This is a genomic window from Hymenobacter terrenus (assembly GCF_000972495.1).
Lineage (GTDB): Bacteria > Bacteroidota > Bacteroidia > Cytophagales > Hymenobacteraceae > Hymenobacter > Hymenobacter terrenus.
The window spans coordinates 345,265-400,643 of record NZ_LATM01000002.1 but is presented as its reverse complement, the minus strand read 5'-3'; the positions used below and the strand labels follow the sequence as shown (position 1 = coordinate 400,643).

The following is a 55,379-nucleotide window of genomic DNA, read 5'->3' as shown; positions in this document are numbered from 1 at the left end:
ATCAGTTCTACCCACTGTGCCTATTCTTCACGCCGAACTTCAGGTTCTAGGTCGCCAAGTGCCCTGCGCCAGCGCCTCGTTCTCCTTCCACCAGGCCACTGACTACAAAGGCCAGCCCAGCTCGACCGTGCATAATGGCTTGCTGGAAGTGGTGCTTACCGGCTAAGCCGCCTGCTTGTCTATCTGGCCTGAGTTAAAGCTCGACCCCTTCCGGCGGGTGAGCGGCCATCTCGTCTTCTTTCACGGCACGGGGCAGACGGCCAAGCGCTACACCTTCTACAACGCGGCGCTGGTGTACTACGACTGTCGTTTGGAGGCGCGCGGCCAGCATAAGCAAGCCGCCCTAATCACGACGCTGCACTTCTCGGCCGCCACGGTGGAGGTGCAGGGGCAGCGGGTGGCCGCCTACAGCGTCATCCCCTGGCGGACCGACCCAGCCACCAGCTTCCGCGCCCTGACCAAACCACCGGACCCACTACCTTGGGCTGGCCTTGGAGTCGTCGTGCGCGAAAGCCTGCTCAAGGCCGAGCAGCTGGCCGGCGGGCTCGTGAAGAAAGTCATCACCCCAACCGGGGAGTTGGGCACCGAGCTACTGGGGGTGAGCGCGGAGGCAGTGGCGCGGGCAGCTTCGCTTACGGCTGGTATTTTGCTCACGCCGGCTAATGACGTGGACGCGCCGGGCTATGCGCCGGAAAAGGATTTCAACAAGAACCACCCGATTCCACTGCCCGACCGCGACCAACTGCGCCTTTCTGAGCTGGAGCTGGAACACGAACGGCGCAGCCTTACGCCTGATGAGGAGGCGGAAATGATTGCACTATTGGCCAAGGTTAAGGGCATCCACGTGCAGAAGTTTAGTGATTTGGTAGCAAAGGTTCCTTTCGGATTTCCAAATTCCGAGGAGTTTGTTCAAGCCGGAGAAGACCTTAAAGCAGCCTTAAAAGAATCTAGCTTAGCCTATAAAAGTATTGGAGTACGCGGAAGCTCTGTAACTGGGTTGTCTAGCAAGGGGGGAAGCTTTAGAACAAAAGCACAAAATGGGCTCAACCCGAGCGACGTGGATGTGTTTATTGAATTATCAGATGACATTGATTTAACCGATAGCAAATCTATCCCTGGCTTTATTCATCCGGATAAGATAGCTAAACGTTATCCAGCTTTAAAACAATGGTCCAAGAAATGGACCCAAAAGTTAGGTAGAGAAATATCACCAGGCGTTTTTAAGCCCAGAACTTTCACTGACAAAGACGTAATCTTTTTCAAATAAAAACATGGCTAATTTATTCTTCTCTCTTCCAGGCGAGCTTCAAGAAGTTACTCAGATAGTGTTCCAGGTGCTTGGGGCTTCATCCACCATGCAACGGGATAGCGCCAACGTACTTGGTGGTACGTACTCCGTATTGTCCGTTTTGGGGTTTAAACTAAAACTAGAACAGAACTCCTATGATTACGAAGACCAGTATAACTACATGCTGTCAATCAACGAAGATTACTTATCCGGAGTGGAAACGGACGAAGACATGGCAGAAGATATTAGTGATATAATAGTAAAAGTTTTAAGGAAAAATGTCTCGTTTGAGATAGCACAAGAAAAGGCCGATAGATTAGTCATTCATTCAGCAAAAATGGATGAATGAAAGGAAAGCAGCTTACTTAGGCGAGAACTAGATACATAGGTGGCAATCACGGAATAAATAACCAGATAGGACCTCCAGCCTGGCCTCAAGCTCGATACCTTCCGCCAGGTGAGCGGGCACTTGGCCTTTGTATAAGAAATGAGTCTTTTCATCTCTCCTTCGCAAGAGCCTAACTGGAGAATAAACGAAGAAGCTTTTCAAGCAGCGTTGTTATCTCGTTGGGACGGGGCCGTAACCGAAAAAATAAACGACTCTAACATCTCCTTCTCATTAGAATGGACTATCAAGCAAAACCAAGACTTCCTAACTGGAAGCATGAATAGTGATGGTAATACTATCGTGATAGAATTTTCTACGCTAACGTTAGGCGCTGAATTTGCTCTATGGGCTTATTCACAGTTTCCAGTAAAAGATGGTATCGTTTTATACAATGACGATTACTCTAATTCGTTGGATGTAACGGAACAAACTGTTATGGAAGAGGTCATAAACGAATTTGCTTAACCTATACCATTAGTATTTCTTCTACTAGTATGAACACTTCCGTCGAGCTGGCCATCCAGCAACTGCGCGACAATCGCCGTATGGAAGCCGACGAACAACTCACTATTTTCGAAGAGGTTTTAGACCAAATTGCGGAAGACGAGGACATAACTAATATCCCCGCACTCTGCCAAGGATTTGATGACGACACTGACCACAGTGAAGTTATGTGGGGTCTAATCCACCTTATCGAGAGCTACGACCGTTTTAGCAGCCGTGCAGAACAACTTCGCTACTTTCTACAAGGCGCTCCGGCCATGCTACCCCACGCGGCCGAGTGGTTGACCACGATGCTGGCCCGAGTTCTAAACCAAGACCAAGCGCGGCAAGCTTTGGCCAACGAACTAGCTGCCAGTCCCCCCGCTGTTCGGGAGCCAGTAGTTGATGTGCTACGCAAACTCGCAGCGGAAGATTCTGAGCGATTTGCTACTAAAGTGAGCGAAGTACTAGCCTAATAGCATTTCAGCGGCGGCTAGCAAGCCCTCGAAGGCGCAAGCAAAAAGAGTCCCCAAAGCGCGGCCCCGATTTGTCGGGGCCGCGCTTTGGGGACTCTTTTTCTTAGGAGTTGGCGGCGCTAATCCTGAGCTTGCGACCTACGCCGTCAGGGTGCCGCGGTGGGCCGTTACTTGAGCAATAAAATCTTGCACGATGGGAATTTGCGGGTCGAGCAGGGCCTGCTCCAGCTCGCGGCTCACCAGCTTTTCGGGGCCGACTTTGCCCTGACGGGCCACCAGCTCGTCGCGCCGGTCGGTTTTCTGGCGCAGCTCATTGGCCAGGTTATCCTGCTCCTTCCCCGGGGCCAGGGTAGTCACCACGGGCGTAATGGCGTTGATGTAGATATTGAGGCCCTGAAGTTCGTCGCTCAGGTCCTTAGCGGTGTCGCTGGTATTGCCCACGCGGTAGGTGCTTTCGGTGTTGCGGAAGGTGAGTACCCCAAGCTTGTCGGCGGCAAAGGCGAGTACGGCATCGCACTGGGCGAAGGTGCGGAGGAGGGAGAGTGAATAAACCATAATGTGGGGCTTACTTGGGTTAGGGTTGGGGTTAAAGTTCGGCCTCAAAGCTACACGGGTTTGCCAGTTTAAGATACTAGCATTATAAAAAATAATTTTATTTCTTTATATATCATACTCAACACAACATAGCCCGCTGGGCGGGATGCCCCATGAGGCAAAAATTCAGTAGCCCGCCCCGACAGCAGCCTCCGTACTAACTACGAAATACGAATCCGTATTTACCCCCCCCAAAAAAATGGTACTTTCATTTGATTACCTAAGCACCCAAAAACAGAGAGCTTTGCGATATGGAAAATCAACAAACCCGAAGCAGAGCCGTAACCTGGGCCCTTGAAATAACCGAAAATACATCTTTAGCTCCTTCCCCTTACGAGCGGCACCTCCTGGACGAATACGTGAGAGGCACGCTAAGTATTGACGAGGTTATTGAACTATTAGAAGACCCTAGCCAGAGCCAGGGCACCCAGCATCCGCTGGAACTAGCAGAGCGACGATGAGGGGCCGCCATTCGGAGGAGGGCCGCCCGGCCCCGAATCACGGCGCAGACCTACTCCGCCAGCAGGGCTTCGAGGGCCGCACTTTCGGCTTCGAGGCCGCGCAGGCGGGCCTGCCGCAGGGCCCGGGTGGTGGCCGTGAGGGGCACGGGAGCCGCCGCCGTGGCCAGCGCGAGGGCATCGAGCCAGTGCCGGTCGGCCACGGGGTCGGGGGTGGCGCCGGGGTAGGTCAGCCGTTCGTCGGGGTTTGGGGGCTCCAGCAGGGCGGTGCGCAACGCCGCCACGGCCCACTCGCGGCGGGCGTGCCCCCGCGACCAGCCCCCGCGCTGGCTCAGCTCGAAACGGGTCCGGGCCAACAGATACTGACAGCGCCGCAGCCGGACCCGCAGCGGGTCCGGGTCGAGGGGGCCGTCGGGCCCCTCCGCAGCAAAGACCGGGACGGGTGGCCCCTGCCCATCGGGCGGGGGCAGAGCCCGGGCCAGCACCCACAAGCGATGGCGCGGCCCCTCAGAGAAGTTTTTGTGACCGGCCTCCACAGCGGCCACCAGCGCCCGGCTCACGCCCATGAAGCGGGCCAGCTCGGCTTGGGTGAGGCCAAAGTGGGCGCGCACGGTGCCCGCCAGGGTAACCGGGGCATGCGGAGAACTAGGTCGGGCCATAGCAGGGAGCCGCGAAGCGCTGGTGCGCTCGGGGGTGTCAAGTTATGAAAAATAAATAAACTCGTTACCACATGAGTAACGAGTTATAAAATAATAATTAACTCGCTACCTATACGGTAACGAGCCATAAAATAATAATTAACTCGCTACCGAGTCGGTAACGAGCTAATTATTATTTTATGGCTCGTTACCCGGCTAGGCATCGGTCAGGAAGAGCAAGGTAGAGCCGGTAAGGTCCGGGAGTGCCCCGGGTACCGGCTTGTCAGGTCATTACAATGAAGAAGCGCCTGGCGTGCGGGACACCAGGCGCTTCTTCATTGTAATGACGTTGTTACCGTTGGATGGGCGTTAGCTAAGACAGAAGCATCTACCCAATATTTTCATACCGCCCCCACTTGTACCCTGTATAATATATTTCTCCCCAGACGCGCAGTAAGAAAGTAAAGGTGGGAAGGGAGAAGTCTGTTTCCACCCCGTGGGCTCCCACTGTGGCTTTAGCATCGCCCGCACGAATTGTGACTGTTTCGCGGAAAGTAAAGCTCTCGTTGCCGGGCTTTATGTTTTTTATTACCCTATCTGCGGGAGCGTCGAACCCGTCGAACAACTTAAAACCATACGGGAAAACATCACACCGGATTTTGGTTTCATCGTCATAGAACAACCCGGTTTTGGGGGTCGAGCGGAAATTGGGCCGTGACACAAATATCGGGGTAATAGATAGGCGTTGGGATGAAAATCCGGACTTCGTTCATGATGATGCCACGAACTTTTGTAGAGGAGTCGAAGATGGAGAATGATTGTAGTTTGGTAGAAACTATTTATTACCTGGGCTTGGAATACTGGGGGCTCCCGTGCCCTTTAGCACAAGAAGCGTATCCCTAAAATCAGCGGGGCCGGTGGCGAGAAGGGAGTCGCGCAGCCGATTAAGTTCGGCACGCCATGCTTTTCGAGGGCGGAGTATCTTGTAATGACGGCCATAGCCATTGGTGTAACCGCCGGAACCCTTATCGAAATATTCGGGATGGACTCGCGCCTCCTCCTCATCAAACCGATACTCGCGTATTAGCATAGCGACGTCCTTAATGGTTGTTTCCCGACGGGAAAGAACGGGTTCCTCCTCTTTGGTAACGAAGTGATATACCTGATGTGGCTTTGCGGGCGTATCCCGGTCGTAGCAGCCAGTCAAGCCTAGCAGGCTCAGCCCAAGGGCAATGGTAAGGCGCCAGCTTAAGCCGGCGGAATTTCTTGTCATCATGCGGCAGGCCGTAAAATGTGGAAGAATCGGAGTTCGGGCTCATTGACAAACGTAAGCCTGAATAATAGCCGATTTAGAATAGGTTTTTAGGTTTGACGGGGGGTAAAAAACCCGATGGAGTGCTTTTGCCTACGGGCTTCCTCCTGATGCGAAGCGTATCGCTAAAGTCTGCGGGACCAGTCGCCAGCAAAGAGTCGCGCAGGCGGTTAAGCTCAGCGCGCATCACTGCCCGGGGAATGTAAGCTCGGCGGCCCTTGATGCCGCCTTTGCCACCCGAACTTCCTCGTGCGAGGCTTGCGGAGTCGGCGGCAGCGGCGGAGTCATTATCGTGATAGAGCACTATCAGGTCGCTCACATCCTTGATGAGCGCCTCCCGGTCAGACAGCAACGGCGGCTCATCATTCATGGCAAGGTGATGCCCTTGCTCTTTCGGTTTTTCGGATTTCCGGGCAGAGCACCCTAATAGCGCTTCCAATCCTAGCAGGCTTAGTCCAAGGGTAACAGTTAGACGCCGGCGTAGGCCGGTGGAATGCCTTGTAATCATGTGGTAGAAGGTAAAATTTAGAAGATCGGGGCAGGAGTTCGGCCTTATTACCAAACCAACTTTGGGACAATAGTAAGGTGTTTTTTTCTATTAGCGTATGAGCCAGTGAAAGCTTTACTATCTTAACTCGACTGTCTCTGTACCCCAACCTCGACACTCTGTGCTTAGCTTGCGGCACCAGTTGCCTATCCCGGTTGGCCCCGTTTTCTGATGGCATCTTTCTACGCCGAACTGCACGTGGAGGGCCAGCGCTACCCCCTGCAGCGCGGCACCTACACGTTTACCCAGGCCACCAACGAGCGGGGCCGGGTCGTGGCCAAGGTCCGCCCCGGCCTGGTCGAGCTGACCCTGGACGTGCCCGACGACGAGCGCCTGCTGGCCTGGGCCAATACGCCCTATAAGCCGCTGCCGGGGCAGGTTGTCTTCTTCGATGGCCAGGGCGGGGCCGCCCTGGAAACGCTGAGTTGGGAGGCGGGCCAGTGCGTGGGCTACCGCGAAGAGTTCGAGTCCGGCAGCCTCACCGAGGGTGCTTACCTGTGCCACCTGACCATCACGGCCCCGCAGCTGCGCATGCAGCCCGGCGGGCCCAGCGCCTACGTGCCCCCGGCGCCGGGCAGCCACGGCACCCCGCAAGAGGGCCTGCTGCTGCCCCCGCCCCTGGTGGTCACGCCCGTGGCTGTACCCGTGGCCGAAGACCTGGCCGCCATCGCCGCCCGCCTGGCCGCCGCCACGCTGGGCCCGCTGCTACTACCAACGGCGCTGACCTTGGGCCTGATTCTGGCCAGCAGCACTCCGGCCCACGCCCCGGGCCTGCCCCACCCGCCCCTCAACCCCGATGAGCTGCGTTTGCGGGAGCTAGTAGCCCAACACGCAGCCGGCACGCTCACCCCGGAGGAAGAGGCGGAGCTGATTGCGCTGCTGGCGAAGGTCAAGGGCATTCATGTGCAAAAGTTGAGTGATTTAGAGGTGGAAGGACTCCTGTATGGAAACACGGTAAAACTGCCAGGATTTTATAGTATTCCGCTTCAGTACACTAAACGGAGCGACACGGCACGGAAAGCTTTACGGGACAAGTTTGACACGTCAGCCAGGAAAGATTTCCTGAAAAAGCTTGGTAGTGACCCAAACGCCAGGGCAACATTGAAATCTTCTGGGCTTAGCGATGCCGAGATAGACGATATGGCTGATGGCATCAGGCCTACCAAATACCAAGTACATCACAAGCTTCCACTGGACGACGGCGGTGATAATAGCTTCGACAATCTGGTTTTAATTAAAAATGACCCGTACCATAAATCAATTACCAACTTGCAAATCAGCTTAACTAAGGGTATGAAGGCAGGGGATACTCGTCTGATTCAATGGCCTACCTACCCAGGGTTTATCTATCCTTAATTTCAATGAATATGGAAGCACGCATCGTGAGCTTAATAGAAGAGATAAAGCAAGAGCGTCAGAACCGTCGCCATGCTTTACCAATGCAGCCACCCGCTTCCCGCGATAGGCTGCAACAGCTTCAGGAACAAGTCACCGCTAAACTGGACTACCGCTTGCCTGAAGCATACCTGGGCTTGCTGGGTATCGTTGATGGAATTGACTCTAATGGCATTCTCTTGTACGCGAGTGCAACTCAACCGCTCGTTGGTTATGCTGACCGCGCAGAATACACCATTGAAGGCTTTATTGAAGCCAATCTGATTTGGCGTACTTACGAACCTAACAAGCAGTTCATTTTTTTCGCGGAAACCGGGGACGTAGTGTATTGCCACAATTTGATTACAGATAAATTCCAAATCATGGACCGTATTGCTCAGGAAGTAGACAGCGACGCCAGCGTATTTATCACATGTGAGGAACTACTAGGAGCGCTGCTCAACCACATGCTGGACCGTTACGGAGATAAGGAAGAAGGCGAAGCGTAGGCGATATTTATTTTGCCATTTGAGCTTATCTGCTCAGACGCTTTCACCAAAAATATGGAAACACCCTTGCACGATTTGGTGGATATTATCCAAGCCACACAAGAAGAGTACGGCGAGCTGATGTGCCCCCCAGCGACAGCCACTGATTTAGAACACTTGCAACTTGAAGCGCGGCAAAAACTGGCCTACGATGTACCTACTCAGTACCTCAATCTACTGGCTCGTACCAATGGCATCGAATGGAATGGACACCAACTGTATGCCAGCAAAGCGCAGCCGTTTATCAACGAAGCTGGGCGGCTTAAATATGCGATTCGCGGCTTGGTAGAAGTTAATGAGCAATGGCGGGCCTTTGAGCCAAACCGAGAGTTCATCTTCTTTGCTGAATCAGGTGAACAGCTCTATTACCATAATTTGAAAAGTGGCAAATACGCAATAGTTGACCGCATCACGAAGGGGCTGGATGACCCGGGGAAGGATGTCTTCGACACCTGTGAAGAACTATTCGCTAGGCTATTCAATCACATGTTGAACAACTTCGAAGAGGCATGAACCTAGAGGTTGTTACAGCCTTTCAAAATAGCTCTCCTCTCGTTTACGACCCAGCGGGATAAAAGTCAGGCCGGAGTTGATGTAGAGCAGGCACGCCCGAAGCGCAGCCATGCCTTCCCAATGCAATTACCCGCTTATATAGAAACCGCAATGCGCATTCTAGTGAATGAAATTCAAACTAACAGGGAAAAACTTGGTCGTCCAATAGCGCCCGCAGCCACCACAGAGGAATTGCGCATGGTGCAAGAGGAAGCGACTCAAAAGCTTCGGTACACCCTACCACCAGCCTACCTAGACCTCTTGCGCCTGTCGAATGGTCTCGACTGGAATGGGGTTCAACTCTACGCCAGCCAACCCCGAACGCGGGTGACGCCGGAAGGGAGAATGAAGTACTTGTTTAGAGGAATAGTAGAGGCGAATGAACAATGGCGCGACTTTCCACCCAACGAGGAATTTATTTTCTTTGCTGAGTCTGGCGATGTGCTCTACTGCTACAACCTGACCAGCGGTAAGTTTGAAATCGTAGACCGTATCACCAAGGAAATGGATGACGATCAAACGGATGCCTTCGATACCTGTGAGGAACTACTCGAAACCTTGCTCAACCACATGCTGGACCGCTACGAAGGCGAAGTGTAAGCAGTATTCCTTTTGCTATTGGGGCTTCTCTGCTCACGGTGCTGGTGTGGCCCCGATACAGCCATTGTCGGCAACTCTGTATCTACTGCCACTACCAACCGCTTGGCCCTGACCATGAACTCAACTATTCAACATCTGCTGGCGGCCGTTTTACTGGATCAAACCGAAGCTAAAGAACCTCAACAAGCGGCACTTCCGAAGGCCGAACAGGAGGCATTTGGTCATCGAGTGGCCCAACTCTTTGAGTACGCATTACCCCTATCTTATTTAGATATTCTGGGCCAGACTGATGGCTTGGACTGCAATGGCGTAGTGCTTTACGCGAGCCGACTGTACACGAAAAACGAACGGTTCAGCCTTCAAGGCTTTGTAGAAGCCAATATTCTTTTACGCGGCTATCAACCGAACCGCTACTTCCTTTATTTCGCCGAGTCGGGCATGGATTTTTACCGTCACAATCTACAGACCGGCAAATTTGAAATTAGTGCCCGGATTGGCGGCACCGTGTTCGATTCATTCGAAACTGCCGAGGAGTTATTTACACAAGTCCTCAATCATATATTGGGGAAATATGGAGAGGAAGAGGACGACGATAAATAAGACAGTTGATTGTGCTTACTTTTTACCGTTCTCCTGAGCATCTCAACGTATCGCTCAATCCTGGTTAAAAGCAAAGTATTGGATTGGGCTATTGTGAATAATTATAGCTACCCTAATTATTAATTCACCTGCGTCCTTTTATGCCTGGCTCGAAGCCATTACTAGACTACTTGCATCAAATTGAAGCCATTGAAGCGCAATTTGATGACAAGCTGCAACCTGCCGCGTCGGCGGAAGATATCGCACAGCTTGCGAGTAACGTGCAAGAAATATATCATTACAAACTGCCTTCTACCTATCTCCATCTGCTAGCCATCACTGACGGAATTGACTTTAATGGCTATAAGCTGTACGCGAGCAAAACACGGCGTATAGAGGAATATGACGCCGATATGGAAGGCTTTGTAGCCAACGGCTTGTGGGAAGACTACGAGGAGAATACCGACCATCATCTACTCATGTTCGGCGAGACACGCGATGATTTATTCCTGTTTGACCGCCGCGACCAGCAGTTCAAAGTGACGGATAAAGTAAGTGGAGACGCTTATCAAACCTTCGACACATTCGAGGAGCTAGCCGAACAACTCTTCAAGAACGCGCTGGGGATTTTCGAGGACGAGGCGGAAGAGCAAGCATAGGGCGGAACAGGGAAAGCCAGTAGAAAATATCCGTATTTACTACACCCCAAAAATCAGTATTCCAGGGCTTGATGTGCGGTTTGTTTCGGCCGAGATTTGCCTTCCTATTATTTTATTCGTGCTCTATTCTACCATGTTCATGACTTACGACCCTCGCTTCGGCCCCGACGCCCAGACCCCGCAGCAGCGCGCCTACGTGCTGACGCAGTTGCAGGCAGTGTATCCGCGCCTCAAAACCAAGGCCACAGCGTATGCTCACCACCTCTACGCCCGCTACGTGGCCGGCGAGCTGACCTGGCCCGACGTGCGACAGGCTCTGGACCTGGCGGCCAGCTAGCCAGGCCCGCGCTAACTGGCTTCGCGCACGCCCAGCAGTATACGGCCCGTCGACTGGCCATTGGTAGCAATGCAGCGGCCGTAGATGAGCAGCCGGCGGGGGCCGGCGTTGGAGAAATTACTATCTAAGGGATAATCATCGAAGGGCGTGCAGGGCGGGCGGAGCAGGCCGTCGAGATGCTGGCGCAAGCCGGCATCGCGCCACCCACCGCCGTCGAGCTCGCGCAGGTACTGGCCCTGCACGGCCTCGGCATCAAGGCCGAAGAGCTCGGCGAAATGCTGGCTGATGGCCAGCACCCGCAGCTGCGCGTCGAGTACGAGCAGGGGCTCGCGCACGGCCTCCACCACAGCCTGGGCCAGGCGGGTGCTTTCCAGGAGCTGGGCTTCGAGGGCTTTGAGGCTGGTGATGTCGGTGAAGGTGATGACGGCCCCGCTGATGTAGTTGTCGAGGGTGCGGTAGGGAAGGATGCGCATGGCATACCACTCGCCCCGGGTGGTTTGAATGTTGGCCTCCACGGTCACCAGGTGGTCGAGCACCTGCTGCACGTCCTGCACCAGGCGCTCGTGGCGCAGGGTACTAGCGAAGTGCGTGATGGACCGGCCCACGTCGGACGGCATCAGCGAAACAATGCGGTGGACGGGCGGCGTGAAGCGCTTTATCACCATGTCGTTGTCGAGGAAGATGGTGGCAATCTCCGTCGCATCGAGTAGGTTTTTCATGTCGTTGGCGGCCTGGCTCAGCTCCTCGGTCTTGCTGAGGTACTGCATGTTCAGGGTCATCAACTCCTCGTTGAGGCTCTGCATTTCCTCCTTATTGGTCATGGCCTCCTCGTTGGTGCTTTGCAGCTCCTCATTGGCGCTTTGCAGCTCCTCGTTGGTGCTTTTCAGCTCTTCCACGCTGCTTTCCATCTCCTCGATGGTGGTTTGGAGGCGGTGCTTGGTGTATTGCAGTTCCTTTTCCATGGTTTGAGTCTGGGACTCGTGCTGGTCGTTGAGGGTGGCGGGCGCTTTGCCCAGGCGCACCCGGCGGGGCGTGGGCTGCTCCTCAAACACCACCAGCAGCAGGCCGGCCAGCTGCTCGGCCTCTTCGAGCACCTTCACGGTGACGCGCACCAGCTGCACGCCGGTGTCGAGGCGCAGCTTCACGTTCTCCACCACCACGTTCTGGCGGCTGGTGGCGGCCTTGTGCACGGTTTCGCTCAGCTCATAGTTGAGCTCTTCGCGGGCCATCTCGAAGATGTTCATGCCACCCAGGCCAGGGGCCGGCTCCAGGTAGCGGCCAGTGCGGCCATTCACGTACAGAATTTCGCCTTTGGGATTAATAACCACGGCCGGCGGCGTATACTGACGCAGCAGCACGCGCTGCACCAGGGTGGCAAACGGGCCTTCTTTACGAGAGGAGTTGGGAGTCATGGTGGCAGAGACGGAAGCGGGCGTAGGCTGCGCGTGCTGCCGGGTCAGAGAAAACGGAAAATTAGCAAGCCGGGAGAGGGAAGAAGGCGTATCGGTGCGCCGCGACAGCTTCCATTTCACGTCCAGCGCCTGGAATAAATCCTGAAAACCGGTGAGGTTTTCGCTGGGCCCCAAAAACAGCAGCCCGTTGGGCAGTAAGGCATAGTGAAAGATGGGAATAAGGTTCTTTTGCAGCTCCGCGCTCAGGTAAATGAGCAGGTTGCGGCACACCAGCAGGTCAAGCTTGGTGAAGGGCGCATCCTTATTGAGGTCGTGCACAGCAAACACCACCACATCGCGCACCTCCTTCTTGATGCGGTAGCCCTCATCGGTTTTGGTGAAGAAGCGCTGGAGGCGCTCGGGGCTCACGTCGGGCACGATGTTTTCGCTGTAGAGCCCGATGCGGGCAAAGTCGATGCCGTCGGGGTTGATGTCGGTGGCGAAAATTTGGATTTTGAGGTACTTGCTCCGGTCCACCCCATCGAGGCATTCGAGCAGGGTAATGGCCAGGCTGTAGGCCTCCTCGCCGGTGGAGCAGCCCGGCGCCCACACCCGAACGGTGCTGTCGGCGGGCTTCTGGCGCAGCAGCGGCAGCAGCCGCGCTTTGAGGAGGTTGTACGCTTCGCGGTCGCGGAAGAACTTGGTCACCCCAATCAGCAACTCCTTAAACAGGGCCTCCACCTCGCTGGGATTTTCCTGCAAGTAGCGCACATAGTGCGTGAACTCCCGAATCTGGTGCGAGTTCATGCGCCGCTCAATGCGCCGGAACACGGTATTGCGCTTGTAAAACGAAAAGTCGTGCCCGGTCTGGGCCCGAATAAGGATAAAAATCTTCTGGAGAGCGTGAGCAGGCTTCGAACTGCTCTCGGCCTCCTCGCGGCGGGGGCGGGTATCGGGCTGGCGCACGTACTCGAGCAGTTTCTCGGGTAGTTCGGAGGCCGGTAATACGTAGTCCACAAATTCGGTGGCCAGGGCCGAGCGCGGCATCGAGTCGAAATCGGCCGTTTCGGGGGCCTGCACCATCACCATCCCAAAATTCTCCATCACCATCTTCAGGCCCAGCGTACCATCGGTGCCCAGCCCCGAGCAGATGATGCACACGGCGCGCTCGCGGGCATCCTTGGCCATGCTCTGGAAAAAGAAGTCGATGGGCAGACGGCGGCCCGGAGGCTGGGTGGGCGCAAACAACAGGAGCGTGCCGTGCAGAATGCTCATGTCGCGGTTGGGCGGAATGATGTAGACGTGGTTGGGACGCACGCGCAGGCCATCGGCGGCCTCTACCACCGGCATAGTCGTGAAGTGCTGAATCACCTGCGGCAGCTGCGAATCCTGGTCGGGAGCTAGGTGGGTCACCACCACGAAGGCCATGCCGGTGTCGGGGGGCATGGCCCGAAAAAACTGTTCGAACGCCGTCAACGAGCCCGCCGAGCCGCCCAACCCCACCAGCGGGAACCTGTCGGCCAGCTCATTGGGCCGCGTAATTTCGCGCATCATCATGGCCGTAATGGGCTCATCGCCCTCACGCGGCAAATTACTCAGCGGCGTGACCTTGACGCCGGGCTCGTCGGTATCGGAAGAAAATTCGTTGGGAGTCATTGGGTGGGGAAGAGTGGGCGGGGCCGGCGGGGGCAGCAGCGCGGCCAAAAACCACCTCTGCTCACCCTCCCCAACCAAATTAAGGGCGGGCCATCCAAAACAAATCTACCGCCGAAACCCCGAGTCTATCACCTTCTGCCCCAAATCAACCGTACTAAAACAGCTACTTATCTTATACTCTACAATGCCCGTTCCTGCTCACCTAATTGTTGTTGGTACTTCGGCCGGCGGTATGCCGGCGCTGGTGCAGCTAGTGACCACGCTACCGGCCACGCTCAACGCGGCCGTGCTGATAGTCCAGCACTTCGCCCCCGACTCTGATGGCCAGCACCTCGTCAATCGCCTGGCCCGCCACACCGACCTGCCCTGCCACCTGCCCGCCGATGGGGACGCCCTCGAAACCGGCCACCTCTACCTGGCCCCACCCGACCGCCACCTGCTAGTGAAAGACGGCCCGCAGCCCTACCTGCTCGTCACCAAAGGTCCGCGCGAAAACAACTTTCGCCCCGCCATCGACGCCCTGTTCCGGTCGGCCGCGGTGGTGTACGGCTCCGCAGTGGTGGGCGTGGTGCTCACCGGCATGCTGCACGACGGCACCGCCGGCCTCGAATTCATCAAGCGCTGCGGCGGCGTGGCCGTCGTGCAAGACCCCTACGAAGCTGAGTATCCCAGCATGCCTGAAACCGCCCTGCACAACGTAGACGTGGATTACGTCGTGTCGCTGGCCATGATGGGGCCGTTGCTCGAAGAAATAACCCGGCCCGGAGTGCCCGAACAAAATGCTGAAATACCAGAAGACCTAAAACTGGAGGCCGCCATCGCGGAAAGAGTTGTGGGAACAACCGAAGAAGTGATGCGCATCGCGCACCCCGTGCCTCTTACCTGCCCCGATTGCGGTGGCAACCTTTTCGAGGTAGACCAGGGCAAATTGCTCCGTTTCCGCTGCCATACCGGCCACGCCTTCACGGCCGACGCCCTGCTGCGCAACACGCAGCACAGCCTGGAAGAAGCCCTCTGGGTGGCCGTGCGCATGATGGAAGAGCGCAAAAACCTGCTCAGCAGCATGGCTGTCCGCGGCGAAGGCCCCTACTCAGTGCAGCAGGAAGAGCGGATTGAGGAAATAAAAAAACACATCAATCGCCTACGCGAATTCCTGCTGAACGGAGGCACGAACACCAGCGCCGCGCCCGCTGAACGGGAGGATTAAGCCATCGGCCCAAAGCAGTAAGCTTGTACCGGGCATTTGAGTAGTGCTTCGCAAACCATTTTTGGATGCGCCAAACTGGTTTGCGCGACTTCGCAAACCAGTTTGGCGCACTCAGACGGGCGTGCGCGGCTTCGCAGTCCGCTCCAGCGCGCCGGAGGAAGCTTGCGAAGCCGCGCTAACCTATTTGCAGGAAGAAAAGACTGGGGTGCGCAGTTAACCCCACGCGGAGTTGGTGTATCACAGCGCGAACAGCAGCATTCGTGCTACGACCGGCCGCAACGTACACCAACCTCCCAATTGCTCTAAATCCCGACTTGTTACCGCTTAGATGATGTTGCGGCGGTTGAGGTACTGCCGGAAGGTCACATGTTCCTGGGCCAGTTGCTCACGGGCCTGCTCAATGGCCTGGCTCAACGGAATTTCGCCCTGCACGTAGCGGCGAAACGAGGCAATGGTATCGGCATTGGCTTCGGTACCGGTCAGGGCCTGGATTTCGAGCGTGTTGCGGGCTGTGAGCTGCCGGCGCTGCCAGTGCGCGCGCTGGTCAGCTGGTAAATCGTCGGGAATGGAGCCAAAGGGAGTGAAGATGGTAGACATATTAAAAAGCATTTGGAAAGGTGGAGCTTTTTGAGATGGCGTGCGCTCAGGGGTGGCGGCGGCGCACTCCGTTGGTAGGGCTGTCTGTTTGTAGTCGGAGCTGTGGGCCCTGCACAGGCTCTTTTCTCTTGGCCGGCGTAGCGGCGCGCTCATCAGGAGGCTGGCCCTAAGCCAGCATACTCCCACTTTGCCAGTGGGTTTGCTCAGCAGCATCGAGTAGGGTAGGCACAATGCACGGCGCGGGCCCCTGCGCGTGGTCGAGCAGCTCGCGCTTCAAACGGTCGGGTACGTGCACCAGCACCAGTTGGGCGTGTTTTTGCTGGAGCCGGTAGTGCGAGGCCCACAGCAGGCGGGCCGCTTCCTCCGATAAGGAACTCAGCATGCCGCAATCAACCCACACGGCCGGCTTGCCGCTGCGCTGGGCGCAATGCAGCCAATGGGCCAGGGCTACTTCGGGCTCGCCCGCCTGGCCCGGCGCCAGAATCAGGAGGTAACTCTCAGGAAGAAGTTCGTGATAGACAACGGTCATGGTGGTAGAGTAGTGGAAAGGAAAGAATTGTTCGGCCGTTGGTGACGTCTAAAGTAACAGCCGCGGCAACGATTTTACTAGGGCCCTTACAAAGTTCGTTAATGTCACTGCCCACTGCCAGGTGTTAATTACTGATTGTGACTGGTGGTAAGTACGTAAAATAGAACAAATCGGTATACTATGTTCTTGCTAAACAGGATTTTTTCGTTCCGTCTCCGCTGGGCAGTATAGAGAGCCGGCTGGAAATTAATTTGAAATACTTTAATGTCGTCCTTCAGTACCTAGCTCCCACCCCTACCGGACACAGCTCACACCACTTTGAAGCGCGAAATTTGGTGGAGAGGGGCCGTGAAACATAACGCCGCTCCGTACGTCTGGCTATGCCAGCAGCTCCGAACCATTCTTTATTGTGCGGGTTGCTACTCTCAATTCCTTCTCCCACTCCTTATTTCATTTACCCATGAGTCCTTCTGTACGCAACATCATCGCCTGGATTCTGCAAGCCCTACTGGCGGCAGCCTTTATCATGTCGGGCTTCAACAAGCTAAGCCACGGGCCAGATACTGCCAAAATGTTTGGTAGCATGGGCCTACCGGGCTGGTTTGCCTACTTCATCGGCGGGGCCGAGCTACTGGGTGGTATCGGCCTGCTCATTCCGCGCACGGTACGGCCGGCGGCGCTGGGCCTCATCATCATCATGATTGGGGCAGCAGTACTGCACGCCACCAAGATTCCAGGTGGCATTGCTAAAGGCGTACCGGCGCTGGTGCTACTGGCACTCCTGGCCGTAGTGCTGGTGCTGCGGCGGCCCACTCGGGTGGCAGCCTAAAGCTATATCACAACAGCCTGACAGCTTCCTGAAAATCGCTGCTGTATTAAAAGCCCCAGCAGCTTCCTTCGATGACGCGTGGGAAGTAGCCGCTGGGGCTTTTGCACAGCCCGCCACTGCCCAGGCAAAAAGGTTGTTAATGTTAATAAACAGATACGGCTACCACCATTCAATCCAGCTCTGGAAACCGCGCCGGGCTCAGCTCGACAAGCCATTTTTCCGGTAGCGCTGTTATGAAGAGCATCCTTTGCGCGGTACCCCAGCCACGGGGCAGTGCCGCGCTTTTTCTTACTTGTCCAGATAATAAGACTGGGCGCATTTGCCATTCATGAAAATCCTTTATAGCTACCTGCGCAACTACTGGGGGCTGCTAGTGCTGGCCCTGGTGTTAGCCACCATCAACCAGGTTTTCTCCCTTCTGGACCCCTATCTTTTCCGAAAATTAGTAGACCATTTCGTCCCTAAAAACGGCGAGGTCTGGGGCGTGCTGCTGGTACCGTTCTGGCCGTTTTTCCGGGAAGCCATCCCCTACTTGGGCATGATGCTGGGCGTGGCAATGGTGTCGCGCATCGCCAAGAACTTCCAAGACTACTACGTCAACGTCATCACGCAGCAGTTGGGGGCCAGAATGTACTCCGACGGCCTGCGCCACTCGCTGGAGCTGCCGTACCAGGTGTTCGAAGACCAGCGCTCCGGCGAAACCCTGGGCAAGCTCCAGAAGGTCCGCATCGACGTAGAGAAGCTCATTCAAAGCTTCGTAAACGTGCTTTTTACGGCCCTGGTGGGCATCATCTTCGTGATGTGGTACGCCATCACGGTGTATTGGCCCATCGCGGCGGGCTACTTTCTCACCATTCCGCTGCTAGGCATCCTAAGCTTTGTATTGAGCAAGCGCATCAAGGTTATTCAGAAAACCATTGTGGCCGAAACCACGGCCCTGGCTGGGTCTACCACCGAGAGCCTGCGCAACATTGAGCTGATTAAAAGCCTGGGGCTGGCTCAGCAGGAAACCGAGCGCCTGAATGGCACCACCTCCAAAATCCTGAAACTGGAGCTGCGCAAAGTGCGCTACCTGCGCTCCCTCTCTTTCGTGCAGGGCACTTTTGTGAACTTACTGCGCAACACCATCATCCTGCTTTTGCTGTATCTGCGGGTTCAGAACCACATCAGCCTCGGCGAATTCTTCTCGTTCTTCATCTACTCGTTCTCCATCTTCGGGCCGTTGCAGGAACTGGGCACCATCATCGGTATTTACCGCGAAACCGAGATTTCACTGGGCAACTTCCAGCAGATTCTGGACACACCCAAGGACGTGAAACCTGCTCAGCCCAAGTCGGTGGCGCACATCGACAATCTGGCCTTCGAGCAGGTCAGCTTCAAGCACCTCACGGCCAACGCACCGGCGCTGTCCAACATCTCCTTCACCACCAAACTCGGCGAAACCATTGCCTTCGTGGGCCCGTCGGGCTCGGGCAAAACCACGCTGGTAAAGCTGCTGGTGGGCCTCTACCCGCCCCTCTCAGGCCAAATTCGCTACAACGGCATCCCTGGCTCCGAAATCGACCTCGACGAGCTGCGTGAGCAAATCGGCTTCGTCACCCAGGATACGCAGCTCTTCTCGGGCACCATCCGCGAGAACCTGCGCTTCGTGGCGCCCCACGCCACCGACGAGGAATGCCTACTCGCCCTGCGCCAAGCCGCGGCCGATTCTTTGCTCGCCCGCGCCCCACTGGGCCTCGACACCGTGATTGGGGAGGGCGGCGTGAAGGTCTCGGGGGGCGAGAAGCAGCGCCTCAGCATTGCCCGCGCCCTGCTCCGCAAGCCCACGCTCATGGTCTTCGACGAAGCCACTTCGGCCCTCGACTCCCTCACCGAAGAGGAAATTGGCAAGACGGTGCGGGAGCTGTCGGGCTCGCGCCAGCACATGACCATTCTCATCGCCCACCGCCTCAGCACCATCCTCCACGCCGACCGCATCTTCGTGCTCGAACGCGGCCACATTGCCGAGCAAGGCCGCCACGAGGACCTCCTGACCCAAAAAGGCCTCTATTACGCCATGTGGCGCCAGCAGATTGGCGAGCGCCCCGCCTCCACCAGCCCCGCGAAGGAGTTGGCTCGTATCTAACGCCAGCTCGCTACTTAATCACCTGCTTTTTGGGGTCGAAATCAACAGTAGGTGGCTTTGGATTCAACTCCTCCAGCGCGGCCACTACAATCTCTGCAATGGCCAAATCGCGGGCCCACTTCTTGTTGGCCGGCACCACAAACCACGGCGCGTGGCCCGGCGAGCAGTGGCGCACCGCATCCTCATAGGCCCGCTGATAGTCGTCCCAGTAAGCCCGCTCCTTGAGGTCGTTAGGGTCAAATTTCCAGTTTTTGGCCGGGTCGTCGAGGCGGGCCTGTAGGCGCTCGGCCTGCTCTTCCTTCGAGATGTGCAGGAAGAACTTGAGGATATGTGTATGGTTATTGGCGAGCAACGCTTCGAAATTGTTGATATCCTCGTAGCGCTGCTTGCAGGTTTTGTTGTCAATCAGGCCGTGTACGCGGGTGATGAGCACATCCTCGTAGTGCGAGCGGTTGAACACGCCAATGTGCCCTTTTTTGGGCGTATGGGCATGAATGCGCCAGAGAAAATCGTGGCTCAGCTCTTCGAGCGAAGGCGACTTGAAACTAGTCACCTCCACCCCCGCTGGGTTCACGCCCGTGAGCAGGTTTTCGATGGCCCCGTCCTTGCCACCCGTATCCATGGCCTGAAACACAAGCAACACGCTGCGCTTATGCTCGGCATACAGTAGCTCTTGCAACTCGCAGAGGCGCTGGCGCAGCGCTAGCAGGCGCGGCTGGGCTGCTTCCTTGTTGGTACGCTCATGCGCGAAAGGCTTGCTGGCGTTGACGTCCACATCAACCAGACGGAAGGATTTGTCCTTGACATGGACGGCCGGAGTTTTAGGAAGCTTAAATTTCATAGCGGGAAGCTACGCAGACAATGCCAGTCAGAATGTAAAAAGGATTATCACACCGACTGTATTATTCTAGACAACCCTGTTTCAAAGTGCCGCATAACAGTTGCACCCAGCGATTATTCAGTAAATTCAAACCGCCGCTCAACTACGCACCAGCCGCGCCACGCCAAATGCCGCAGCAGCAGCCAGCGCCCCCACCACGGCCATTTTGATAGCGCCAGCCACGGCGGGCTGCCCTGTCATACGGCTTTTGAAAAAGCCAAACACCAGCAGGCACACCAGCGTGATGCCCGCCGACCATACCAGACCCTGCGTTGGCGTAGCGGTGAAAAAGTAGGCGCTGAGCGGAATCAGCCCACCCACGGCGTAGGCTGAGCTGATGGTGATGGCACTTTTGGGAGCCTGGCGGGGGTCGGGTTCTTCCAGGCCCAGTTCGTATTTCATCATGAAACGCACCCACTGCTCAGAGTCGGCCGTAAGCTCGGCCACGGCCTGGCGACGGGTTTCGTGGGAAAGGCCCATTTCGGCCAGCAGTTCGTCTACTTCGGCACGCTCAATGTCGGGCACCTCGCGCACTTCGCGGCGCTCACGGGCTTGCTCAGCTTCATAATGCTCAACTTCGGTGCGGCCAGCCAGGTAGCCGCCCAGGCCCATGGCAATACTACCGGCCACGATTTCGGCCAGACCCGCCGTAATCACCAGGCCCGACGAGGCCACCGCGCCACTCAGGCCCGCTGCCAGCGCAAACGGCACGGTTAGGCCATCGGACAGACCTATTACGATATCCTGCAACATGGCTGAGCTGGTGAGGTGGTGCTCGGGGTGTAGGTCGATGGGGAGTTGGGAGCTGGTGGAGTCGGTCATGCAAGGAAAATCGGGGCGGAAACTTAACTCCGCGTGGTGCTTTACGTACGCTAGAATAGATTTTCTGAGGCCGAATTGTTTCGGCTGTTTTTCCTCACTTCACTCGTTTTCAAAATTATGGCCTCTCCCGCCAAAGCTGCCGCCCCCAAAGCTCCCGCCGCCAAAAAAGCTGCTCCGGCTGCCAAAAAGAATGGCCTCGTTCCAGTTTCTAGTGCCAACGTTGGCGTGGGTGCTGGCAGCAACGCCGTTGTCGACATTCAGCCTCACCTCAACCAACAACAGAACGCGCCTGCCCCCACCCAGCGCTACGGCACTGTGAGCCAGCGCCTGCCCATTGGCCTGAGCGAGGACACTCGCCAAGAGAGCGTGACGATGCTCAACCAGCTACTGGCCGATACCATCACTCTGCGCGACATGTACAAGAAACACCACTGGCAGGTGGTGGGTCCCACTTTCTACCAACTGCACTTGCTCTACGACAAGCACTACGAAGAGCAATCCGCCCTGGTCGATGACATCGCGGAACGCATTCAAATTTTAGGTGGGGTGGCCGTCGCCATGGCCCACGACGTGGCCGAGCTCAGCAGCATTCCCCGCGTGCCGCGCGACCGCGAAGAGGCGCCCGTCCAAGTGTCGCGCCTGCTCGATGCGCACCAGCGCCTGCTGAAAAACTGCCACGACTATGCCGAAACAGCCAGCCAAAGCGGCGACGACGGAACCAACGACCTCATCGTGAGCCAGCTCATCCGCACCAACGAAATGCAGGTGTGGTTCGTGTCGGAGCACGTTGTAGACTCCCCCCTGGTTAAGGCTGAATAAGCTAGCCTACATTAAGCCAACCTGAGCACGCGTAAGGAGCGCTGCCACAATTGTAGTGGCGCTCCTTACGCGTTTTTATTATTGCACCTTTAGCAGTGGCAGCCCCTTCACGTTTGCACCCAACTTCTCCGGGCAGGGCTTCTTTAGTCTCTTTCACGAAGGGGGTGTGCCAAAATCTCTGCCTTTTTTGGCTACTCATGCCGCATGTGGTAGAATTCATGCCAACAGCCAATTAAAGTGCAGAAAGCTTCCGTAGAAAACCCGAGAACAGGCAAAGCAAAGCCCTGGATGATGGCTGATTGGTGAAAAAGGCGGCGTGAAGGTTGTATGACCAAAATGTGTCGGCTATCTTTGCACCCGCTTCGCCGCCTCAGCGGAGCCGGTTTCGGCCGAATTGCCCGGTTTAGTTGCTCTATTTGCGCACGTGGTGAAACTGGTAGACACGCCATCTTGAGGGGGTGGTGCCTTCGGGTGTGGGAGTTCGAATCTCCCCGCGCGCACGCAAAAAGGGAAATCCCGCTGTAAGCAATTGCAGCGGGATTTTTGTTTCATGGAAAGCTGGCGCCTCCGAAATTATTTCGATACTTGTCGAATTGTATTAGCTTTGCATCTTCGACCTTGTTTATGATATCCCCTGATAAGCGCCTGACCCGCATTCTGAAAGCTCTGGCTAATGAGCACCGCCTGAGCCTCTACTTGCAAATCTGGCAGCAGCAGCGCATGGCCGTGCCCCGCAGTGAGTGTTTTGTGAGCGACTTGGCCGCTAAAATGAAAATCGGTGCCCCTACCATTTCCCACCACATTAAGGAGCTGGAATCGGCGGGCCTCATCACCACGCAAAAAGTAGGCAAGCAGATTACGGCCTCCGCCGACCCCGAAACCCACTCCTTCGTGCTAACCCAATTGGGCGGCTGACCTTTTTTTGCCTATACAATTCGAAATTTGCCAAATTATCAAACTAAATTCTCTCCTTATGAACAGTGAGAAGAAAGTAGCGCTTGTAACGGGCGCTTCATCGGGCATTGGCGAATCGACGGCGCGGCTACTGCTGCAGGCCGGCTACGTGGTGTATGCTGCCGCTCGTCGCCTCGACCGCATGGCTGCGCTGGGCCAGGCCGGAGCCCGGCTCCTAGCCCTCAACGTGGCCGAGGAAGCGTCGTTGGGTGCAGCCATTGATGCCATCAAACAGGCAGAAGGGCGCCTCGACGTGCTGGTGAACAATGCCGGCTATGGTTCATATGGGGCGCTGGAGGACGTGCCGCTGGCTGAGGCGCGGTATCAGTTTGAGGTAAATGTATTTGGACTGGCGCGGCTGGTCCAGCTCGCGCTGCCCCTGATGCGGGCGCAACGCAGTGGGCGCATTATCAATGTGTCGTCGATTGGAGGCCGCATTGGCGAACCGCACGGTGGCTGGTACCACGCCACCAAGTTTGCGGTGGAAGGTCTCAGTGACTCGCTCCGGATGGAGCTCAAGCAATTTGGCATCGACGTAGTCGTGATTCAGCCCGGCGCCATCAAAACGGAGTGGAACCAGATAGCCCGCGAAAATCTGCTTAAAATATCGGGCAGCACGGCCTACGCCAACCTGGCGCAACGCCACGTCCGCATGCTGGCCAACGCTGACGCGCGCGGTTCGGAGCCGGAAGTGGTGGCCCGGACCATCGTGCGGGCAGCCACCACTACCCGTCCCAAAACCCGCTACGCAACCGGTGGCGGCGCCAAAGTGGTGCTCCTGCTGCGGCGACTCCTCTCCGACCGGCTGTTCGATAAGCTGATGCTCAGCCAAATGAGGTAAACTTGGGCACAGCTACTCGGCTCGTTCAAATGGGTTACCGGGCTTCACCAGCACCACCCGCTCGCGCTCCACTACCACTTGGCCGGGCAGGGCACCTTTGGGCTTGCGGACGAATTTTTTGGGCGTCACCGTCACGGGGCAGAGCGAGTCGTGCTGGCGGCGCGAGTACCAGCCGGCCAGCTGCGCGGCGTGCTCCACCACTGGCTCGGGCACCGGCTGCCCGGCTCGGTGCCGGATAATGACGTGCGAACCTGTTACATCCTTGGCGTGCAGCCAGAGGTCATCTTTGTGCGCGTACTTCTGAGTTAGCAAGTCGTTATTAGCCGCGTTACGACCTACCAAGATGGTAAAACCCCGGTCTTCAAAAACCTTGAATGGTAACTCCGTGGCAGCTTTGGCCGCGCTGGGTGTCGGGTCGAGGCCATGCTGCTTGCGCCAGGCGCGCAGGCCACGTAACTCGGCTAGGCCGGGCACGGTCTCCAACTCTTCGAGGCGCTCCAGGGCCGTGAGGGCTTCGGCTTCGCGGCGGGCGATGCGCTCAGTGAGTTGGCGCTCTTCAATTTGCTGATTTTTGCCTTTGCGGTAGAGGTTTTCGGCGGTGCGCTGGGGTTTCTCGGTGGCCTTCAGCTTGATGACCTTGGGCTGATTGGTGTAGAAATCCAGCACTTCGACCTGCGTGGCCCCGGGCGGAATTTCGTGCAGGTGGGCCATGATGAGGTCGGCCGTGTGGCGGTAGCCCGCTTCATGGGCTAGGGCATGGAGGCGCTGGCGGGCGTAGGCCGCCGCCGTACTGGCTTCATCGGCGCGGCGCTCGAGCAGCTGGCGGAGCTGCTTGGTTTCCATTTCCAGAGCGCGGCGGCCAAGGGCCATGGGCACGAAGCGGCGCAATGCACCAATGGGGTCGTCGCCGGGGAGCGTATTGAGGAGCTCACCGAGGGGCAGCAGGCTGAGGCGGGTACGGCCGTCGAGGTGAATGAGATAGTAGTGAGCCGGCTTTTCCAGCTGCGCCAGCACTTGGTTTACCAGCCGGATTTTGGTTTCGGGCGGGGCCGGGTCATAGCCGTGCTCCCGCAGGTAGCGGGCCGGGAGGTCGGCCAGCGGCGGCGGGAGCTTGCCGTTGCCTGAAACACGGGCTTGCCCGGAGTTTTCGGATTGGTTGGAGGTTGGCGAAGTAGCGAGCTGGGTGGGCGCAGGGCGCAGGTCGGCGTCGGCCAACAACTTTTGTTGGAAAAGCTGGGCAGATGCGGCGGGGGCGGGGCGAAAAATAGCGTTGGGACGCGGGCCGTAAAGCTTGAACACCAGTCGGGCGCCGCTGCGGAAATTCACTTGCAACACCCGGTCCTGGGGCCAGGGCACCACGGATTCGACCTGCTGGCCGAGTAACTCCGGAAATAAATCAACGGAGTTGACGCGGGCCCGCTGGAAGGTTTCGGGCAAGGCCAGCGCGGAAAAATTGGCACCGAGCTGAGCTTTCAGCCAAAACTCGGCAGTGCCATTGGTGAGGCCCACTACCAGCTCGTCTTTTTCCTGCGAGAAGCACACGGCCACACGGTAACCCTGCATGCGCTCGGTGAGCGCGGGGGCTAGCTGGCGCAGAAAATAATAGTTGGTGTGCATGAGGAGCGTATGGTGGCGCGAACTTTTTGTGGCTATCAAAGGAGTGTACGTGCGCTCCGGCGGCTCCCACCTCCGGGACAGGGGCTGGGGGTAGGGCACGCCGGAGTACCACTGGGTACTCTAGTCCCAGCGCCAGTTGGGACGCCCTGATAGCAAGATAACCAGAGCTACACAGTTTACGCTACTAGGCGTCAGAGCGCATCACACTTCCACCTTCAGCCCGTCATACGCCAGCCGAATCCAGGCGGGCAATTCCGCCTCCACCTCGCGGTGGCGGCCCATCTGGTGGCTGAGATGTGTGAGAAAGGCCCGTTTGGGCTTGACTTCCTCTAGTATTTCGATAGCCTGAGACAGCGTAAAGTGGGAAATATGTTCCTGGCGGCGCAGGGCATTCAACACGATAACGTCGGCGTCGCGCAGCTGGTCCAGGGTTTCGGGCCCGATGTAATTGGCATCAGTGAGGTAGCAGAAGCCGCCGATACGAAAGCCCAGCACCGGCAGCTTGTGGTGCATGGCTCGCAGGGGCTGCACAGCCACGCCGAGCACGTCGAAGGGCGCATCGTCGCGCTCGATGGGATGCAGCACCACGCGGGGCACGCCGGGGTATTTATGCTCCGCAAAAATATAGGCAAACTCCTGCTGAAGCTGGTTCAGCACGCGGGGCTCGCCGTACACGGGCATGTCTATCTGCTGCCGGAAGTTGAAAGCCCGGATGTCGTCGAGGCCGGCGGTGTGGTCTTTGTGCTCGTGAGTAAAGAGCAGCGCGTCGAGGTGCGTGATGTGGGCACGCAGCATCTGCTGGCGAAAATCGGGGCCAGAATCCACTACAAAGCTGCGCCCGGCCACGGCTAGGTGCACCGACACGCGCAGCCGATGGTCGCGGTGGTCAAGCGAGCGACATACCTCACAGGCGCAGCCAATCATGGGCACGCCGGAAGAAGTGCCCGTACCTAGAAACGTAACAACCATTAAGTTAAGAGTTATGAGTTAAAAGTTATGAGTATTAGATAACCGCATCTGGATTGGCACGCACGGCAAAGTACCGTTGCGCCAACTCCTAACTTTTAACTCATAACTCTTAACTTCCTTACCCTACGTATTGCTTTACTACGCGAACCAAGGCATCGAAGTCGAGGGGCTTGGGCAGATAGTCAGTCACGCCAGCCTCACGGAACTGGTCCATCGAGTAGTTGTTGGCGTTGCCGGTGATGGCAATGATGGGCAGCTTGTTAATTTTAGGATCGGCGTGGGCCCGAATTTCGCGGGTGCACTGCATGCCATCCTTTACTGGAATATTAATATCCATCAGCACGCAGTCGACCGAGCTGCTTTCTAGCTGCTTTAGCACCTCGCCTCCATTTTTAGCTAGTACAATTTTGTACTTTTGCAATTCGAGGATTTTGCGGGTAAGGTTGAGTATTACTGAGCTATCTTCAGCAATCAGAATAGTTTTGGTTTGATGTTCGGCGGACATGAGCGTGGGGGTTAGGGTTGGGTTCATAGGGTAGAACGAAAACAAGAGAAAGCCGAACTTTAAACGGGAGGGGCATTAGTGGCTCGCTCAACGGCACCGGGGTAGTCGGCAACGAACTTCGCAAAGTAATGTTCTAGAAGTTGAAATCCCGCCGCCCCCTCTTCCATTCTTCCTTCTTTCAACTGATTTTCGAGGTGGCGCGCCTGGGCTGCCAGGGCCATTCCCCCCAACGTAGCGGCGGTGCCCTTGAGCTGGTGCAGCATGGGCAGCAGCTCCCGGAAGTTGGCTTCGGCGGCCACCGGGGCAGCTTCACGCAGCAAATCGCCGGCCTCCTGCTCAAACTCCTGGTAAAGCTCGGCCGTGAATTCCGGGCCACCTAATTCGACCAGTTGCTGCACAATAGCCTCATCAAGCGTGACCGCGCTGGCCACGTGCGCGGCGGAGGCCGGCAGCGGCAGCGCCACCGGCAAGGCCGCCGCAACAGCCGCGGGGGGGAGCATTGCGCTGGCGCTGGGCCGCGTGTGGCGCGGGCGCAGCCAGCGATGCAGCACTTCGTAGAGGTGACGGCTTTTCACGGGCTTGCCCACGTAGTCGTCGAGGCCCTGGCGCATGAAGCGCCCAGCATCTTCCTGCATCGAATAGGCCGTCATGGCCACCACGGGCGGGCACTCGGCCCCCAGTAGCCGGCGGATTTCGGCCGTGGCGGCCACGCCATCCATCTCGGGCATCTGAATGTCCATAAAGATGATGTCGTAGGGTGCGTCGGCTCCGGTGGCCCGGGCAATGGCTTCGCGCCCGTCGCCGGCCACTTCTACCTGGCAGCCTAGCTTGCTGAGCAGCCGCAGGCCCACCTTCTGGTTGATGGCATTATCATCGACCAGTAGCACACGGGGCGGGGCGGCGAACGGCTGAAATACCGACTCGGTGCGCACCGGCGCTACAGCGGGCACGTCTTCGGCCCGTGCGGCGCGGGCGGTGATGGTGAACCAGAATACGCTGCCCTCTCCTTCATCCGACAGCACTCCGATTTCGCCGCCCAGCAGCTCGGCTAGTTGCCGACTGATGCTGAGACCCAACCCGGTGCCACCGTAGGCTTTGCTGGGCGTGGTGTCGAGCTGGGTAAAATTGGTGAAGAGCAGGCTGGCATTGTCGCTCGAAATGCCGATGCCCGAGTCCTGCACGGCAAAGCGCAGCGTGTGCAGCTCGCCATCGGTACTCACACTGGACACGATGATGGCCACCGTGCCTTCGTTGGTGAACTTGATGGCATTGGCCACCAGGTTGGACAGGATTTGCAGCAGCCGCACTTCGTCCGTCATCACGTAGCGCGGGGTGTGCGGCGTGATGTGGTAGGTGAAGCGGATGTGCTTCTGCTCGGCACGGTAGATAAACAAGGCACGGATGCGCTCCATTACGGCTTGCAGCTCCAGCGCCGACTCCCGAATCTGGAGCTTGCCGGCCTGAATTTTCGACAGGTCCAGAATGTCGTTGAGGATGGTGAGCAGCGCGTCGCTGCTCTTGCGCAGCGTGTCCACGTAGTCGAGCTGCTCGTCGGTTTCCACGGTCTGGTCGAGCAGGTCAATCATGCCGATGATGCCGTTCATGGGCGTGCGCAGCTCGTGGCTCATGTTGGCCAGGAACTGAGTTTTGGCTTCCAGAGCAGCTTCGGCAGCGTCTTTGGCCTGGCGCAGGTCGTCCTGCATCTGCTGGATTTCGGTCACGTCGCGCGCGATGCCCTCCGTGCCGAACATCATGCCGCCTTTGCCGTTGACGATGCGGGCATTCACGAGCACGCTCACCGGGTAGCCGTCCTTGTGCCACATCTGGGTTTCGAAGTTGCGCAGCCCGCCGTTGCGCTGAATCTCCTCGTTGGCGCGGGGCCGGTCGGCCGCCTCCACGTAGTAGTTTACCACGGGCTGGCCCACCACTTCCTCGGGCGCGTAGCCCAACACCTCGCGCACCGAGGGACTGACGATGGTAAGCAGCCCCCGCTCGTCGGTGCGGTAGTAAATATCCTGAAACGACTCGAAGATGGAGCGGAATTTTTCCTCCTGGGCTTCGAGGGCCAGCTGAGCGCGCTTCTGCTCGGTGATATCGTGGGAAATGGCCGAGATTTCCTCAAATGAGCCATCGCCGAGGTAAATCGGGTTCAGGTAAATATCCGTCCACACGTCGTTGCCACGGGCGTCGCGCAGGCGCATTTCAAAGCGCTGCGGCTGGCCCTTGCCGGCAGCTTCATAGTGCCGCACAAACGTGTCGCGCTCGTGCTCTGCCATCCGGGCTAGGTCGGCTTCCCATAAGTCGATGCCCCGCACCGGATACGAGCCGTTGCGCCGCAGGAACATGGCCGCGTAGTTGCGGTTGAAGTTCATGAGCCTGGCGTGGGTGTCCACAGTCCACATCACGTGCGAGCCACTTTCAAAGATGGCGTTCAGACGGGCGGTTTGCTTGCCGATTTGCTCCTCGTTGCGCTTGCGCTCAATGGCCAGCGCCACTTGGTTCGAGATGAAGTGCAGCACGTCGAGGTCGCCGGGCGTGTAGGCATCGGCGCGGGCGTAGTCCTGCACGGCCAGCACGCCAATAATCCGGTCGCCGATGCTGAGCGGGGAAGCCAGCATCACCTCCGGCACCAGTCCGTGCGCGTTGATGGTTCCGCTGCGAATCAGCTGCTGAAAATCGGTGTGGGTAAGGTAGCGTGGCTGCCCCCCGGCAATGATGTACTCCGACACGCCCGACGCGAACGGCTGCGCCGCCTGTGGCCGGTGCTGCGGGTGCTGGTCGACGTGGTACACGAACTGCAGCTGCGTGCGGGCATCGTCGCAGAGGGCGATAAACAGATTACTGGTTTCAATAATCTTGCTCAGCTCGCGGTGAATGGCCCCGTAGAGGCTGGGCAAATCCTTGGCGCTGATGGCCAGGTTGGCGATGCTGTAGTAAACCTTCTGGAGCCGCTCGGCCTTGATGCGGTCCGTAATGTCGTGCAGAATGGCGCGGCTGCTCACCGGCTGGCCTTGTTCGCGCACCACGCTCATGCTCCCGATGAGGTGCACGGGCTTGCCCACACTGGTCAAAAAGACGGTTTCGACTTTGTTCACCGGCTCCCCGTCGTAGAGGTTGCGCAGTTGGTAGAGCAGCTTGGCTTTGTAATACGGGTGCACCACATCGGCCAGGGTGCGGGTGGCCAGCTCGGCGTCGGTGTAGCCCAGCTTTTCCTTCCAGGCCTTGTTCACAAACAGGAAGCCGTTATCGGCACTCAGGTGCTGCACCAGGTCCTGGGCGTTGTCGAGGAAGTCTTGCAGGTGGGTGCTGTCGCCGCTCAGGGCAGGGCTGGTCATCAGTCGCTCTTCGGGCTGCTGCCCAGCCATCCACACGCCGGTGACGGCGCCGGCCTCGTCGCGGGTGAATCCCAGCTGCCAATGCACCTGGCGTGGGTGGCCGCGGTGGGTGAGCACGGTCCGCTCGTAGGTTGCGGGCAGTGTTTCCTGGGCAATGCTGTTGAGGTACTGTTGGTGCTGGATGGCGCGCTCGCCCGGCGGGCTGAACATTTCGTAGCCGACCTGGCCAAGCACCTGCTTGCGGGTGTAGCCCGTCATCGCCAGAAAAGCCTCGTTGGCATCCACGATGGTTCCCGCAGTGTCGAGCAGCACGTACACGTGGCCCAACTGGTCGAGCAGCGCGGCCAGCGGTGGCGCCGTGGGGCGGGTAGAAGAAGCAGCCGGGAAAGAAGCCATAAAATGACGCGTACTACTTGTTGATATTTCTGCTAAGATAGCCGTGCCCTGCACGGACACACTGTAAATTTGACCAAAATAAAATAACGCCGTTCTGCTTTGGGCCGAACCGCTCCTCTGCCTTTGCCGCCTTCTTCCGCGCCACGCCTCCTCTTCACCGTCACCACCGACCTGTGTTTCGACCAGCGCATGCAGCGCATCTGCGGCAGCCTGGCTGCCGCTGGCTACCAGGTGCAGCTAGTGGGCTGGCAGCGGCCAGCCTCGCCCCCCCTCACCCCGCAGCCTTACCAACAGCACCGCCTGCGCGGCTGGTTTCAGCACGGCAAGCTATTTTATCTGGAGTATAACCTGCGGCTCTTCGGCTACCTGCTGGGCCAGAAAGCCGCCACCTGGTGCGCCACCGACCTCGACACCGCCCTGCCCGTGTGGCTGCGGGCGCGGCTCGGCGGCCAGCCTTTTGCGTACGATGCCCACGAGCTTTTCACGGAAGTGCCCGAGGTAGTGGCCCGGCCGGCCGTGCAGCGCGTGTGGCGCTGGGTAGAGGGCTTCATCGTGCCCCGCGCCCGGCTGGCCTACACCGTGGGGCCAGCCTTGGCGCGGGTATTTGAGCAGCGCTACGGCCGGCCCTTCGCGGTGGTGCGCAACGTAAGTCGCTTGCGCGACGAACAGCCGTTGCCACCAGCCGCTCTACCGGGCACGACCATATCAGGTGCCGCATCGGCAAGCGGCTATATCCTCTACCAGGGTGCCCTGAACGTGGGGCGCGGCCTGGAAAGCCTGCTCGATGCCATGCCCCAGGTGGCGGGCCGGCTGGTTATCTGCGGCGAGGGCGACCTGTCGGCCGCCCTGCGCACCCGGGCCGAGCAGTTGGGCCTGCTGGCATCCGGAAAGGTTGAGTTTCGGGGCTTCGTGCTGCCCGAAGCACTGCGCGAAGTGACCCGCCACGCCGCCGTGGGCATCATGCTGCTCGAAAACATCGGCCTGAGCTACTACTATTCGCTGGCTAATAAATTCTTCGACTACGTGCACGCCGGCATTCCGCAAGTGCTCATCGACTTCCCCGAATACCGCGCCCTCAACGACCAGTTCGACGTGGCCGAGCTGGTCGCCGACCTGCATCCCGACACCTTAGCCACGGCCCTCAACCGCCTCCTGCGCGACGAACCCGCCCGCTACCAGCACCTGGCTGAGAACTGCCGCCGCGCCCGCCCCCAGCTCAGCTGGCAGCACGAGGAACGGGGACTGCTCCAACTGTATCGGGACCTGCTGAGCGAAGCAATGGCTTCGGTTTAGCGCAGAGTCTTTCAGTTTTTTTGGCTTCAAAGACTCGTAATCTGGTGGGGAGACGTTTATACAGTGGAAACGGTCAGGAAGATGGCGCCGCCGTAGCTTTGGGGTCTCCTTCCACCGTTATTCCCTTCTACCGATGGGTGCCATCTACGCCGAACTGCACATTGCCGGGCACGTCTACCCCCTCATCACCTGTACCTACGGGGTTGACCAGGGCACCAACGAGCGGGGCCGGGCCATCGAGCGCGTCCGCCACGGCAAGCTGGCCTTAGTGATGGATGTGCCGAACGATACGTTCCTCGAAGCCCTGGCGGCGGCGCCCGCCACGCATTACCCGGCTGATGTCACCTTCTTCGACAGCGCCGGGGGGCCGGCCATCGAAACCGTCAGCCTGGCCACGGCCTATTGCACGGGCTACGAGGAGGAGTTTGAGGAAGGTGAAAATGGTAGCTACGTGGCTTATGTGGAGCTGACCGGCCCCGGCGGCTTCACGATGAACGTGGGCGGACCAGTTGCGGCATTTGTAGCGCCTGCGGCCCGGGACTATGGCACCCCGCCCGTGGCAGCAGTGCTGGACGCACCTGCTCTCGTTTAGGTGGTAAAAAAAGGGCGATACAGCCACCGAATAATCCGATAGACCCGGCGCGGATGGCTTTGTGGGTCGGGTATCTGGCGCGACGCGGTGTGCGGTTCTTAGTGGGCACACCCGAAGCACAGTTCAAGCTATTTGAACACCGGGCGGAGGGCCTATATACGGCGGGGCGGGAGGCTAAGACGGTCTTTCTGTACGACCCGCCCGGCACCGCTACTTTCTTTGAAGAAGCGTTTCATGCTTTGCAAGACCTGCGCAACCACCCCCAGCGCAAGGTGCTGGAAAACGGCGAAGAAGTGGACGCCTGGGAATATGACGCCAAGCAAGCTCTGTTGAAGCACAGCGGTAAGCTGGGCCTGAGTTATGAAGAGCACATTGAAACCGAAAAGCAATTGCAAGAAGTAATCGACGGAACTTATGACAACCACTGACAACCAAACGGCTTGGATGGCCCTGGAACTCACCTTTCGCCGCACCGGGGATGAGGCTGGATTTACCATCGCCTTCGTCAACACGGCCGACACCCCGCAGGAGTTGGTATTTTCCAACCGGTCCCACAAAGCGGAGTTTTTGGGGCTGCGAATCCTCGACGCGTCTGGGCAACGCGTCGAACCGGTGCGACACCTCATCATCAAACCATTATCCGACCCCGATGGCCGCCGGTGGTTACAGCCCGGCGAGCGGTGGGAACATGAATTGCAGGGAACCCTGGTCAAAGAAGGGCTGGCGTTTCCAACGCTCATCTTTCCGTTGGCTCCTCAACAGTCCTACACCGCTCAGTTCGTTTACCAACGCGTCCCTTCCAATACGGTGACGTTCACGCTCTAGAACCGACCTCGACGAATCGGCCCCGTCCTTCACGGCCTTTCTCGACGGATTGGTGGAAGGCACGCCGGTCTAATTGCCCTCACCCTTGTATGGGGGGTATTTTTAGCGTGTCGGGCCCTGTCGCGACTTTTAATAGAGCGCGTTTTAGCCTCCGTTGGATATCTACTTTCTTTCGAGGATAGTCATCCCCATTGCAACAAGAAAGCCGACCATGCTGTGCAGGGCCGGCTTTCTTGTTTTTGTGCTAGCCCCCCTGCTAGGCGGGCAGGGTGAGGCGGTAAGCTTCGAGCTGGGTGAGGAAGCCGTTCACCAGCTCCAGGTCGGCGGCGTTGCGGGCTTCGGCCAGGTCGCGGAGCGCGCTTTGCTCGCCGGAGGCACCTTGCAGAGCCAGGTTTTTCTTGCGGGCCACCAGCGTGGCCTGTTCGGCTTCGAGCTTGTCGCGGTCGGTGGAGGGGCCCGCCGGCAGCGTGTCCAGCTCCGCGTTCACGCTTTGCAGGTTGCGCTCGGCGCGGGCAAACTGCTGCTGGGCGATGCCGGCGCGAATCTCGCCTTCCTCCTCGTTGTAGCCGAGCACCGTCTCGTCTTTTTCCAGCCGATTCTGGAGGCGGCGGGTGGGCACCAGCACCTTGTCGCAGGCGGCACGGGTGGTGAGGGCCGAGAAATTAAACACGGGGACGTTCATGGGGAACACTGAAAAGAGGGAGACACTTCGTCGGCACCCGCCGACGGCGCAAAGTACGCCCCTCACCTCAAAGCTGCAACCCCTTGGTGGGGCAGACTCTGGCCCATACAGCCCTCAGCTATCCGCCTCCTCGGCGGGCGCGGCCAGGGCGGCCAGCTCGGCTCGCAGGCCGGCGGCGCGGGCCAGCAGCAGGCGGCGGGCGGCTTCGGCCGCAGGGCCGGCCCACAGGCGGGCCTGGGCGGCAAAGAGCTCGTCCTGAGCCAGGACGGGAGGGGAAGTTGGAGCCGCGAGCAGGGCCAAGCGAGCGGCGCTGGCCAGCCGGTGGGCGTCGAGCGGGGCCAGCGCGGCCAGCACCCGGTCCAGCTCCTGGGTGGCCAGGTGGCGGCGGCGGGCCAGCGGGCGCGGCAGGGGTGCGGGCGGGGCCGGTACCTGCGGCGGCGGGGGCGGCGGGGCGTGGCCGGGAGCCACGGCCAGGGCCTGCCGCGTGGCCAGGGGCAGGGCTGCCAGCAAGGCGCTGAGCGCCTCTCGGGCCTCAACGGTCAGGAAGCGGGTACCGGCTTCGGCCTCGGCCACGCGCACCCGATTGACCCCTAGCAGGCGCCCCAAGTCGGTTTGGGAGAGGGCCAAGTAGCGACGTAAGGTGGGTATAGTACCGGCGCGGGGTTGGATGATACGCATGGGGAGGGGTGGTACAGGGGAGGGGTGGTACAAATATAAATGTACCACCCCTCCCCTGTACCACCCATTGCAGCAAGCAAGCTGGGCATGCTATTCAGGGCCGGCTTTTTTGCTTTACCACCCGCTGCCGTGACTTGGCCTTTACCAAATGTGCTCTCATTACTTTCAGGAGCGTCATACGGGTTTGCTAGGGGCTCTTAAAAATCCTTATCTAGCTAACCAGCTTGAACCAAGGCTGTCGGGCTAATTACCAGTTAAACTGGCCGGCTTGCTTTTTCTACTTCTTTCATGGCCTCCTTGTGCAGCATTGCGGTGCGCTTTTGGGCTTCTTCGGCTTTTTGCTTAGCCGCCTTTGTATCAACAGCCATTTTGAGCACTGCGGGCACAAACCGCTTTATTTCATCCGCGTTATCGAAATTAAAGAGCCATTCCTTTAGGCCGATATCCTGCCACATATAGCCTTTACTGCTTTGTTCTTCCCAGCGGCAAACAATAGCTGGAATACCGTGAGCAATGCACATAATAGGACTATGCATTTCGTTGCCGAATAGCCCAGCAGAACGCTTATAAACACTAATGGCTTCGTCAGTGAGCCAATGCCTGTCTAACCAAACTACTTTTGGTTTTACATCTTCCGGTAATTTATCGTATAGCCATTCTTTACCTGGGAGCTGTTCGGTTTCATCTTCGTTGCAAATCAAAATCTTATGATTTGTCTTACGAACTACCTCAATTATTGCGTCCCGTAAAGGCTTGTGGTCGTTCTCCTTCATTTCCTCATTACGGGCATGGCGCACGGCGTCAAACGGCTTATTCTTGGCTTTATGAAGCCACACCGGTGTGTACCGATGATGAGGAATACAGCATAAGAAATTACCTTCTTCCAGGGCATTGGCCTTAAGAAAAGTCAAAGCTTTTTCATCGTTCGTTACATCAATAGAAAAAACCGCATCTGGCATAAATTTCACAACGGGTGGGCGCACCCCCGCGTCCTGTGCTTTTTTCAAAGACACCGAATCCCTGAAATAAACAAAGGCCGCTTCGCTTAATGTTGCTGTTTCTGGTGTGCCATATAAGCCGTAGGTTACTCCGAATACCCCAAAAGGCTTGCCCGTTATTTTTTTAAATGTGGCAGCATTTTCCCAGGCAATAGTAGCTGGACCTGAGTTGTGAAGAAAGAAATCAGCTGAAGCAATAGCCGCTTGAAGTTCGGGAGTGGAAGCTTTGCCATCGCTACTTAAGGTGCCCTGAACTATCCTCACGGCAGGAAAACGCTTCTTGAGCATTTCCACTTCTTCGTCAGGAAGATGGCTGTACCATGGCCAAAAGGTAGCCGCCGTCCCGGGCAGGTATTTTTCTATCAGGGCCAGCATGGCAGGCGTGTGCCCAATGTCCCCGATATTTTCCGTCTGCCAGCCCGAGCGGAGCAGGATATGCCGTGTTTTTTTACCCGGCGCCTGAACATCAACAGCTCGCTCGTGTGAAAATGAATACGCCCGCTTAAATAGGAGCATACCCGTGGCAGATAATGCTGACAGCCTTATGAAAATTCTCCGGTCCATTGTTTCTTTTTCTATCAATGTGTGAGTGTTTATTCAAGTAGCAATTTACTACGTGTCTACCCCAACGTGAAGCTTGCCGCTTGAGATAAAGTTGGAACGAATGCCTCTTCGTTGGCTGGCTAGTGCTCATCGGCACCAGCGATGAATGTTAGCCAACGATTCTCTGATTAATGCATCCGTCGTCCGGCTCCTTTCTACGGCGAAGACCGGCCAGAGGAAAGAAGGCCTCAACTCGCACCAGGTCTACTAAACCCGGAACCGCTCTAGCTTTGCGCTGGAATTGTCCGACCACTCCGCCGGATGCCTGGCGCCAGTAGAATAGGCCTCTGACGGAGTGGCCCAGCATCATTCAACAGCCACCCGCCAGCCTGTCACATTCCTACATGCTCCCCGCGGCCATCCTCGCCCAGCTCTTCCCTACGCCCGCCGACCCGCGCCCGGTGCTGCTCACCATCGCCGGCCCCACCGCCGTGGGCAAAACGGCCCTGTGCGTAGAGCTGGCCCAGCACTTCGGCACCGAAATCGTCTCGGCCGATTCGCGGCAGTTTTTCCGCGAGCTGAGCATTGGCACGGCCAAGCCCACCGCAGCCGAGATGCAGGGCGTGCCGCACCATTTTATCGACAGCCACAGCATCAGCGAGGACTACAGCGCCGGCCGCTTCGCCACCGATTGTCTGGCGCGGCTCACGGAGCTGTTCCAGCAATACCCGTTGGTCATCCTCACCGGCGGCTCGGGCCTCTACGTGCAGGCCGTCACCGATGGGCTCGACGAGCTACCCACCGTGCCCCCCGAAATCCGCGGGCAGCTCCATGCCGAACTGGCCGCTCACGGCCTGCCGCACCTCGTAGCCGAACTGGCCGAAACCGACCCCGTGGCCCATGCCCGCATCGACCGCCAAAACCCCCAGCGCATCGTGCGGGCCCTGGAAATTACCCGCGCCACCGGCCGGCCGTTTTCCAGCTTCCACACCCAGGGCGCTGTCAATGAAAACCCCTTGTTCCGCAACGTAAAAGTGGCCCTCAACCGCGAGCGGGAGGAGCTATACCAGCGCATCAATCTGCGGGTAGAACACATGCTGGCGGCCGGCTTGCTCGAAGAAGTGCGCGCCCTCCTCCCCTACCGCCACCACCACGCCCTACAAACCGTAGGCTACCAGGAAATATTCGGCTATCTCGACGGCGACTACGACTGGGCCGAAGCTGTGCGCCTGCTCCAGCGCAACACCCGCCGCTACGCCAAGCGCCAGCTCACCTGGCTGCGCCGCGATGCGGCTTATCAATGGGTAACGCTGGGCAAGCGAGTGGAGTAATAGCAAAAAGACAATAGCAAGCTAAGGGGAATAAGACCGTCATGCTTCGACTCCGCTCAGCATGACGGTCTTATTCCCCTTAGCCGCCCTTCCTTTTACTTTTCCCGTTTATACCGACAGGATTTCTACCATTCGCATGAAGCTCTGGTTAATTAGCTTCTTCTTATTGATAGTATCAATGAAAGGCGTATAGACCAGCTTCTTATCGACGATGCCGGCCATTACGTTGCGCATGCCGTTCATAAGGCCTTCCACGGCGGCGATGCCGATTTGGGAGCCCAGCAGACGGTCGGCGGCCGTGGGCGAGCCTCCACGCTGAATGTGGCCGATAACCGTGACGCGGGTGTCGAGCTGCGGAATAGCTTCTTTTACGCGGGCCGCCGTGAGGGTGGCGTTGCCCTCCTCTTCGCCCTCGGCCACGATGACGATGAAGGAGGTTTTGGAACGGCGCCAGCCCGATTGCAGGGTATCAATCACGACATCCACGCTCATTTGGGTTTCGGGAATCATCACGATTTCGGCCCCGCCCCCAATGGCGCAGGGAATGGCGATGTAGCCCGAGTCGCGGCCCATTACTTCCACGAAGAAGCACCGGTCGTGTGAGTCGGCCGTATCCCGAATTTTGTCGATGCAGCCCAGTGCCGTGTTCACGGCCGTATCGTAGCCAATGGTGTAGTCGGTGCCGTACAGGTCGTTGTCGATGGTGCCCGGCGCGCCCACGGTTGGGATGCCGAATTCCTCCTCAAAAATCATGGCTCCAGTGAAGGTGCCGTTGCCACCAATGGCCACCAGGCCCTCAATGCCGTTGTTCACCAACTGATCGAAGGCGTGCTGGCGGCCTTCTTTGGTCATGAACTTTTGGCTGCGGGCCGACTTGAGAATCGTGCCGCCCTTCTGCACTGTATTTGCCACCGATGCCGAATCGAGCCGTACAAACTCACCCTTAATCATGCCGCTGTAGCCCCGCATGATACCATAGACCTCTATGCCATGGTAAGTTGCAGTCCGCACCACCGCGCGGATGGCTGCGTTCATGCCTGGCGAGTCGCCACCGCTGGTAAATACTCCTATTCTCTTCATCTGACCTTTCTTAAAGCAAGCGGATACGCAAATGGCGCCCAAACCCCGCAAAGTTGGTGAAACGAATGCGAACGCTCAACTTTGACTACGGAATACCCCATCTGCGAAGGTTATCTTTTTTTTGTATTTCGCGTAGTTGACCAGTAACAAGCTGTTAATTTTCCGTGTATCTTACCTTAACAATCGGCCCAGGGGCCCTAAACCCATTTTTCACATCTTAATTCCCACGTTTTATGTTCGGTTTTTTCGAAAATGAGCAGGCCAAAAAAATCAAGGGCCATCTGCTGAACCTCGCTGCCCTAGCTAAAGCCGATGGGCACATCGACGCACGGGAAATGAACTTCATTCTTACCGTAGGCAAAAAGAACGGCATGAGTTCGTCTGATATTCAGGCACTAGTATCAGGCGCTAAAGGCGCCAGCAACGACCTTCCTACCAACGACTCAGAGCGGTTCGACCAGATTTTCGACTTAGTCGACATGATGCTCGCCGACGGTGTGATAGATGAAACAGAGATGGACTTCTGTATTATGATGGCCGAGAAGCTGGGCTTTCGCAAAGCCATTGTAGGGGTGTTGGTTCGCAAAATCTCGCAAGGCGTGAAAGATGGCATCCCCCGCGAAAGAATCAAGGAGGAAAGCATTACATTTTTGAATTATAACGAGTTGCCCCGGCCGAAAATCACCATCGAATAACCGAACGATAAAAACTGAAGGGGCCGAAGGGAGCTGGCAGCGCGCCAGCCCCCTTCGGCCCCTTCAGTTTTTATAGGCGCATTCTTTACCGATTAGGCATTGGTAATGTGCTCGATGGCTCGCAGCAAGGCCGCGCAGGCTTCGTCAATCTCCGCATCAGTGATGATGAGCGGGGGAGCCAGCCGCAGTGAGTTATCGCAGAACAAGAACCAGTCGGTTAGGATACCTTCGTGCGTCAGGGCGTAGTCAATAATGGGCTTGAGTACGGCAAAAGAGTCGAACTCCACCGCCATTAGCAGGCCACGACCGCGCACCGCCCGGATGGCCGGGTGCCGCAGCTGCGCCCGGAACCGCGCCGCCTTCTCTGCCACGCCCTGCACCAGCTGCTCATCCTGAATAACCTGCAGTGTAGCCAGCGCCGCCGCGCAGCTCACCGGGTGGCCCCCAAAAGTGGTGCAGTGCCCCAGAATCGGATTGGTTTTGAAGCCGCTCATGATTTCGGTGTTGGAAATAAACGCGCCGATGGGCATGCCGCCACCCATGCCCTTGGCACACACCAGAATATCGGGCTCGATGCCGAACTGCTCGAAGGCCCACATGGTGCCGGTGCGCCCGTAGCCGCACTGAATCTCGTCGAGAATGAGCAGGGCACCCACTTCGGTGCAGCGCGCGCGCAGGGCGGGCAGGTAGTCGGGATGCGGCACGCGCACGCCCGCTTCGCCCTGCACGGTTTCGATGATAACGGCCGCGGTGTGCTCCGTGATGAGAGCCAGATCAGCCAGCTCGTTGTGCCGGATGTGGCGTACGTCGGGCAGCAGGGGGCGGAAGCTGTTCTTAAAATCTTCGGAGCCGGTAATGGACAGCGCGCCGTGGGTGGAGCCGTGGTAGGCGTTGAGGCAGGAAATGAGGCCGGTGCGGCCGGTATGGCGCTTGGCCAGCTTCAGGGCGCCTTCGATGGCTTCGGTGCCGGAGTTGGTGAAATATACCGAATCGAGGTGCGCGGGCAGGGTGCGGTGAATGGCCTCGGCTAGCTGCGCGGGCGCGGCCTGCACCAGCTCGCCGTACACCATCAGGTGCAGGTATTTATCGAGCTGGGCCTGGATGCCGGCCAGCACGCGTGGGTGGCGGTGCCCCACGTTGCTCACCCCAATGCCTGAAATTAGGTCGAGGTAGCGACGGCCGTCGGGACCGTACATGTACACGCCCTCGGCTCGCTCAATCTCCAGCAGCAGCGGAAAATCGGAAGTTTGGGCCTGATGACGCAGAAATAATTGGCGGGGGGTAAGTATCACAGATTTAGTCGTATTTGGCGGATTATTCGCGGGTGGCTTGGGCCGGCCAGCAATTTTTATGCGGTGGCAACCGGATAAACAGCGTGGAGCACGGTCATACAGAGCACGACTGTGGGCTGCTCATTAATTGTTGATTGAGTGCTTAACCATTGCCGCTCCGTTTCGATTATAGTGCAAAAATAAAGAGGCCGCTGTGGGGCAGCGGCCTCTTTATTTTTGCAGTTGGGGCGTGTAGTGAAGTGTGAGAGGCTTAGTTGGTACCCGTCGCTGGCTGGACGGGTGCGGTGGCTACGCGCTTGATGACTTCTTTCGTGAAGTCGCGCTCCGCGGTGAAAAGCTGAGAGACCTGGCGCAGGGAAATAACTTTCTGGAATTTCTCGAAGTATTCTTTTTCCAGGTTCAGCTCCTGCTGGCGCAGGGTGAACGTCTGGTTGAAGTTTTCGCGGATTTGCTGGTCGGTCATGTTATTCGTGACATCACGGCGGAGCTGGCGGCTGCTGCGATTAAGGTCGCGGCGGCGGGTGGAAAACTCGTTGTAGAGCGGCCAGAATTTCTGGGCCTGGTCCTGGGTCAGGGACACCCGAGTGGTGATAAAGGCAATTTTGGCGTTTTCAAGCTGCCCCAGGCGCGAGCTTTTGCTGCGGCCCCTTGCCTCGCCGTCCTGGGCCTGCGCAGCGAACCCGACGACCAGCAGCAAAAGCACCAGACTCAGCAGACGGAACATGAATGATACAATGGACATAATAAACAGGGATTATAAGTAGGTAAGGTCCTCGGAAGGCTGGGCATCCAGGGCATCGGCCACCTCATCGGCAGAGGCGCACAGGAAGCCTTTAGTGATGCCCGGCCGGGCGGCGGTCAGCACGGCCAGGTCCGCGTTTTCAACCCGGGCGCCGCTCGTGAGCAGGTAGCCCACTAGCTCGGTGCGCGGCACGGCATCGAGGGTAGCCGCGGCCATACGCGGTACCGATACGGCCAGCGTCCCGGCGGAACCGCTCAAATAGAAGGACGCCGCGAACCCGCCCAGCACCGCTACCGATGCCAGGCTGGTGCGCAACGCGGGCGACAACAGCGCCAGCCACCGCCAGCCGGGAACGGCTTCGCGAGCTTCTGCCTGGGGCAGCCGGGCCATCACCCGCAGGGGAAGCTGGTCGAAATAGCCAGCGGGCGGTTCGCTCAGCAGCGGGCGGGGCCGCCGAGGGTGCGCATCTAGCTTGAAGGAAGTTTTCATGGCGGTTGGATGAATAGGCAGGGGCGGCGTTTAATTCCGCCAATAATTAAATTGTTTCGGAGGGCTACCCGGAGGTAGTGCGGGTCACGTATTCTTCCACTTTCTTCACGGCGTGGTGGTAGCTGGCTTTCAGCGCACCCACGCTGGTGCCGGTTATGTCGGCCATCTGCTCGTAGGGCATTTCGTCGTAGTAGCGCAGGTTGAACACGAGGCGCTGCTTGTCGGGCAGTCGAAGAATGGCCTGTTGCAGCTTCAGCTCAATCTCGTCGCCGGCCAGGGCAGGGTCGGCCTCCATCTTGGCGGCCAATTCGGCGCCCACATCAGTAAGCGGCAGTAGAAACTTGCGGCGCTTGCTACTCAGGAAGTTCAGGCACTCGTTGGTGGCAATGCGGTAAATCCAGGTGAAGAGCTGCGCATCCTGCCGGAAATTCTCCAGGTGCTTCCACACCTTCACAAACACGTCCTGGGTGAGGTCGTCGGCATCGTCGTGGTCGATTACCATCTTGCGCACGTGCCAGTACACCTTGCTCTGGTACTTGCGCACGAGCTGGTTGAACGCCAGATTACGGCTGGCGGGGTCCTGGAACTTGAGCAGGATTTCGTAGTCTTCCAAACGTGCAATAGGGGTAAAACGCCCCCTTGGAGGCTGTAAAGTGTACAATGTTTAACCATTGCCGGAAATAATCTACGTATTTAACCTCAGCTTTTATCAGCCTTTTTTTACTCGTTGCCATTTACGTGCCCGCTAAAACCGTTGATGACCATCTCTTCAAGACCGTAGCATTCCTTCAAGGATAATACGCGCTTCACCGAAAGCCTCGGCGGGCCCCATTTTGAGTAGCAACACCAGCCAGTGGGCGAAATCCTGTATTTTCGCGGCCTCATCCTTATCTTCTACCATGCCGGCTACTCTCCATGCCGAGTTTCAGGGGGCCGGCGTGCGGGCCCGTTGCACCAACGTCAGCTATTCGCTCTACCAGCCCATCGACGGGAGGGGGCGGCCCAGCAGCACCGTTCGCCCGGACCGCCTCAAGCTCACCTTCACGGGGGACACGGCCTTCTGGGACATCTGGGAGCAATTAGTGCTCGACTCCTTCCGGCGCATCAGCGGGCACGTGGGCTTTTTTCAGGCCGAAGGCCACACCCGGCACCGGCTCACCTTCTACGACGCCTACTGCGTCGACTACGAGCTACGCTTCGATGCCCGCGGCCGAGATGGGCAGCCCTCGCTGGAAGTGGACGTGTATTTCTCAGCGGCGGCCCTTGCCCTTGACGGGGCGCACCTCGAAGCGCACTCGGACCTGTGGTGGGAGCCAGACGCGCAGGTGCGGTTCCGCGCCCTGACCAAGCCCGCCGACCTGCTGCCCTCGCCCCACTTGGCCGCCAACCTGCAACCGCCCCCGCCCCCCGTCCCACCGGCCACGGCGCGGCCGGAATCTCCTAAACCGCCCAAAACCGCGCTTAACCCCAGAAAAAAAACCCTCTATGCGCCTACCATTGCCAAATGGTATAAAAAAGGCGGCTCCATTGAAGTGTTACCCAATGGCAATTGGAAATACACCGATTGGGAACACAACTCAGTCGAGTACGAGGGCGACGAGCCCAACTTTGACAAGTACGCCCGCCAGCAGGTTGACATTGACGATATGACGGGGGATTGTACCAAAGATTTCGCAGCAGCGAATAAGGCAGCTCCATTAGGCCGCAAACTACGTGATAACACTTGGCACCATAAGCAGAATGCACGAACCATGCAGGAGGTGAACACCCAAATACATGACCGGTTTACCCACTACGGAGCCCGACACGTGCTTAAAAAGCGAAAAGCCCAGGCTGTACAAACAGCACCCACCAAACTAACCAAACGTCCTAGACCTTCATGATGAATTTTGAACCTTTAGGCGGAGCCACGGAGCAAAACGTTGCCACTTTTGAGCAGCAGCTTGGCTTTAGCCTACCAACCGACTACCGCAGTTTTCTAGTAAAAAACAATGGTGCCGAGATTCTTGACCAAACCTTTTTCGTCAAAGACCTCGGCAAAGAAGTGATGCTCGATGTTCTTTTTGGGGTGACTAATCCGACATCTCGCGGGCTCACCTTGGGCTACTGGCTGAAAGAATATGAGGATGAGTTAGAACCCGGTACGCTCATCATTGGCAAAGACCCAGGAGGTAGTTTCTTAATCTATACCATAACCGGCGAAGACAAAGGACTATACTATTGGGATAAGAACTATTTATTCGCCCAATCTTCTGAAGCAGAAGGCAATGCTTACTTTGTGGCTGATTCCTTCACCGAGTTTTGCGATTCGCTAATGGACTACACCTCCGCCAACCCCTCATCATGAACATTACACCTTGGGGAGAAAATAGTGAAGAAGCCGTTCGGACGTTTGAAGACCAAATCGGCTTTCCGTTGCCAGAAGACTATCGACAATTTTTAATCAATGATTGGTATCTACCACATGGCACAGGAAAAGAAAGACGGTTCTATCGAGTTTGGTGGGGCTGACGTTTTAGATAGCGGCCCCTTTTATCACGGGACGAAAGTGGATTTGCAGGTTGGCGACTTGCTGACAGCAGGGTTCCGGTCGAATTACAAACCCGAAATCACCATGAACCACATTTATTTTACAGCCTTGGCTAATGGGGCGGGACTTGCCGCGGCTTTGGCCAAAGGGGATGGACCCGAACGGGTTTACATCGTTGAGCCGACGGGGAGCTTTGAAAATGACCCGAACGTTACAGACAAAAAATTTCCCGGCAATCCGACACGCTCCTACCGCAGCCAGGCACCGTTGAGAATTGTTGGCGAGGTAACCGATTGGGTGAGGCAAACCCCTGAAGAGCTCCAAAAATGGCGAGAAATCTTGGCAAACAATAAAGGGGAAATTATAAATTAACGGCAGGCATAAAATAACAAACCGTCAACATCGCTTCGGCCAAAGCAGGGCTGATGTGACAAACTGCGCATTTCCTTCCCACTCTACTTCCTGCCTTCGCCACCCCTTAATCCATTCACAGAAACGCCCCGCGACGAATCCGTTGCGGGGCGTTTTTTATGGAAGACAAGCGCTATTCTCAACGCAACTCACTTCGCGAGATGAGGCTCAGCCCCCTGCTAGGCGGGCAGGGTGAGGCGGTAGGCTTCGAGCTGGGTGAGGAAGCCGTTCACCAGTTCCAGGTCGGCGGCGTTGCGGGCTTCGGCCAGGTCGCGGAGCGCGCTTTGCTCGCCGGAGGCGCCTTGCAGGGCCAGGTTTTTTTTGCGGGCCACCAGCGTGGCCTGTTCGGCTTCGAGCTTATCGCGGTCGGTGGAGGGGCCTGCCGGCAGCGTGTCCAGCTCCGCGTTCACGCTTTGCAGGTTGCGCTCGGCGCGGGCAAACTGCTGCTGGACGATGCCGGCGCGAATCTCGCCTTCCTCTTCGTTGTAGCCGAGCACCGTCTCGTCTTTTTCCAGCCGGTTCTGGAGGCGGCGGGTGGGCACCAGCACCTTGTCGCAGGCGGCACGGGTGGTGAGGGCCGAGAAATCAAACACGGGAACGTTCATGGTAAACACTGAAAAGAGGGGAGACACTTTGCCGGCACCCGCCGACGGCGCAAAGTACGTCCCTCACCCCAAAGCTGCAACCCCTTGGTGGGGCGGGCCCCGGCCCAGCTAGCCATCAGCTATCCGCCTCCTCGGCGGGCGCGGCCAGGGCGGCCAGCTCGGCTCGCAGGCCGGTGGCGCGGGCCAGCAGCAGGTGGCGGGTGGCTTCGGCCGCAGGGCCGGCCCATAGGCGGGCCTGGGCGGCAAAGAGCCCGTCCTGAGCCAGGACGGCGGGGCAGGCCGGGGCCGCGAGCAGGGCCAGGCGGGCGGCACTGGCCAGCCGGCGGGCTTCGAGCGGGGCCAGCGCGGCCAGCACCCGGTCCAGCTCCTGAGTGGCCAGGTGGTGGCGGCGGGCCAGCGGGCGCGGCAGGGGCACAGGCGGGGCCGGTACCTGGGGCGGTGGGGCGTAGCCGGGGGCCACGGCCAGGGCCTGCCGCGTGGCCGGGGGCAGGGCTGCCAGCAAAGCGCTCAGCGCCTCGCGGGCCTCGGCGGGCAGGAAGCGGGTACCGGCCTCGGCCTGGGCCACCATCCCGCGCGTAGTGCCTAGCAAGGTGGCCAGGTGCGCTTGCGTCAGCATCAGGTAGCGGCGCAGGGCAGGCAGTGTACCGGCAGTGGGCAGGCGCAGGGGTAGCATGGGCAGGGAAGCGCCGCAAACGAGGCCGCGCCGCAAAGGTGCGACGGGGCTTGATACAAAGTGGCTTGATACAAAGTGGCTTGATACAAAAAAAAATGTATCAAGCCACTTTGTATCAAGCGTGGTGAAGTTTCTGGGCGGCAGGTGCGGTTATCCAGCCAGCGGTAGGTAGATTGCTGCAACTAACCTGCGTACCAAGCGCAGATTGCCATTGGTAATGGTAGCGGTAATAATAAATGTTACAAACAAAGCTAAATTGACGATAATGAAAATAAAAGCAGGAAATTTTAAAGTTAACATAAAGACATTAATAGATGTCCGAAAAGACGGGAAGTTACCAAGGCTTTATGTCCATGAAAAATTTGAAAAACCACTAAAATGGATTGTAAGGACAATTGCAATAGTAAGTTTTATCACAACTTTTTTGGCTCTTGACAGCTACGTTTTGAGCGTTTCGATTGGGCTAGGACTTTTTTTATTGTCGTTCATTTTTGATAGAGCAATTGTTAAGTACACAACTTTCATTGTTCAGCCATTTCCTGACTTTGAAATTGACTATAGTCAATGGTACAACATAATGACAGTTTCTCAGCCAGACCACAAAAAGCATGTAAATGTAGTAGGGTTTGTTTACAAGGATATTGAATACGGCAAGAAGTTCTTCAAGTATATCAAGTCTTGGAACTTCGACAATTCTGTTGATAAAGACAGAAACATAATACTTTCAATTGTTGAAGAACCTAACGGAGCGTTTACATTTTATATATATGCAAGCCCTTATCGTAAAAACCTTGATAAAATGCTCAAAGCTGTTGCTGTGGAAAACTTCATCGAAAAAAGAAAGGACGGAAAATTTCAAGAAGGATTAGTAATGCAAATGGCTTATTGGCATACAACAAAATATACCGACGATAAACATATGCGTGACTTTCTAAAATATCAGCCGACAGACGAAAAATTTATGTTTGTGCCATCAGCAAAATACCAGAATAGCTACAGAATAGATATTGATAGCCAAATCATCCTACACGGCTACAAATATGCAAAAAGGCAGGACTTGCATAAGTATTCAACCGAGAATCAATTAACCGAAATGGCTAAAAAATGGAAAGACTGAATAAACACAGAAAACAAAAACTTGCTGGTGACACACGCTTGACGCAATAGGAGTTGACAAATTCGTGAGTTCCGCCACTACGCCAAGCCCAGAACCGTTGTCATTGCCTTCTACCAGCAAAAAGCCCTCGCAACTTCAGAGGTTGCGGGGGCTTTTTGCTAAGGCGGCGGGAGTTATTTCCGGCGTTTTATCACTGCTTCCACGAGGGCAGCTTCGTTGAAGCTTGTATCTCTTCATGAGTTGGCCGAGGGTGGCGCTTTGAGGCTACATCATTCCAATTGGCCAAGCAGCGCAAGTACTTGCTGGTTGGTCAGCGTCGCCTGCTCAGCTTTGCCGTAGATGGCTAGTAGAAAAACGGTTTCGTTCACTACTTGCACGTAGGTGATGACGCGGGCACCACTGCGTTTGCCCGTGCCTTTGCTGGCGATGGCCAGCCGGATTTTATAGCAACCGTGGCCAATGGATGTACCCGTTTCAGGGTTTGATTCCGGGGTATCAAGCAGTGATTCGAATTCCCGTACGAACGAAGGAAACTTCTTTGCTAATCGGCGTAGCTGCCGGTCAAAAGACCGGATGGTCTCGACCTTATAGCTCATCCTTCAATTCTGCCAACAACTCGCGTGCGGGACGGCTCAGCTTTTCGCCATCTTTGATACGCACCAAAACGCGCCCAGCTTCCCGTAAATCTTGCGCAAGCTGCGTATTGATGTCGAGTTGAGGCACTGCTTTTTTGGGTGATTTCACCTTCACCCGCTTGATGCCCTTGATGAGTTCCAGCACGCGGGCGGCGTCCTCATCCGGCACTTCCAGCACAATTTCCATAACCTGGTATTTTATCGATTTAGTTAACGATACGCAACAGAGGCGCTTGTGCTGAAAGTGCCGGCCGGGGATTACTTCTTCCGCTTCAGCACCGCTTCCACAGCTTCTACGATGGCGGCTTCGTTGAGCTTATACTTCTCCATGAGCTGGTCGGGGGTGGCGCTTTCGCCGAAGCTGTCGTGCACGGCTACCATTTCCAGGGGCAGGGGCTCTTCGCGGGCCAGCAGCTGGGCGATGCTGTCGCCGAGGCCGCCGTTCATCTGATGCTCTTCGGCGGTGACGACGCAGCGGGTTTTGCGGGCCGAGGCGAGGATGGCTTCGGCGTCGAGCGGCTTGATGGTGTGGATGTTGATGATTTCGGCGTTAATGCCTTTCTCGGCCAGGAGCTTGCCGGCCAGCACGGCTTTCCACACGAGGTGGCCGGTGGCGAAGATGCTCACGTCGGTGCCTTCGTTCAGGAGCCAGGCTTTGCCGATTTCGAACTTCTGGTCGGCGGGTGTGAAGTTGGGCACTACGGGGCGGCCGAAGCGCAGGTACACGGGGCCTTCGTAGTCGGCGATGGCGATGGTGGCGGCTTTGGTCTGGTTGTAGTCGCAGGGGTTGATGACGGTCATGCCGGGCAGCATTTTCATCATGCCTAGGTCTTCCAGAATCTGGTGGGTGGCGCCGTCTTCGCCCAGCGTGAGGCCGGCGTGGGAGGCGCAGATTTTCACGTTCTTGCCGGAGTAGGCAATGCTCTGGCGAATCTGGTCGTAGACGCGGCCGGTGCTGAAGTTGGCGAAAGTGCCCGTGAAGGGGATTTTGCCGCCAATGGTCAGGCCCGCGGCCACGCCCATCATGTTGGCCTCGGCAATGCCAACCTGGAAGAACCGGTCGGGAAATTCCTTTTTGAAGGCATCCATCTTGAGCGAGCCGGTGAGGTCGGCGCAGAGGGCAACGACGTTGGGGTTGGTTTTGCCCAGCTCGGCCAGGCCGGCGCCGAAGCCGCTACGAGTGTCTTTGGATTCGGTGAAGGGGAAGTCTTTCATGGTGTGTTAGGGAAGTTAAGGCGGTCAAAACTCCCCTCCTTACCAAGGAGGGGATGTTTCAGCGAAGCTGAAACGGGGGTGGTTGTGGGCGTTGAACGGCTGGCGTTAACGCCCACTAAAACTACTTTCAATCGAATGCAACACGCTATCTAAAGCCGACCAAATCAAGTTGTTCGCAAATCTGATTACCCGAATGCCGGCCGTATTTAAATACTCCGTACGCGCCGCATCGTGCAAGTTACCTGATGCGGTAAAGTGACCCGCACCGTCCAATTCAACCGCAAGCTTTTCCTGCGGGCAGTAAAAGTCAAGAATAAACTCACCGATGCTGTGTTGGCGGCGGAATTTGCGGCCCGCTAGCTGGGAGTTTTTCAAGCTACTCCAGAGTTTGGCTTCGGCGGAGGTGAGGTTGTTACGAAGTGTACGGCGCTCGTCTTTTTTGTGGGGTAGATTGTTGAGGATGGTCATCGGGCTGCTCTTGATTATTTTTCAATGACTACAACGAAGTTCAACGCCTACAACCACCCCAATTTTTGCTTTGCAAAAATGTCCCCTCCTTGGTAAGGAGGGGAGTTGTGGTTTTTCAAATCTACTTTCCGAAAATGGCCACCGACGTCGTTTGTCCACTTCGAATGCTGAAATTCCGCACATCCGTAAACTTACTTCCGGTGCTGGTTTTGGTGCGGAATACCAGTCGGTAGGCGCCGGGCTGCATGGGCAGATTTACTTTGCTGCTGCCGCCATCGGGCAGGTTGTAAATCCAGGTCTGCGATTCATCGTCGTTGAGCCGGTAGATGCTGCCATAGCCTTTCAGGTCGGTGGTGATGTTGAGGGTGCCGGGGGCGGCGTAGGTAACCGCCAGCTCCTGGCCTTGCTTAACGGTGACGCGGCGGGTGATGCGCGGCAGCGTGAGCAGTTCCACTTCGTAGTTGCCGGCCAGGAGTTTCTGCCTGGTGCCGAAGGGGAAGCTGGCCACCGTGTTTTTCTGCGGGTCGTGCACCACGGCTTGCACGGTGCCGTAGGGGTTGGGCGTGATGGCCGGGTTTTGCAGCCAGAGGGTGCCTTGCGGCGTTTTGAAGGTGAGCACGTTGGCCTTGCCGGGCTTGATGGCCAGGTTGGCCTGGCGCACGGGCGGCACCGTGTTTATCACCAAATCGTAGCTCTGCAGGGCATCAATGTCGAGCACGTCGGCTTTGCCCTGGGCGTCGCGGTAGTGCACGTAGTTGTACTCCGGCTGTTCGGTCACGTTGTTCACAAACGTCATGTTCACGTTGCTTTCCACGGGGCGGCCCGCGGCGTCGGTGAGGTTGACGCTGACGGTGGTTTTGCTCAGGGTTTGGGCAATGACGTCGTCCATTACCGTGCGGAAGGTCTTCACCTCGGCGGCGTTGTAATACTGGCCCAGGCATTCGAGCTGCTTGCCGAAATCGCGCTCGGCCCCGATGCCAATGACGAACGGCTTGAGGAAAACGTGCTTGCGCTGCAAGGCGATGGAGGCCGCGCAAGGGTCGCGGTTGCACGATTCGAGGCCGTCGGTAATGAGGAGGAGCACGTTGCGCGACGATTTATCGGTGGGAAAGTCGTTGGCCGACTGCTCCAGCGAGTACGTGATGGGCGTGTTGCCCTGGGCTTTAAGCGTCGTCAGCTTATCCTTGATGGCCTTGGCGTTGCGTGGCGCAAACGGCACTTCCAGCTTCGAGTCCTGGCAGTTCTTGTCGGCATTGGGAAACTGATGGCCGTACACGCGCAGGCCGAGCTCCAGGTTGGGGTAGGCATTGAGCGAATCGACCATTTTGCTGAGCATGCGCTTGGCGACGGTCCAGCGGGGCTGGCCTTCCCAGGGCGCCATCATCGAGCCCGAGGCATCAAGCAGGAAGAGAATGCGGGTTACTTTGGGCTTCTCGGATGGCGCGTTCTGGGCTTGGGCGGCCCGGCTGAAAACCAGCAGCGCCAGCAGCAGGGCTGCCCAGCCGCACCTCACCCCCCCGGCCCCCCTCTCCAAAAAAGAGGGGGGAGCCAGGCGACACCTCACGTTGGCAGACGTCAGGCTCCCCCCTCTTTTTTGGAGAGGGGGGCCGGGGGGGTGAGGTTGGCGTGAAGGGCAATACCGCGTCATCGCTCAGCGCTTAGTAGTCGCCTTCGGTACCTACTTTCAGCTCGTCGAGGGCGGTGGCTAGCTGGGCATCGTTGGGAGCGACGCCGTGCCATTTGTGGCCGTCCATCATGAAATCGACACCGAAACCCATTTTCGTGTCCATCAGAAACATGATGGGGCGGGCTTTGCCGGCGGCAGCCACGCAGTTTTCGAGGGTGGGCAGTAGGGCATCAAAATGGTTGCCGTCGCCTTCGAAGACGTGCCAGCCGAAAGCTTCAAACTTGGCGCGCAAGTCGCCGAGGCCGCCAATCTGGTCGGTGGAGCCGTCAATCTGCTGGCCGTTGCGGTCGACAATGGCAATGAGGTTGTCGATTTTATGGTGCGCGGCGTACATCGCGGCTTCCCAGTTCTGGCCTTCCTCCAGCTCGCCGTCGCCCATCAGCACGAATACGCGCTGCTTGTCGCCGTTCAGCTTTTTGGCCTGGGCGGCGCCGCAGGCCACGCTCAGGCCCTGGCCCAGCGAGCCCGAGGCAATGCGGATGCCGGGCAGGCCCTCGTGGGTGGTGGGGTGGCCCTGCAAGCGCGAGTTGAGCTTGCGGAACGTGGCCAGCTCGCTGGTGGGGAAGTAGCCCGAGCGGGCCAGCACCGAATACAAAGTGGCCGAAATGTGGCCGTTGGAGAGGAAGAACAAGTCCTGATCCTTGCCGTCCATGTCGAACGGCTCGGGCGTGTGCTTCATCACCTTGAAGTAGAGGGCCACAATCAAATCGGTACAACCGAGCGAGCCGCCGGGGTGGCCGGAGTTCACGGCGTGCACCATGCGCACGATGTCGCGGCGCACCTGCGTGGCAATCTGCTTGAGCTCCTCAATGGATTTCTCGGGTTTTTCAACGGTCTTGGCGGTGGTGTCGGTCATAGTCGGGAGAAATTGAGTTCGGTGGGTAAAGGTAGTAAACGGCGTTGCAGCACTACCCAAACGGAGAAGTAACTGTTTTGGCTGAAAATAGCGGTGGTACGTGCATACCGCAACCATTTCCGGTCGGTGAAGTGTCTGGTACGCACGTACCGCGACTATTTTGGGATGATAAAGCCCTGGGTACGCACGTACCACGACCATTTCTGGCCGGCAAAGGGCCTGGTACGTGCGTACCTACCCCTTCGCCGGCCAGAAATGGTCGTTGCAGATGGCTGCAATGGGTAAATCGGGGCGGCGAAGCCCGTTCCGGCCATCCGCAACGGGCTTCGCCGGACAGAAATGGTCGTTCCGGCCATCCGCAAGAGGCTTTGCCGGGCCGAAATGGTCGTTCCGGCCATCCGCAAGGGGCTCAACTGTACGAAAACAGCCATTCCGGTCGCCCGTAACGCCCTTCACGCCAAGACGGAGCTCATTGCAGACGGCCGGAGCCGCTACAGCAGCTGCGCGGCGTGTTCCTTAGTGTCGACTTTCTTGATGATTTTTTCAATTACCCCGTTTTCGTCAATCAAAAACGTGGTGCGCACGGTGCCCATGTAGGTTTTGCCGTAGTTCTTCTTTTCCTGCCACACGCCGTAGGCCTGCACGATTTTCTTCTCGGTATCGACCAGTAGCGGGAACGGCAGGTCGTATTTCAGGGCGAACTTCTTATGGGCCGCTTCGCCGTCGATGCTCACGCCGATAACCTTGATGTTTTTAGCTCGCAGCTCCTCCTGGTGGTCGCGCAGGTTGCAGGCCTGGGCGGTGCAGCCAGGGGTATCGTCTTTGGGGTAAAAATAGAGCGCCACTTTCTGGCCGCGTAGGTCGTGCAGGGAAATGAGGTTGCCATCTTGGTCTTGAGCGGAGAAATCGGGGGCGGGTTGGCCGGGTTCGAGGGTCATAGGGGTTTGGGGTAAATGAGAAACGAAGGAACAACAAACTCCCCTCCTTACCAAGGAGGGGATGTTCGAGCCATTGGCTCGAACGGGGGTGGTTGGGGGCGTTGAACAGCCGTTTGCGGGGGCGTGCATGAGGCTCGGATGAGTTCGGTGCGCCTCGTTCAATGCCCGCAACCACCCCAATTTTTGCTGCGCAAAAATGTCCCCTCCTTGGTAAGGAGGGGAGTTTGATATTCTGCTGGGTTGCCTACAGGCTCAGTGGAATCACCCGCTCATTGCCGGCCTGGTCGGTCAGGCGCAGCTCGGCGGGGCCGCGCAGCCGGGGGCCGAGCGTATCCTTGGCTACGGTGAAGAGCGTGGCGTTCTTGTGCTCGAAGCGCAGCAGCCGAAACTTGCCGCCGATGAGCAGGCGGTAGGTGGCAAGGCCCGAAAGGTCGTCGCCCACCCGGAACAGCAGTTGCCCGCCGGGCCGGCCGATAAGGCTACCTTTAGGCGCAATGGTATCGGTGAGAATGCGGTAGGAGCCGAACTGCCGGATGGCGGCCGTAATCTGGCCCTTTTCGTCCCACTTCCCGCCCAGGTAGGCCTTGCCGCCCTTGGCCGTGGCCGTGTAGATGGCAGTGCGCTGCGGGTCGGCGGGCGGGTCGGCGGGCTTCAGGGTCAGCGTCGCAGTTTTGTAGAGGGGCAAGAGCGGGCTGCCCACCGTCCAAAAGCCGCTGCCGGTAGACTCGGCCTTGTAAGTGGTGTTCAGATAGATGTTGTCGAACAGCGTTTCGGGGCCGAAAACCAGGTTGAGATTGGACGTGGAATAGCTGGTTTCCTTGCCGGCCGGAATCATCACCTGGCGGTCGAATTTCTTGGTGATGGTGCCGAAGCGCAGCGAGTCGGGCAGGCCGGCGCGCAGGTCGTAGAGGTACACGTTTTCGCTGTTCTGGGTGTAGCTCGGGCGAATTTCGAGGCGGCGGCTGCCGCGAAGTAGCAACAGGTTGGCACCCACCGAATCAGCACTGGGGTCGGCGGCCACGGCTTTGAGCAGGTTGCGCGTTATCTCGAAGCGCAAGGCCGGCTTTTTCACGGCAGCCGAGCGAGTTTTGAAATAAATAGGCGGCTCGCCGCGCAGCACCAAGTGCACGGGCGTCTGGTTGTTGTACGAATCGGCCAGAGTGATGTCGATGCTGTAGGTTTTGCCCGCTTCCACAGTCAGGCGGCCCTTGCTGGGGCCGGTGGTATACATCTGAAGGTCGTTGCCTTCGTCCACCCACAGCTTTTGCAGGGTGCGGCCCTGGGTGTGCTGGTAGAGGAAATCGACGAAGTTGCCCACCTGCCGGGTACCCGTCGGGAAGGGCACCGCGTCGATGACGTGCTGGTAAAACGGCTGGCCGTTCACCTGCACCGTCACCCGCTGAATGCCGTTGCGGTTCCAGATATTATCGAACCGGTCGAAGCCCTGCACCAGCAGCCCCACCGTGCCAAAACAGCTGATGGTATCGGGCCATGAGGTGGCCACGCCCGGCCCCGGCTGCACTTTGGGCACGAATACCGACTTGGCAAACACCTTATTCACCCGCGCCTCAATGCCGAGAGGCTCCAGCGCGAAGGCCTGCAAGGTGGGCGCCACGTGGTCCTGAATTTCGGCGAAGCCCCCCCACTGCAAGGGGTTGTATTGCCGGTCCTGAGCATCGCGCACCTCCCAGTGCACGTGCGGGCCCGCCGAGCCACCGGTATTGCCCGACAGCGCCACCACCTCGCCCCGCTTCACCGGAAACCGGTCCTTCTCAAAAAAGGCTTCCAGCTCGTAGCTCTGCTTATCGTACTGGCGGCGCAGCAGCTCGGCCGCAACGGGCCCCTTGAACTCGTTCAGGTGGCCGTACACGGTGGTCAGGCCATTGGGGTGCGTGATGTAGAGCACGTTGCCATAGCCGAACGACGACTGCTTGAGCCGCGAGATGTAGCCATCGGCGGCGGCATACACGGGCTGGTTGACGCCGCCGCCGGTTTTAATATCAATGCCGCCGTGAAAGTGGTTGGGCCGCAATTCGCCCATGCTCCCGGCCAGAAAACCCGGCTTGCCCGGCGCGATGGGAAACATAAAATACCCTGCCGGCACCACTGGCTTACCAGCCTTCGGCAGCTCGCTCCCGGTGCGGCTACGCTCCGAGGTATCGGCTTCCTGCCCTCCTACTCTTCCAGGTTGGCCGGCCAGCAAGGCCAGCGCCAATCCGATAATCAACTTCACTCGGTTCTTCAATTTACAAATACTCAAGAAGAACGTCATGCTGAGCGCAGCCGAAGCATCTCGCTCGCATCGTCCTCACGATTGGATTACTACCACACGCGAGATGCTTCGGCTGCGCTCAGCATGACGTTCAATTACATTAAAATCAATTATCTACTTCACATTCAACTCCAATAGCTTCTCCCCTTCCAGGTAGCCCGCCAGCTGGTCGCCCAGCTTCACCGGGCCCACGCCGGCCGGCGTTCCGGTGAACAGCAAATCCCCCATCTTCAGAGAAATGTATTTCGATACGAAGCTGATGATTTTGGCGAACGGATGCAGCATCAGGCCCGAATTTCCGGTCTGCCGGGTTTCGCCGTTCACTTCCAGGTGGAAGTTGATATTGGCTAAATCGGCGAAGTCGGCCACCGGTTTGAAGGCGGGAGAAATAGGAGCCGAGCCGTCGAAGGCTTTGGCCAGCTCCCAG

60 protein-coding genes and 1 tRNA gene (1 of these 61 running past the window's edge) are annotated in these 55,379 nt (G+C 57.7%); 29 read left to right on the top strand and 32 right to left on the bottom strand.

The genetic code is table 11. The features are described 5' to 3' along the window. Positions 1–16: 16 nt before the first annotated feature. The 5 genes from tssD (WX88_RS29870) (at position 17) to WX88_RS06250 (ending at position 2,635) form a co-directional block, all read left to right on the top strand. On the top strand, positions 17–166 hold the full coding sequence (gene tssD, locus WX88_RS29870) for a type VI secretion system tube protein TssD (RefSeq protein WP_156175972.1): 150 nt from the start codon (positions 17–19) through the stop codon (positions 164–166). Positions 167–175: 9 nt separating this feature from the next. Next, a complete protein-coding gene (locus tag WX88_RS06265; RefSeq protein WP_046243446.1) occupies positions 176–1,267 on the top strand; it encodes a hypothetical protein in 1,092 nt (363 codons plus the stop codon). Positions 1,268–1,271: 4 nt separating this feature from the next. After that, a complete protein-coding gene (locus WX88_RS06260) occupies positions 1,272–1,637 on the top strand; it encodes a hypothetical protein (RefSeq protein ID WP_046243445.1) in 366 nt (121 codons plus the stop codon). A gap of 138 nt (positions 1,638–1,775) precedes the next feature. After that, positions 1,776–2,141: a hypothetical protein gene (locus WX88_RS06255; protein ID WP_046243444.1), complete on the top strand. Its 366-nt coding sequence runs from the start codon at positions 1,776–1,778 to the stop codon at positions 2,139–2,141. 29 nt (positions 2,142–2,170) lie between these two features. Further along, positions 2,171–2,635, top strand: a complete 465-nt coding sequence (locus WX88_RS06250; RefSeq protein ID WP_052732400.1) for an Imm30 family immunity protein — start codon at positions 2,171–2,173, stop codon at positions 2,633–2,635. A 138-nt stretch (positions 2,636–2,773) separates the two neighbouring features. Here the strand turns inward: WX88_RS06250 and WX88_RS06245 are convergent, their stop codons facing one another. The 4 genes from WX88_RS06245 to WX88_RS06225 form a co-directional block, all read right to left on the bottom strand. Then, positions 2,774–3,190, bottom strand: a complete 417-nt coding sequence (locus WX88_RS06245) for a hypothetical protein (RefSeq protein WP_046243443.1) — start codon at positions 3,188–3,190, stop codon at positions 2,774–2,776. Positions 3,191–3,740: 550 nt separating this feature from the next. Continuing rightward, entirely contained in the window at positions 3,741–4,346 is a 606-nt protein-coding gene (locus tag WX88_RS06240; RefSeq protein ID WP_046243442.1) for a helix-turn-helix transcriptional regulator, read from the bottom strand. 814 nt (positions 4,347–5,160) lie between these two features. After that, complete coding sequence (locus WX88_RS06230) at positions 5,161–5,601, bottom strand: hypothetical protein (RefSeq protein ID WP_046243440.1); 441 nt, start codon at positions 5,599–5,601, stop codon at positions 5,161–5,163. A 73-nt stretch (positions 5,602–5,674) separates the two neighbouring features. After that, positions 5,675–6,007 (bottom strand): hypothetical protein, encoded by a 333-nt coding sequence (locus WX88_RS06225; protein WP_156175970.1) that lies wholly within the window; start codon positions 6,005–6,007, stop codon positions 5,675–5,677. 348 nt (positions 6,008–6,355) lie between these two features. Between WX88_RS06225 and tssD (WX88_RS27265) the strand changes: the two genes are divergently transcribed. The 7 genes from tssD (WX88_RS27265) (at position 6,356) to WX88_RS06190 (ending at position 10,833) form a co-directional block, all read left to right on the top strand. Further along, complete coding sequence (gene tssD, locus WX88_RS27265; RefSeq protein WP_052732399.1) at positions 6,356–7,540, top strand: type VI secretion system tube protein TssD; 1,185 nt, start codon at positions 6,356–6,358, stop codon at positions 7,538–7,540. A gap of 11 nt (positions 7,541–7,551) precedes the next feature. Continuing rightward, positions 7,552–8,067, top strand: a complete 516-nt coding sequence (locus WX88_RS06215) for a YrhA family protein (protein ID WP_156175969.1) — start codon at positions 7,552–7,554, stop codon at positions 8,065–8,067. 54 nt (positions 8,068–8,121) lie between these two features. Continuing rightward, positions 8,122–8,619, top strand: coding sequence for a YrhA family protein (locus WX88_RS06210; RefSeq protein ID WP_046243437.1), 498 nt, complete (start codon positions 8,122–8,124; stop codon positions 8,617–8,619). 162 nt (positions 8,620–8,781) lie between these two features. Further along, on the top strand, positions 8,782–9,258 hold the full coding sequence (locus WX88_RS06205) for a YrhA family protein (RefSeq protein WP_231590643.1): 477 nt from the start codon (positions 8,782–8,784) through the stop codon (positions 9,256–9,258). A 114-nt stretch (positions 9,259–9,372) separates the two neighbouring features. Further along, on the top strand, positions 9,373–9,858 hold the full coding sequence (locus tag WX88_RS06200; protein ID WP_156175967.1) for a YrhA family protein: 486 nt from the start codon (positions 9,373–9,375) through the stop codon (positions 9,856–9,858). Between the two features lie 140 nt (positions 9,859–9,998). Then, positions 9,999–10,496: a YrhA family protein gene (locus tag WX88_RS06195; RefSeq protein ID WP_046243434.1), complete on the top strand. Its 498-nt coding sequence runs from the start codon at positions 9,999–10,001 to the stop codon at positions 10,494–10,496. A 139-nt stretch (positions 10,497–10,635) separates the two neighbouring features. Next, positions 10,636–10,833: a hypothetical protein gene (locus tag WX88_RS06190; protein ID WP_197076690.1), complete on the top strand. Its 198-nt coding sequence runs from the start codon at positions 10,636–10,638 to the stop codon at positions 10,831–10,833. A gap of 11 nt (positions 10,834–10,844) precedes the next feature. Here WX88_RS06190 and WX88_RS06185 read toward each other — a convergent pair whose 3' ends face one another. Next, a complete protein-coding gene (locus tag WX88_RS06185; protein WP_197076689.1) occupies positions 10,845–13,880 on the bottom strand; it encodes a CheR family methyltransferase in 3,036 nt (1,011 codons plus the stop codon). A 184-nt stretch (positions 13,881–14,064) separates the two neighbouring features. On the opposite strand from WX88_RS06185, the gene WX88_RS06180 reads away from it, so the two are divergent. Further along, on the top strand, positions 14,065–15,087 hold the full coding sequence (locus tag WX88_RS06180) for a chemotaxis protein CheB (RefSeq protein WP_046243432.1): 1,023 nt from the start codon (positions 14,065–14,067) through the stop codon (positions 15,085–15,087). 324 nt (positions 15,088–15,411) lie between these two features. On the opposite strand, the gene WX88_RS06175 is transcribed toward WX88_RS06180, so the two are convergent. Together WX88_RS06175 and WX88_RS06170 are read right to left on the bottom strand one after the other, a co-directional pair. Further along, positions 15,412–15,684, bottom strand: coding sequence for a hypothetical protein (locus WX88_RS06175; RefSeq protein WP_046243431.1), 273 nt, complete (start codon positions 15,682–15,684; stop codon positions 15,412–15,414). Between the two features lie 166 nt (positions 15,685–15,850). Beyond that, positions 15,851–16,213, bottom strand: a complete 363-nt coding sequence (locus WX88_RS06170; protein ID WP_046243430.1) for a hypothetical protein — start codon at positions 16,211–16,213, stop codon at positions 15,851–15,853. 460 nt (positions 16,214–16,673) lie between these two features. On the opposite strand from WX88_RS06170, the gene WX88_RS06165 reads away from it, so the two are divergent. Further along, the gene (locus WX88_RS06165; RefSeq protein WP_046243429.1) at positions 16,674–17,042 is read left to right on the top strand and encodes a DoxX family protein; all 369 of its coding nucleotides are present in this window, start codon (positions 16,674–16,676) and stop codon (positions 17,040–17,042) included. A gap of 328 nt (positions 17,043–17,370) precedes the next feature. Further along, positions 17,371–19,167, top strand: a complete 1,797-nt coding sequence (locus WX88_RS06160; RefSeq protein WP_046243428.1) for an ABC transporter ATP-binding protein — start codon at positions 17,371–17,373, stop codon at positions 19,165–19,167. Positions 19,168–19,177: 10 nt separating this feature from the next. On the opposite strand, the gene WX88_RS06155 is transcribed toward WX88_RS06160, so the two are convergent. Further along, entirely contained in the window at positions 19,178–20,008 is an 831-nt protein-coding gene (locus WX88_RS06155) for a polyphosphate kinase 2 family protein (protein WP_052732396.1), read from the bottom strand. 138 nt (positions 20,009–20,146) lie between these two features. Then, the gene (locus WX88_RS06150; RefSeq protein WP_046243427.1) at positions 20,147–20,869 is read right to left on the bottom strand and encodes a VIT1/CCC1 transporter family protein; all 723 of its coding nucleotides are present in this window, start codon (positions 20,867–20,869) and stop codon (positions 20,147–20,149) included. A gap of 117 nt (positions 20,870–20,986) precedes the next feature. On the opposite strand from WX88_RS06150, the gene WX88_RS06145 reads away from it, so the two are divergent. The 4 genes from WX88_RS06145 (at position 20,987) to WX88_RS06130 (ending at position 23,483) form a co-directional block, all read left to right on the top strand. Continuing rightward, positions 20,987–21,688, top strand: a complete 702-nt coding sequence (locus WX88_RS06145) for a Dps family protein (RefSeq protein WP_082115882.1) — start codon at positions 20,987–20,989, stop codon at positions 21,686–21,688. A 418-nt stretch (positions 21,689–22,106) separates the two neighbouring features. Next, a tRNA-Leu gene (locus WX88_RS06140) sits at positions 22,107–22,188 on the top strand. A 124-nt stretch (positions 22,189–22,312) separates the two neighbouring features. Then, entirely contained in the window at positions 22,313–22,603 is a 291-nt protein-coding gene (locus tag WX88_RS06135) for an ArsR/SmtB family transcription factor (RefSeq protein WP_046243426.1), read from the top strand. A 58-nt stretch (positions 22,604–22,661) separates the two neighbouring features. Beyond that, complete coding sequence (locus WX88_RS06130; protein WP_046243425.1) at positions 22,662–23,483, top strand: oxidoreductase; 822 nt, start codon at positions 22,662–22,664, stop codon at positions 23,481–23,483. Positions 23,484–23,495: 12 nt separating this feature from the next. On the opposite strand, the gene WX88_RS06125 is transcribed toward WX88_RS06130, so the two are convergent. From WX88_RS06125 to WX88_RS06110, 4 genes are all read right to left on the bottom strand, one after another. After that, complete coding sequence (locus tag WX88_RS06125; protein ID WP_046243424.1) at positions 23,496–25,100, bottom strand: NFACT RNA binding domain-containing protein; 1,605 nt, start codon at positions 25,098–25,100, stop codon at positions 23,496–23,498. Positions 25,101–25,301: 201 nt separating this feature from the next. After that, entirely contained in the window at positions 25,302–26,069 is a 768-nt protein-coding gene (locus tag WX88_RS06120; protein WP_046243423.1) for an MBL fold metallo-hydrolase, read from the bottom strand. A gap of 118 nt (positions 26,070–26,187) precedes the next feature. After that, entirely contained in the window at positions 26,188–26,574 is a 387-nt protein-coding gene (locus WX88_RS06115) for a response regulator (RefSeq protein WP_046243555.1), read from the bottom strand. Between the two features lie 59 nt (positions 26,575–26,633). Next, a complete protein-coding gene (locus WX88_RS06110; protein WP_046243422.1) occupies positions 26,634–30,305 on the bottom strand; it encodes a PAS domain S-box protein in 3,672 nt (1,223 codons plus the stop codon). 123 nt (positions 30,306–30,428) lie between these two features. Here WX88_RS06110 and WX88_RS06105 point away from each other — a divergent pair, with 123 nt between their 5' ends. The 4 genes from WX88_RS06105 to WX88_RS06090 all read left to right on the top strand — a co-directional run bounded on the left by WX88_RS06105 (position 30,429) and on the right by WX88_RS06090 (position 33,015). Next, a complete protein-coding gene (locus WX88_RS06105) occupies positions 30,429–31,598 on the top strand; it encodes a glycosyltransferase (RefSeq protein ID WP_052732395.1) in 1,170 nt (389 codons plus the stop codon). 133 nt (positions 31,599–31,731) lie between these two features. Further along, a complete protein-coding gene (gene tssD / locus WX88_RS06100) occupies positions 31,732–32,190 on the top strand; it encodes a type VI secretion system tube protein TssD (RefSeq protein ID WP_046243421.1) in 459 nt (152 codons plus the stop codon). A 53-nt stretch (positions 32,191–32,243) separates the two neighbouring features. Further along, positions 32,244–32,618, top strand: a complete 375-nt coding sequence (locus tag WX88_RS06095) for a hypothetical protein (RefSeq protein ID WP_156175963.1) — start codon at positions 32,244–32,246, stop codon at positions 32,616–32,618. Further along, the gene (locus WX88_RS06090) at positions 32,605–33,015 is read left to right on the top strand and encodes a hypothetical protein (protein WP_046243419.1); all 411 of its coding nucleotides are present in this window, start codon (positions 32,605–32,607) and stop codon (positions 33,013–33,015) included. Before WX88_RS06095 ends, WX88_RS06090 begins: the two co-directional genes overlap by 14 nt. Before the next feature lie 256 nt (positions 33,016–33,271). On the opposite strand, the gene WX88_RS06085 is transcribed toward WX88_RS06090, so the two are convergent. The 3 genes from WX88_RS06085 to WX88_RS06075 all read right to left on the bottom strand — a co-directional run bounded on the left by WX88_RS06085 (position 33,272) and on the right by WX88_RS06075 (position 35,889). Further along, a complete protein-coding gene (locus WX88_RS06085; RefSeq protein ID WP_046243418.1) occupies positions 33,272–33,697 on the bottom strand; it encodes a hypothetical protein in 426 nt (141 codons plus the stop codon). A gap of 114 nt (positions 33,698–33,811) precedes the next feature. Further along, the gene (locus tag WX88_RS06080; RefSeq protein ID WP_046243417.1) at positions 33,812–34,375 is read right to left on the bottom strand and encodes a hypothetical protein; all 564 of its coding nucleotides are present in this window, start codon (positions 34,373–34,375) and stop codon (positions 33,812–33,814) included. A 254-nt stretch (positions 34,376–34,629) separates the two neighbouring features. Continuing rightward, positions 34,630–35,889 carry a polysaccharide pyruvyl transferase family protein gene (locus WX88_RS06075; RefSeq protein WP_052732394.1) on the bottom strand — a complete coding sequence of 420 codons (1,260 nt, stop codon included), beginning with the start codon at positions 35,887–35,889 and terminating at the stop codon, positions 34,630–34,632. A gap of 431 nt (positions 35,890–36,320) precedes the next feature. On the opposite strand from WX88_RS06075, the gene miaA reads away from it, so the two are divergent. After that, positions 36,321–37,247 carry a tRNA (adenosine(37)-N6)-dimethylallyltransferase MiaA gene (miaA, locus tag WX88_RS06070; protein ID WP_046243415.1) on the top strand — a complete coding sequence of 309 codons (927 nt, stop codon included), beginning with the start codon at positions 36,321–36,323 and terminating at the stop codon, positions 37,245–37,247. 108 nt (positions 37,248–37,355) lie between these two features. Here miaA and pfkA read toward each other — a convergent pair whose 3' ends face one another. After that, positions 37,356–38,327, bottom strand: coding sequence for a 6-phosphofructokinase (gene pfkA / locus WX88_RS06065; RefSeq protein ID WP_046243414.1), 972 nt, complete (start codon positions 38,325–38,327; stop codon positions 37,356–37,358). Positions 38,328–38,560: 233 nt separating this feature from the next. On the opposite strand from pfkA, the gene WX88_RS06060 reads away from it, so the two are divergent. Further along, entirely contained in the window at positions 38,561–39,022 is a 462-nt protein-coding gene (locus tag WX88_RS06060; RefSeq protein WP_046243413.1) for a tellurite resistance TerB family protein, read from the top strand. A 92-nt stretch (positions 39,023–39,114) separates the two neighbouring features. Here the strand turns inward: WX88_RS06060 and WX88_RS06055 are convergent, their stop codons facing one another. From WX88_RS06055 to WX88_RS06040, 4 genes are all read right to left on the bottom strand, one after another. Continuing rightward, a complete protein-coding gene (locus tag WX88_RS06055) occupies positions 39,115–40,311 on the bottom strand; it encodes an aspartate aminotransferase family protein (RefSeq protein WP_046243553.1) in 1,197 nt (398 codons plus the stop codon). Between the two features lie 253 nt (positions 40,312–40,564). After that, a complete protein-coding gene (locus WX88_RS06050; RefSeq protein ID WP_156175962.1) occupies positions 40,565–41,056 on the bottom strand; it encodes a hypothetical protein in 492 nt (163 codons plus the stop codon). A 12-nt stretch (positions 41,057–41,068) separates the two neighbouring features. Continuing rightward, on the bottom strand, positions 41,069–41,545 hold the full coding sequence (locus WX88_RS06045; RefSeq protein ID WP_046243411.1) for a hypothetical protein: 477 nt from the start codon (positions 41,543–41,545) through the stop codon (positions 41,069–41,071). Positions 41,546–41,609: 64 nt separating this feature from the next. Further along, positions 41,610–42,158: an RNA polymerase sigma factor gene (locus WX88_RS06040; protein ID WP_046243410.1), complete on the bottom strand. Its 549-nt coding sequence runs from the start codon at positions 42,156–42,158 to the stop codon at positions 41,610–41,612. 286 nt (positions 42,159–42,444) lie between these two features. Here WX88_RS06040 and tssD (WX88_RS29395) point away from each other — a divergent pair, with 286 nt between their 5' ends. The 3 genes from tssD (WX88_RS29395) (at position 42,445) to arr (ending at position 44,447) form a co-directional block, all read left to right on the top strand. Then, complete coding sequence (gene tssD, locus WX88_RS29395) at positions 42,445–43,428, top strand: type VI secretion system tube protein TssD (protein ID WP_052732393.1); 984 nt, start codon at positions 42,445–42,447, stop codon at positions 43,426–43,428. Beyond that, positions 43,425–43,892 (top strand): SMI1/KNR4 family protein, encoded by a 468-nt coding sequence (locus tag WX88_RS06030; RefSeq protein WP_082115869.1) that lies wholly within the window; start codon positions 43,425–43,427, stop codon positions 43,890–43,892. The genes tssD (WX88_RS29395) and WX88_RS06030 overlap by 4 nt, the downstream gene beginning before the upstream one ends. 117 nt (positions 43,893–44,009) lie before the next feature. Next, complete coding sequence (gene arr / locus WX88_RS06025) at positions 44,010–44,447, top strand: NAD(+)--rifampin ADP-ribosyltransferase (protein WP_046243551.1); 438 nt, start codon at positions 44,010–44,012, stop codon at positions 44,445–44,447. Positions 44,448–44,665: 218 nt separating this feature from the next. Here arr and WX88_RS06020 read toward each other — a convergent pair whose 3' ends face one another. Both WX88_RS06020 and WX88_RS06015 read right to left on the bottom strand, forming a co-directional pair. Further along, complete coding sequence (locus WX88_RS06020) at positions 44,666–45,091, bottom strand: hypothetical protein (protein ID WP_046243408.1); 426 nt, start codon at positions 45,089–45,091, stop codon at positions 44,666–44,668. 115 nt (positions 45,092–45,206) lie between these two features. Then, entirely contained in the window at positions 45,207–45,764 is a 558-nt protein-coding gene (locus tag WX88_RS06015) for a hypothetical protein (protein WP_046243407.1), read from the bottom strand. Positions 45,765–46,029: 265 nt separating this feature from the next. Between WX88_RS06015 and WX88_RS06010 the strand changes: the two genes are divergently transcribed. After that, positions 46,030–46,881 (top strand): hypothetical protein, encoded by an 852-nt coding sequence (locus WX88_RS06010; RefSeq protein WP_156175961.1) that lies wholly within the window; start codon positions 46,030–46,032, stop codon positions 46,879–46,881. A 269-nt stretch (positions 46,882–47,150) separates the two neighbouring features. Here the strand turns inward: WX88_RS06010 and WX88_RS06005 are convergent, their stop codons facing one another. From WX88_RS06005 to WX88_RS05965, 9 genes are all read right to left on the bottom strand, one after another. Continuing rightward, positions 47,151–47,477: a type II toxin-antitoxin system RelE/ParE family toxin gene (locus WX88_RS06005; protein ID WP_046243405.1), complete on the bottom strand. Its 327-nt coding sequence runs from the start codon at positions 47,475–47,477 to the stop codon at positions 47,151–47,153. Further along, positions 47,467–47,703: a hypothetical protein gene (locus WX88_RS06000; protein ID WP_046243404.1), complete on the bottom strand. Its 237-nt coding sequence runs from the start codon at positions 47,701–47,703 to the stop codon at positions 47,467–47,469. Before WX88_RS06000 ends, WX88_RS06005 begins: the two co-directional genes overlap by 11 nt. Before the next feature lie 71 nt (positions 47,704–47,774). Then, on the bottom strand, positions 47,775–48,731 hold the full coding sequence (locus WX88_RS05995) for a transketolase family protein (protein WP_046243403.1): 957 nt from the start codon (positions 48,729–48,731) through the stop codon (positions 47,775–47,777). Positions 48,732–48,836: 105 nt separating this feature from the next. Further along, entirely contained in the window at positions 48,837–49,199 is a 363-nt protein-coding gene (locus WX88_RS05990; RefSeq protein ID WP_046243402.1) for an endonuclease domain-containing protein, read from the bottom strand. A 121-nt stretch (positions 49,200–49,320) separates the two neighbouring features. After that, on the bottom strand, positions 49,321–50,733 hold the full coding sequence (locus WX88_RS05985) for a vWA domain-containing protein (protein WP_231590641.1): 1,413 nt from the start codon (positions 50,731–50,733) through the stop codon (positions 49,321–49,323). A gap of 124 nt (positions 50,734–50,857) precedes the next feature. After that, positions 50,858–51,742: a transketolase gene (locus WX88_RS05980; protein WP_046243400.1), complete on the bottom strand. Its 885-nt coding sequence runs from the start codon at positions 51,740–51,742 to the stop codon at positions 50,858–50,860. A gap of 491 nt (positions 51,743–52,233) precedes the next feature. After that, positions 52,234–52,680 (bottom strand): thioredoxin-dependent thiol peroxidase, encoded by a 447-nt coding sequence (gene bcp / locus WX88_RS05975; protein WP_046243399.1) that lies wholly within the window; start codon positions 52,678–52,680, stop codon positions 52,234–52,236. A 244-nt stretch (positions 52,681–52,924) separates the two neighbouring features. Continuing rightward, positions 52,925–54,913, bottom strand: a complete 1,989-nt coding sequence (locus WX88_RS05970) for a M23 family metallopeptidase (RefSeq protein ID WP_197076688.1) — start codon at positions 54,911–54,913, stop codon at positions 52,925–52,927. 153 nt (positions 54,914–55,066) lie between these two features. Next, on the bottom strand, positions 55,067–55,379 hold the 3' portion of the coding sequence (locus WX88_RS05965; protein WP_046243398.1) for a fumarylacetoacetate hydrolase family protein. It continues 302 nt past the right edge of the window; 313 of the gene's 615 nt are visible here — the last part of the coding sequence; its start codon lies off the right edge, out of view; its stop codon occupies positions 55,067–55,069.

Bases quoted from the DNA above. Each gene is read 5' to 3' on its own strand.
- WX88_RS06260 (WP_046243445.1), top strand. From the start codon at position 1,272: ATGGCTAATTTATTCTTCTCTCTTCCAGGCGAGCTTCAAGAAGTTACT.
- WX88_RS06255 (WP_046243444.1), top strand. From the start codon at position 1,776: ATGAGTCTTTTCATCTCTCCTTCGCAAGAGCCTAACTGGAGAATAAAC.
- WX88_RS06250 (WP_052732400.1), top strand. From the start codon at position 2,171: ATGAACACTTCCGTCGAGCTGGCCATCCAGCAACTGCGCGACAATCGC.
- WX88_RS06245 (WP_046243443.1), bottom strand. From the start codon at position 3,190: ATGGTTTATTCACTCTCCCTCCTCCGCACCTTCGCCCAGTGCGATGCC.
- WX88_RS06240 (WP_046243442.1), bottom strand. From the start codon at position 4,346: ATGGCCCGACCTAGTTCTCCGCATGCCCCGGTTACCCTGGCGGGCACC.
- WX88_RS06230 (WP_046243440.1), bottom strand. From the start codon at position 5,601: ATGATGACAAGAAATTCCGCCGGCTTAAGCTGGCGCCTTACCATTGCC.
- WX88_RS06225 (WP_156175970.1), bottom strand. From the start codon at position 6,007: ATGAATGATGAGCCGCCGTTGCTGTCTGACCGGGAGGCGCTCATCAAG.
- tssD (WP_052732399.1), top strand. From the start codon at position 6,356: ATGGCATCTTTCTACGCCGAACTGCACGTGGAGGGCCAGCGCTACCCC.
- WX88_RS06215 (WP_156175969.1), top strand. From the start codon at position 7,552: ATGGAAGCACGCATCGTGAGCTTAATAGAAGAGATAAAGCAAGAGCGT.
- WX88_RS06210 (WP_046243437.1), top strand. From the start codon at position 8,122: ATGGAAACACCCTTGCACGATTTGGTGGATATTATCCAAGCCACACAA.
- WX88_RS06200 (WP_156175967.1), top strand. From the start codon at position 9,373: ATGAACTCAACTATTCAACATCTGCTGGCGGCCGTTTTACTGGATCAA.
- WX88_RS06195 (WP_046243434.1), top strand. From the start codon at position 9,999: ATGCCTGGCTCGAAGCCATTACTAGACTACTTGCATCAAATTGAAGCC.
- WX88_RS06190 (WP_197076690.1), top strand. From the start codon at position 10,636: ATGACTTACGACCCTCGCTTCGGCCCCGACGCCCAGACCCCGCAGCAG.
- WX88_RS06185 (WP_197076689.1), bottom strand. From the start codon at position 13,880: ATGACTCCCAACGAATTTTCTTCCGATACCGACGAGCCCGGCGTCAAG.
- WX88_RS06180 (WP_046243432.1), top strand. From the start codon at position 14,065: ATGCCCGTTCCTGCTCACCTAATTGTTGTTGGTACTTCGGCCGGCGGT.
- WX88_RS06175 (WP_046243431.1), bottom strand. From the start codon at position 15,684: ATGTCTACCATCTTCACTCCCTTTGGCTCCATTCCCGACGATTTACCA.
- WX88_RS06170 (WP_046243430.1), bottom strand. From the start codon at position 16,213: ATGACCGTTGTCTATCACGAACTTCTTCCTGAGAGTTACCTCCTGATT.
- WX88_RS06165 (WP_046243429.1), top strand. From the start codon at position 16,674: ATGAGTCCTTCTGTACGCAACATCATCGCCTGGATTCTGCAAGCCCTA.
- WX88_RS06160 (WP_046243428.1), top strand. From the start codon at position 17,371: ATGAAAATCCTTTATAGCTACCTGCGCAACTACTGGGGGCTGCTAGTG.
- WX88_RS06155 (WP_052732396.1), bottom strand. From the start codon at position 20,008: ATGAAATTTAAGCTTCCTAAAACTCCGGCCGTCCATGTCAAGGACAAA.
- WX88_RS06150 (WP_046243427.1), bottom strand. From the start codon at position 20,869: ATGACCGACTCCACCAGCTCCCAACTCCCCATCGACCTACACCCCGAG.
- WX88_RS06145 (WP_082115882.1), top strand. From the start codon at position 20,987: ATGGCCTCTCCCGCCAAAGCTGCCGCCCCCAAAGCTCCCGCCGCCAAA.
- WX88_RS06135 (WP_046243426.1), top strand. From the start codon at position 22,313: ATGATATCCCCTGATAAGCGCCTGACCCGCATTCTGAAAGCTCTGGCT.
- WX88_RS06130 (WP_046243425.1), top strand. From the start codon at position 22,662: ATGAACAGTGAGAAGAAAGTAGCGCTTGTAACGGGCGCTTCATCGGGC.
- WX88_RS06125 (WP_046243424.1), bottom strand. From the start codon at position 25,100: ATGCACACCAACTATTATTTTCTGCGCCAGCTAGCCCCCGCGCTCACC.
- WX88_RS06120 (WP_046243423.1), bottom strand. From the start codon at position 26,069: ATGGTTGTTACGTTTCTAGGTACGGGCACTTCTTCCGGCGTGCCCATG.
- WX88_RS06115 (WP_046243555.1), bottom strand. From the start codon at position 26,574: ATGTCCGCCGAACATCAAACCAAAACTATTCTGATTGCTGAAGATAGC.
- WX88_RS06110 (WP_046243422.1), bottom strand. From the start codon at position 30,305: ATGGCTTCTTTCCCGGCTGCTTCTTCTACCCGCCCCACGGCGCCACCG.
- tssD (WP_046243421.1), top strand. From the start codon at position 31,732: ATGGGTGCCATCTACGCCGAACTGCACATTGCCGGGCACGTCTACCCC.
- WX88_RS06095 (WP_156175963.1), top strand. From the start codon at position 32,244: ATGGCTTTGTGGGTCGGGTATCTGGCGCGACGCGGTGTGCGGTTCTTA.
- WX88_RS06090 (WP_046243419.1), top strand. From the start codon at position 32,605: ATGACAACCACTGACAACCAAACGGCTTGGATGGCCCTGGAACTCACC.
- WX88_RS06085 (WP_046243418.1), bottom strand. From the start codon at position 33,697: ATGAACGTCCCCGTGTTTAATTTCTCGGCCCTCACCACCCGTGCCGCC.
- WX88_RS06080 (WP_046243417.1), bottom strand. From the start codon at position 34,375: ATGCGTATCATCCAACCCCGCGCCGGTACTATACCCACCTTACGTCGC.
- WX88_RS06075 (WP_052732394.1), bottom strand. From the start codon at position 35,889: ATGCTCCTATTTAAGCGGGCGTATTCATTTTCACACGAGCGAGCTGTT.
- miaA (WP_046243415.1), top strand. From the start codon at position 36,321: ATGCTCCCCGCGGCCATCCTCGCCCAGCTCTTCCCTACGCCCGCCGAC.
- pfkA (WP_046243414.1), bottom strand. From the start codon at position 38,327: ATGAAGAGAATAGGAGTATTTACCAGCGGTGGCGACTCGCCAGGCATG.
- WX88_RS06060 (WP_046243413.1), top strand. From the start codon at position 38,561: ATGTTCGGTTTTTTCGAAAATGAGCAGGCCAAAAAAATCAAGGGCCAT.
- WX88_RS06050 (WP_156175962.1), bottom strand. From the start codon at position 41,056: ATGTCCATTGTATCATTCATGTTCCGTCTGCTGAGTCTGGTGCTTTTG.
- WX88_RS06045 (WP_046243411.1), bottom strand. From the start codon at position 41,545: ATGAAAACTTCCTTCAAGCTAGATGCGCACCCTCGGCGGCCCCGCCCG.
- tssD (WP_052732393.1), top strand. From the start codon at position 42,445: ATGCCGGCTACTCTCCATGCCGAGTTTCAGGGGGCCGGCGTGCGGGCC.
- WX88_RS06030 (WP_082115869.1), top strand. From the start codon at position 43,425: ATGATGAATTTTGAACCTTTAGGCGGAGCCACGGAGCAAAACGTTGCC.
- arr (WP_046243551.1), top strand. From the start codon at position 44,010: ATGGCACAGGAAAAGAAAGACGGTTCTATCGAGTTTGGTGGGGCTGAC.
- WX88_RS06020 (WP_046243408.1), bottom strand. From the start codon at position 45,091: ATGAACGTTCCCGTGTTTGATTTCTCGGCCCTCACCACCCGTGCCGCC.
- WX88_RS06015 (WP_046243407.1), bottom strand. From the start codon at position 45,764: ATGCTACCCCTGCGCCTGCCCACTGCCGGTACACTGCCTGCCCTGCGC.
- WX88_RS06010 (WP_156175961.1), top strand. From the start codon at position 46,030: ATGAAAATAAAAGCAGGAAATTTTAAAGTTAACATAAAGACATTAATA.
- WX88_RS06005 (WP_046243405.1), bottom strand. From the start codon at position 47,477: ATGAGCTATAAGGTCGAGACCATCCGGTCTTTTGACCGGCAGCTACGC.
- WX88_RS06000 (WP_046243404.1), bottom strand. From the start codon at position 47,703: ATGGAAATTGTGCTGGAAGTGCCGGATGAGGACGCCGCCCGCGTGCTG.
- WX88_RS05995 (WP_046243403.1), bottom strand. From the start codon at position 48,731: ATGAAAGACTTCCCCTTCACCGAATCCAAAGACACTCGTAGCGGCTTC.
- WX88_RS05990 (WP_046243402.1), bottom strand. From the start codon at position 49,199: ATGACCATCCTCAACAATCTACCCCACAAAAAAGACGAGCGCCGTACA.
- WX88_RS05980 (WP_046243400.1), bottom strand. From the start codon at position 51,742: ATGACCGACACCACCGCCAAGACCGTTGAAAAACCCGAGAAATCCATT.
- bcp (WP_046243399.1), bottom strand. From the start codon at position 52,680: ATGACCCTCGAACCCGGCCAACCCGCCCCCGATTTCTCCGCTCAAGAC.